The following is a 55,616-nucleotide window of genomic DNA, read 5'->3' on the forward strand; positions in this document are numbered from 1 at the left end:
ATCACAGCACTGAACCGTTTAAGTGTCAACACGCTAGCTGTCTCACCGGATGGCAAGGCTTCATGGCTTAACCGGTTAGTTACCCGGGTCGGCGTCGATGTCGGACCACTGGGGTACCGTTCGCGACTGACGACAAGGGACGGTCCTGGGGAGAGAGCGGTCGTGGGCTGGGAGCCGGAGGAGGAGCAGCCACTGTGGAGGCTGGCTCCGATGCATCCGTCCTGGGTGCGCTGGCTGCCGTGTGCGGTCGCCAGCCTCCGGGTGGTGCCCGACGACGAGGACGCGCCACGGTTCCCCCGGTCCTGGTACGACCGTCCCGAGCTGGGCCTGCCCTGGGACGAGCCGGTGTGGTGCGATCCCGGTCCGGTCGAGGAGTGGTTCGAGCAGTCGCCCGGCCACTCCGAGGAGGAGGTCCGCTCGCACTACGACCAGGTCGTCGAGGCGCGTACGCGGCGGATCGAGACCTTCACCGAATGCTGCTCGCGAGCGGGCATCCCGGTGCCGTTGACGCTGCGCCACCTGGTGGACTGCCTCATCGCCCTCGGCGTACTCGACGAGGTGACCGGGCCGGACGGCGAGACCTGGGTGATCGCCCAGTTCGCGGCCAACCCCCTCGACATCCTGCCCCTCACGCCGACCGAGGCGGCCGAGGAAGCGGCGGCCCAGATGCTCGAACGCGGGGTGCTCGCCGGGATCGGGCTACGGCGGCTCGCGGAGGAGCAGGCGCCGGACGGCGGCGGCACGACCGTTCGCGTCACCTTGCGCCGGCTCGGCGACGAAATCGGCCTGACCCCGGCGGCCACCCGCCTCGCGCTCGACCTCATCGCCGCCGAGGAGTCGTGGATCTCCGTGGAGCCGGGCGTCAGCCTGCTGACCGTCGGCCCCGACGAGGTGTTCGTGATCCGGGCCGATCACTCGCTCCTCGCCCAGGTCTACGACATGGACGAGCTGATCGCCCCCGAGCACATGATCTAGCCCTGCCCGCCCTGCCCTTTCCGCGCGATCATGAACTTTCGGTCGTGATCGACCGGCGTGGCGTGTTCCCAGCGCCCTGATCGATCCCGTAAGTACATGATCGATCGGCTGTCCATGCTGGACCGGCACCGGTCGGTGAATTCATGGGTGTAACTCTTGTGATGGCGGCCACACCGACGTTACTGTCTGGTAACCCCCGTCCCGACAGGAAAGGCAGGCCCCCGATGCGCGTACCGCGCAAGTTCCTCGCCCTTTTCGCCGGCCTCATCGCGGCCGTCCTGCTCGCCTCGCCCGCCGCCGCCGACCCCGGCCCGCCGCCGAACTCGATGGCGAGCATGGGTGACTCCATCACCCGTGGGTTCAACGCCTGCGGCTGGTACGTCGACTGCCCGTCGCGGTCCTGGAGCACCGGCACCTACTCCTCGGTCAACAGCCACTACTCCCGCATCCTGGCCAAGAACTCCGCGATCTCCGGGAAGAACTACAACGACGCGAAGTCCGGCGCCAAGGTCGCCGACATGTACGGGCAGGCCGGCACCGCGGTCGGCCAGGGCGTCCAGTACGTGACGATCCTGATCGGCGCGAACGACGCCTGCACCGGCAGCGAGTCCTCGATGACCTCGGTGGCCGCGTTCCGTACGTCGATCGACTCGGCGCTCAACCGGATCAAGGCCGGGCTGCCCAGCGCCAAGGTCGCCGTCATCTCCATCCCGAACGTCTGGCAGCTCTGGAACGTCGGGCACGTCAGCAGCTCGGCGGTGAGCACCTGGAACCTGTTCGGCATCTGCCAGTCGCTGCTGGCCAACCCGACCTCGACCGCCCAGGCCGACGTCGACCGGCGCGCCCGCGTACGCCAGCGGGTCGTCGACTTCAACAGCCAGCTCGCCCAGGCCTGCGCGGCGTACGGGGCGAACTGCGACTTCGACGACAACGCGGTGTTCAACTACCCGTTCCAGCTGTCCCAGGTCTCCGGGTGGGACTACTTCCACCCGAACACCTCCGGGCAGGCCGTGTTGGCGAACGTCACCTACGCCGCCGGCTTCGGCTGGTGATCGTTCGGTGACCGCTTGGTGATCTTTCGGCGGCAGGCCGGGGTGTGGTCCCCGGCCTGCTTGCGGTAGGAATGATCCATGACGAACGTCGTGGACCTCTGCAGCAACTTGATCCGGATCGACTCGACCAACACCGGCGATCTCGACACGAGCGCCGGTGAGCGGAAGGCGGCGGAGTACGTCGCGACCGTGCTGAGCGAGGCCGGGATCGAGCCGGCGGTCCTGGAGTCGGCGCCGGGCCGGACCAACCTGGTCGCGCGCATTCCCGGCCGGGACTCCTCGCACGGTGCGCTGCTGGTCCACGGGCACCTCGACGTCGTCCCGGCCGACGCGAGCGAATGGTCGGTCCACCCGTTCAGCGGCGAGGTGAAGGACGGCTACGTCTGGGGCCGGGGCGCGGTCGACATGAAGGACTTCGACGCGATGGTCCTGGCGACGGTCACCGGCTGGCAGGCTGAGGGCTACGTGCCGCCGCGCGACATCGTCCTGGCGTTCACCGCCGACGAGGAGGCCGGCGGCGACTACGGCGCCCACTTCCTCGTCCAGCGGCACGCCGAGCTGTTCGAGGGCTGCACCGAGGCGATCGGCGAGGTCGGCGGTTTCTCCGTGACGGTCGCGCCGGACCTGCGGCTCTACCTGATCCAGACGGCCGAGAAGGGGATCGACTGGCTGCGGCTGCACGCGGCCGGCCGCCCGGGGCACGGGTCCTTCGTCAACGACGACAACGCGGTGACCGCTTTGTGCGAGGCGGTGGCCCGGCTCGGGCGTACGGAGTTCCCCGTGGTGGTGACCCCGACCGTGCAGGCGTTCCTCGAGCACGTCTCCGAGGTGCTGGGCGTCGAGCTGGACCCGGACCCGGAGAAGGCCATCGCCAAGCTCGGCCCCATCGCCCGGATCGTCGGCGCGACCATCCGCAACACCGCCAACCCGACCCGGCTGTCGGCCGGTTACAAGGACAACGTCATTCCGGGCAAGGCGACCGCGACGATCGACTGCCGTACGCTGCCCGGCTTCGCCGACCAGTTCCAGGAGCAGCTGCGCGCGGTCGTCGGCGACCAGATCGAGATCGAGACGGTGCACCACCAGGCGGCCCTGGAGACGACCTTCGACGGGCCGCTGGTCGACGCGATGGCGGCGGCGCTGCGGGCGGAGGACGCCGGGGCACGCCCGGTGCCGTACATGCTTTCGGGTGGGACCGACGCCAAGGCGTTCGCCACGCTCGGCATGCGCTGCTTCGGTTTCTCTCCGCTGCAGCTGCCGGCCGACCTGGACTTCGCCGCGCTGTTCCACGGCATTGACGAGCGCGTCCCGGCGGAGGGACTAGAGTTCGGCGTGAGAGTGCTGGACCGCCTGCTCCGCAGCAGCTGACCGCCGCCGAAAAACCGTTGAGAGTCCGAAGGGGACAAGCCCATGAGCTACACCGACGCCCAGGTCGACGCCGCCCTGGAGGCGGTCATCACCGCGGCGCGTGAACACCTCGCGGCGGTACGCGCCGCCGGTGGCAAGATCGACGACGACGAGGTCTGGCGCACCTACGTCGCCCTGAACAACGCCTCGGTGGCGTACGACGACGCTCTGCTGGACGTGTTCGGCGAGGTCACGCCGTGGAACGTCGACAGCATCGACGTGGACAAGGCGGATCAGTTCTTCGGCGAGGAGACCGCCCCCGGCGACGACCCGCATCCGCGGGTGATCTCGGTGCGGCAACGGCGTGATTACCGCGTACCAAGTGTGGCGGCCCTGCTCAGGGCGGGCCAGGAGGCGCGCGACACCGCGATGGGCGCCGACGCCGGTGCGGTCGAGTCGGTGAGCGAGGCGCTGGTCGAGCTGCTCCAGTCGGGTGACGGTTCGCTGTCCGCTCTGGACATCCCGGAGCTGGAGCCGCTGGACGGCCTGGTGGCGGTGGCCGAGGTGGATGAGCCGCTGGACCCGGAGACGTTCGAGGAGAGCGACGGCGCCGGCCCGTTCACGCTGTCGGGGTCCGACCGGCTCATCGGCCGGATGGACGAGCACCTGCACGCCGAGGACGACGATCACGACCACGATCACTGAGCCTGGGGTCACCCGCTGTCACTGCCGCCGGTAGAACACCACGGGCGGCAGTGACGCGACACGCCCGGAGCGAATATCGTTCACCTCATGCAGCAGCGTCCGCTCGGCCGCAGCGGGCTGTCGGTCTCCCGGCTGGCCCTCGGCACGATGACCTGGGGTCACGACACCGACCCCGATGACGCTGGCGCGCAGCTGAAGTCCTTTGTGGATGCCGGTGGGACGCTGGTCGACACGGCCGACGTCTACGCCGACGGCGAGGCCGAGGCGGTCCTCGGCACCCTCCTGGACGCGATGGTTCCCCGGGACGAGTTGCTCATCGTGGGCAAGGCGGGCGTGCGGTCGCACGGCGCCCGCCGCCGCGACAGCTCGCGCGGCCATCTCCTGCGCAGTCTGGACATCACACTTCGCCGCCTCGGCACCGACTACCTCGACATCTGGCAGGTGCACGGCTACGACCCGGCGACCCCGTTCGAGGAGACGATGGCCGCGGTCGATCACGCGGTGTCGACCGGCCGGGTCCGGTACGCAGGCGTGGCCAACTTCGCGGGCTGGCAGATCGCCCGCGCCGCGACGTGGCAGCAGGCCTGGCCGCAGCGTGCCCCGATCGTGGCGGCCGGATTCGAATACTCCCTGCTCGAACGCAGCGTCGAACGGGAGTCGCTGGCGGCCTGCGAGGCGCTCGGCGTCGGGGTGCTGCCCTGGTCGCCGCTCGGCCGGGGCGTCCTGACCGGCAAGTACCGCAATGGGCGTCCCGCCGACTCCCGGGCGGCTTCGGCCCAGTACGAGCAGTTCGTGCTCGCGTACCTGGATCCGCGGTGCTCGGCGATCGTCGAGGCGGTGCTCACGGCGGCCCAGGGCCTCGGGGTGTCACCCGCACAGGTGGCGCTGGCCTGGATCCGGGACCGGCCCGGCGTGACCGCGCCGGTCCTGGGCGCGCGTACGGCGGATCAGCTGAGCGAGGCGCTGCGCTGCGAGGAGGTCGAGCTGCCGCCACAGATCAGCCGGGCGCTCGACGACGTCTCCGCCATCGAACCGGCTTGAGGTACTTGTCGCTTTCGCCCATCAGGCGCAGGATCGGGCTATGGACTACGAATACGCACCGCTGCGGTTGCCACCGGATGTCGACAGGATGACCGCCGCGGTGCGGCTGACGTTGCAGGCCGAGTACAACGGCTGGGAGCTGGACCGGCTTCAGTTGCTCAAGGACGGAACCCGGCGGGTGATCCTCCGCCGGCCCAGCCTCGGCGGCCTGATGCCCGGCCTGTCCACCTAACTAGGGAGTCCCTCCGGCGAGCCGCCGGGAGTGCAGCAGCCGGGGAGCCTCTCGGGCGACCCGCCAGAAGTGCGTCAGCCGGATGGTTGCCAGCAGGCTACTCGCCAGTAGCATGTCGGCATGAAGCTTGGACTCAGCCTCGGCTATCAGACCGCGTGGTCCACCCCGGCGGATCATCTCGCCCTCGCCCAGGAGGCCGACCGGCTCGGCTACGCCGTCGTGTGGGCGGCGGAGGCGTACGGCTCGGACTCGCCCAGCATGCTGGCCTGGATCGCCGGGCAGACCGAGCGGATCGACGTCGGCACCGCCGTCATGCAGATCCCCGCCCGGACGCCCGCCGCGACCGCGATGACCGCCGCGACCATCGACGCGCTGAGCCGCGGCCGATTCCGGCTGGGTCTCGGCGTCTCCGGCCCGCAGGTCTCGGAGGGCTGGCACGGCGTCCGCTACGGCAAGCCCCTGGCGCGTACGCGGGAGTTCGTCGACATCGTGAAGCTGGCGCTCGGCCGGAAGACCGTCGAGTACCACGGCGAGCACTACGAACTGCCGTTGCCGGGTGGTCCGGGCAAGGCGCTGAAGCTGAGCTTCCATCCGCCGCGCGAGCACGTGCCGATCTATCTCGCCGCGATCGGGCCGAAGAACCTCGAGCTGGCGGGCGAGATCGCCGACGGCTGGCTGGCCATCTTCTACTCCCCGGAGTACGCCGAGGAACAGCTGGCCTCGATCGCCAAGGGCCGGGCGAAGGTCGGCAAGACGCTGGACGGCTTCGACGTCGTGCCCAGCGTCCCGGTCGTCGTCGGCGACGACGACTCACCCGAGGGCCTGGCCGCCTGCGCCGAGCTGATCCGGTGGTACGCCGCGCTCTACGTCGGCGGCATGGGCAGCCGGGAGCAGAACTTCTACAACCAACTCGCGACGCGGATGGGCTACGGCGACGCCGCGCGCGAGGTCCAGGATCTCTATCTGGCCAAGCGTCATCGCGATGCGGCGGCGGCGATTCCGTTCGAGTTCATCGACCGGACCAGTCTCATCGGTCCGAAGGAGAGGATCGCGGCCCGGCTGCGTGACTACGCCGCCGCGGGGGTGACTACGCTCTCGGTGTCGCTCTTCGCCGCGGACGCGGAATCCGGAATGGCGACACTGCGTACCCTCGCAGAGGCGTTGGAGCTTTCGGGAGTGGGAGAGTAGATGTCGGAGATCGAGGTCTGGCAGTCGGTGGTGCTCGGCGTCGTGGAGGGGATCACCGAATTCCTCCCCGTGTCGTCGACGGGGCACCTGACCATCACCGAGCAGCTGCTGGGGCTCGACATCAAGGACGAGGCGGTGACCGCGTACACGGCGGTCATCCAGATCGGCGCGATCTTCGCCGCCATCATCTACTTCTTCAAGGACATCGTCCGGGTCGTGAAGGCATGGGTCCGGGGGCTTTTCTCGGCCTCGGCGCGGCAGGAGCCCGATTGGCGGTTCGCCTGGTACGTCATCGTGGGGTCGATCCCCGTCGGCATCGTCGGCTTCCTCGCCCAGGATCTGATCAAGGGCGGTCTGCGCAGCCTCTGGGTCGTCGCGGCCGCCCTGATCCTGTGGAGCATCCCGATGGCCTTCGCCGAGCACGCGGCGACGCAGATCAAGGGCGAGCAGGGCCTGACGATGAAGGACTCGATCATCATCGGGTTCACCCAGTGCCTGTCGCTGATCCCAGGCGTCTCCCGGTCGGGTGCGACGATCACCGCCGGTCTGCTGCGCGACCTCGATCGGGTGACGGCCACCCGGCTGTCGTTCCTGCTCGGCATTCCGGCGCTGACCGCGGCTGGGCTGTATGAATTGAAGGACGCGATCTCCGGGCCGTCGGTGTCGACCGTCGCCCTGATCGTCGGCACCGTGGTGAGCTTCGTGGTGGCGTACGCGGCGATCGCGTGGCTGCTCAAGTACGTCGCCCACCACTCGATCATGGTGTTCGTCTGGTACCGCGTCGCCCTCGGGCTGGGCATCATCGCCCTGCTCGTCACTGGGGCGATCACGGCGTACTGAGAAAAACTAGACTTCTGCCGTGACCATCGTTCTGCTGCTCCGCCACGGGCGTACGACGGCGAACGCCGACGGCGTCCTCGCCGGCGACCTGCCCGTGGAGCTGGACGAGCGCGGCCGGCAGCAGGCGGAGGCGGTCGGGCAGCGGCTCGCGGGCCTGCCGCTGGCGGCCGTCGTGACCAGCCCGCTCAAGCGCTGCCGCCAGACGCTCGAACTCGCGCTGCCCGGCGTCGCCCCCGTCGTCGAGGCCGGGCTCACCGAGTGCGGCTACGGCGCCTGGGTCGGCCGCAAGCTGTCGGAGTTGGCCAAGGACCCGTTGTGGGCCACGGTTCAGCAGCATCCGGCGGCAGTGACCTTCCCCGGCGGCGAGTCCATGGCGGGGATGGCGACGCGCGCGGTGGCCGCTGTTCGCAGCTGGGACGCGCGGGTCGAAGCCGAACACGGCGCGGACGCGATCTGGGTCGCGTCCAGCCACGGCGACGTCATCAAGGCGATCGTGGCGGACGCGCTCGGCCTGCACCTCGATCTGTTCCAGCGGATCTCGGTCGATCCCGGGTCGATCACGGCGATCCGCTACACGCCGAGCCGGCCGTTCGTGCTGCGGCTGTCGGACACCGGCGGCGACCTCCAGAGTCTCGTCCCGCCGAAGCGTCCGGCCGCTGACGAGGTGCCAACCGGCGACGCGGCCGTCGGCGGCGGCACCGGCTGAGTCAATCCGTCTGCCGGAACGCTCGGCGCATGATCATCTTGTCGACCTCGTCGGCTCGCTCGAACAGCCGGCCCACCTCGGCCCGAGCCGTGGCGTCGCCGCTGCGATCGGCTACGAGCACGAGGTTGCGCAGCTCATCGATGCGCCGGCGAAGCGGCATCGGCTCGCCGGCGACGATGGCCTCGATCCGCCGGAGCACCTCTTCGCGGAGCTGCGCCCACGGCAAGTCCGCCGAGACCAATGCCGCCGCCAGATTCGGTGGCGCCCACCCCTCCCGCAACGCCTGGCCGGCGAACGGCTGCCAGCGGTCGTCACCGATGTCGATCAGCGCGTACATCGCTCCCGGGCGCGCACGATCGCCCCGGCTGAGGTCCGTGGCCAGCCGGTCGGCCGCTCGCCGGGACAGCGCCGCGTCGAAGACGACCACCTGGTACGCCCGGCGGCGAACCTCGACCGCGGAGTCGTCGAGCAGTGTCAGCAGCAGGTCGGTCAGCTCGGGCGAAAGCGGCTCCACCGCGTGCAGAGCGCCGAGCGCGGACGCGACGTCGGTTCGCGCGCGATCGTCGCCGACGCCTGCGATCGCCGGCAGCACGGAGTAGTCACCGACATAGCGGACGAGCTTGGTGAGCGAGTGGGGACTTGCCTGCTCCGAGTCGGCAGCCCAGGCCCGAGCAAGAGCTGCGGCGCTCGCCGGCGGCGGTGGTAGTCCAATGGTTCGCATCGCGTCCAGCGCCGCCACTGCCCGCCGGCTGTCGAGCTGGGCGGGTAACCAGCGGGCGGCCGCCGCCGGATCCAGGCGAGCCGCCGACACCATGGCGGTCGATCGTAGCCACGCGTCGGTCCCCGGCGCGTCGGCGATCACACGCAGCCGCGCGGCCAGCGCAGGATCGACACCGCATGACCCGAGCAGCCCGGCCGCCGTCTCCGTCGTCTCGGGATCGGGCCCGGCCAGCAGACCGAGCACCTTCTCGCGGTGGGGTCGCAGAACCGCGGCGGCCGTCGGCTCGGGCAGCATGTCGACGACTTGAGCCGCCGTGAGCAGAAGGCTCTCGGCATCGTCGGCCTCACCCGCGGCGGCGTACTCGATCAACGCTCCGACGACCACCGGAGCGTCGGGGTGCAGTCCGCCGGCGAACAACGCGGACTCCAAAGCGCTGACGCGGTCGGCATCGAGGGACGCGTCCCGAACGAGTCGCAGGAGCTCCGCCTTGTCGGGCATGCCCGTACCTCCCCGTCCGTGGTTGAGCGCGCAGCTTAGCGGCCGATTCGATCCGCGTACGAGCGAAATTCCGCCCAGGGCGGACGGGCGGATGGTTCGGATCGCCGACGACGTTCGCCCATACATGGATGCTGACAAGCTCGAGTCCGACGCTCTGGACGCGTACTCCCGGGTCGTGACCTCGGTGGCGGCGACGGTCCTGCCCAGCGTCGCCAGCCTCAGTGTGCGTACTCCCCGAGGGGCGGGCGCCGGGTCGGCGGTGCTGTTCACCACCGACGGCTTCCTCCTGACCAGTGCCCACGTCGTCGCCGGTGCGCAGACCGGAACCGCCGAGTTCGGCGACGGCGAGGAGACCCGGTTCGACGTGGTCGGCGCGGACCCGCTCGCCGACCTGGCGGTGGTCCGGGTCGCCGCGGCCGGCTCGCCGCCGGCCACCCTCGGCGATGCGAACGAGCTGCGCGTCGGCCAGCTCGTGGTCGCCGTAGGCAATCCGCTCGGCCTCGCCGGTTCGGTCACGGCCGGGGTGGTCAGCGCGCTCGGCCGGTCGCTGCCCGTCTACGACGGCCGCCGCAACCGGCTCATCGACGACGTCATCCAGACCGACGCGGCGCTCAACCCCGGCAACTCCGGTGGCGCGCTCGCCGACGCGCGGGGCCGGGTCGTGGGCGTCAACACGGCGGTCGCGGGCATCGGCGTCGGCCTGGCCGTGCCGATCAACGCCAACACCCGCCAGATCATCGCCGATCTCGTCAGCCAAGGCAGGGTACGCCGAGCGTGGCTGGGCGTCGCCGGTGTGCCGGTGCCGCTGCCCCCGCCGATCGCCGAGCGCCTGGGGCAGCGCCGGGGACTACGCGTCGTCGAGGTCGTGCCGGGCAGCCCGGCCGGGGTCGCCGGGATCTACCTCGGCGACATCCTCGTCACCGCGGGCGGCCGGCCGGTGCAGGGCGTCCAGGACGTGCAGCGGCTGATGCTCGGTCCGGCCATCGGCCAGCGGCTGTCGTTGACGGTGCTGCGCCGGGGCGCCTTCGTCGACGTCGTGGCGGTGCCGACCGAACTCAGCTGACCGTCACCTCGTCGCCGACCCGGAGCTGTCCCTCCGCGAGCGGGACGAGGCGTACGCCGAACCAGGTCTTGCCGTCCCATTTGCGGAACCGGGCCAGGGTGCGGATCGGTTCCTTACCGGTCCGGAAGGTGGCCGCGTCGATCGTCGTGAGCACACAGCGGTCGCAGACCTCGGCGAAGCGGAAGTCGACCGTCCCGACGCGTACGCGCTGCCAGCCGTCCTCGGCGAACGGTTCGGCCGACTCGCCGGGGGAGCCGTCGAACACGAGGTTCGGCCGGAACCGGCTGATCGGCAACGGCTCTGGCACCTCCTCACCGCGTTCGGCCGCGCCTTCGGCGATCCAGTCGTTGAGCTGCCGCATCGAGGCCGTGGTGGCGGCCAGCAGCGGACCGGCGTCGGAGAGGTTGAGCGGGTCGCCGGGCAGCCCGCCGTGGTCTTCGGCGATCGGGCGGCGGCGCGGGTCGTCCAGCCAGGCGAGCCGCAGCGAGCGTCCGAACTGGACGGACAACCACTCGTGCGCCTCCGCCGGCGCGAGGCGGATCTGCTCCAGCCGCGACACCCTGGTCGGCACGAGGTCGCCGTCGACCGGTTCGGCGACGGTGAGCCGGCTGCCGTCCAATCCGGTCAGCGTCACCGATCCGGTCGCGGGATCTGCCGTGACGCCGAGCATCCGGTGCTCGTCACGGGCGGTGAGGTAGCCGCCGTCGGGGTGGAGCACCAGCCAGCGGCGGTCGTGCTGGAGTCCCCAGGGCTCGACCGCCGCTGCTTCGACGGCCACGCCGCCGAGGGACTTCACCGGGTAGAGGTGGATGCTCGCCAGCCGCATGATCACGAGGATAGGGCGTCGAACAGCTGCGTGAACACCAGCAGTTCGACCGGTTCGGCGCCGTCCGGGCGCTCGTCGGGATCCTGGGCGCGCTCGTTGTACCGGCTCAGGACGGCTCGCACGTCGTCCACCAGCTGCCGGGTCTCGTCCGGTGTCGCGTACACGATGGTCTGGGAACCGCCGAGGACCTCCTGCCACCGCGCGGGCAACGAGTGGCGGCGGCCTTGGACCGTGCGGATACGGGTGAGCCAGTGGTCGAGCATGACGTCGGCGAGCGCGGTGGCAGCCTCCCCGTCGGTGTCGGAGAACCGGATGTCGGCCTGCTTGACCCGCCACGGGCGGCGGCGGCCGGGGCCGGTCTCGATCTCCTCGACGAACCCGTAGCGGCCGAGAGTCCGCAGGTGGAAGGCGCAGTTGGTGGGGGAGACGCCGATCAGCTCGCTCGCCTCGGTCGCGGTGAGGCTGGGGTGCAGGTTGAGCACCTCCAACAGGGCCAGGCGGGTCGGGTGGGCGAGTGCGCGCATTGTCCGGGCGTCCATGCCGGAAAGTCTACTCTTTCGGAAGAACTGTTTCGAGCGTAGTGTTTCGAGTATGACGATCGATGTTGTCCTTCGTGAGCCGACCCCCGCCGACGCCGAGCAGTTCCACGCCTTCGCGGCCCATCCGCTTGTCCTGCCGACGGTCGACGCCACCCAGGTGCCGTCGGTGGAGGACGTTCGAACCTTCCTGACCGAGCTGGCCGGCCAGCCCGACGCACCCCGTCGCGAGCGTGTGATCGTCGTCCACGACAGGGTGGTCGGCTCCATCGGCCTCACACTCGAAGGTTCGTCGGCCGAGATCGGCTACGTGATCCATCCGGACTACTGGGGCCGGGGAGTGGCGACGCGGGCGGCGATCGAGATGGTCCGCCTCGGCTTCGACGAGCTGGGCCTGACCCGGATCTACGCCCAGTTCTCCCGGGAGAATCCGGCGTCGGTGCGCGTCGTGGAGAAAGTGGGACTGCACCAGGTCGACGACAAGACCTGGGAGATCACGGCCGACGAGTGGGCGGCGGCGGCTGCTTGATCAGCGCCGGCCGGAGCTCCGACAGCGCCGGCGAGCGCGAGCGATGGCGAGGTCGTCAGATCGGCGGCCAGGGGAGGACGCGGCGATCCGGGTCGGGCTGTGGGAAGACGCCCAGCGTCGTGAGCATCCCGATCCGGTCGGCCAGCGCGGAGATCTCCGTGACGGTCAGGTGATCGTCGAGCAGCCCGTCGAGGCTCAGACCCAACAGATCGGCCCGGAGGTCGTCGGGGATCTCGCGACCGGCGAAGCCCCACAAGACGGTGCGCAGCTTGGATTCGCTGTGGAAGCAGATCCCGTGGTCGACGCCGTACAACCGGTCGCCCGCGGCGAGCACGTGCCCGCCCTTGCGATCGGCGTTGTTGACGACCGCGTCGAACAACGCCATCCGCGCCAGGGCCGGCAGATCCGCGTGCGCGAGCACGAACGCGTCGCCCTCCTCGTCGCGGGCGCTCGCGATCGGGAACCAGCCCTCGGGCACGGCGTACGCGGGGATGAAGCCGACCGGAGGCTCGTCCAGCTCGTCGATCCACAACTGGCACATGCCGGGTCCCAGTGGTCCGTCGCGCAGCACCGTCGGCGGCACGACGTTCCAGCCGAGCGCCTCGCTCACCAGGTACGCGGCCACTTCGCGACCGGCGAGCGTACCGTCCGGGAAGTCCCACAGCGGGGCCTCTCCGCGTACCGGCTTGTAAACCGCGCGGGCCTCGGCGCCCTCATGGGTGAGGATCACGCGGAGCGTGGTGTTGGACGCGTCGACCAGGCGGCCCTCGATCTCCATCTCACCGTGGACGAGAAGGGCCAGCGCCGGCTTATCGGCGGTGGTAGCCATTGTTCCGCGGGCAGAGGTGACCGGCGGGGTCGAGCGGCTGACCGCACAACGGGCACGGCGGGCGGCCGGCGGCGAGCACCCGCTTGGCGCGGTCGACGAAGTCCCGTACGCCTTGCGGCGTCAGGCGAACCCGCAGCCGATCGAGATGGTCGGGGATCTCGCCGGCCTCGTCCTCGGGGGCGTCGGTCTCGGCGTCGGCGTCGAACTCGGCTTCCTCGACGGCGATCGCCTCGATGATGACCGAGGTCTCCTCGACGTCGTAGGCCAGCCCGAGCGTGCCGACCCGGAACTCCTCCTCGACGGGGGAGTCGAGCGGCTCGTTGTCGACGATCGCCGACGACTCCGGCAGTTTGAGCCCGAACCGGCTGTGCGCCTCGGCGAGCAGCTCCTCGAGCTTCTCGGCGAGCAACGACACCTGCACCTTTTCCAGCGCGACACTGACCACCCGGCCCCCGCCGCGCGCCTGCAGGTAGAAAGTCCGCTCCCCGGGCGGACCCACGGTGCCGGCCACGAACCGCTCGGGCGGGTCGAACGCGAACACCTGATGAGTCATGCTCCGACCTTAGCCTCCCGCATTCCCAACCGTGCACCCGGCGCGCTTGTTCCCGCCGCACCCAGGTGGGGCGTCGCCGGGGGCCGGATAGGCTGGCGGAATGGAATCATGGTCCGCTCCCGAGGTGCCCCGCCTGCCCGGCGCGGGCCAGCCGCTGTACCTGTTCGATTCGGCCCGCCGAGACAAGTTCCCGAGCCGGCCGGACGGCCGCGCCGGGCTCTACGTCTGCGGCATCACACCGTATGACGCGACCCACCTCGGGCATGCCGCCACGATGATCACCTTCGACCTGGTGAACCGCCTCTGGCGCGACGCCGGGCATGAGGTCGTCTACGTCCAGAACGTCACCGACATCGACGATCCGCTGCTGGAGCGGGCCGCCCGCGACCACGAGGACTGGGTCGTCCTGGCGATGCGGGAGACGGCGCTGTTCCGCGAGGACATGGAGGCGCTGCGGATCATCCCGCCGGAGCACTACGTCGGCGCGGTCGAGTCCATCCCGGTCATCGCGGAGAAGGTGCAGGAACTGCTCGAGCGGGGAGTGGCGTACCGGCTCGACGACGGGACCGGCGACGTCTACTTCGACATCAGCGCCGCGCCCCGATTCGGTTACGAGTCCAACTTGTCGCGCGAGCAGATGCTGGCCTTCTTCGCCGAGCGCGGCGGCGACCCCGAGCGCGCCGGCAAGCGTGACGCCCTCGACCCGTTGCTGTGGCGCGGCGTACGCCCCGACGAGCCGTCGTGGCCGGGTGGTTCGCTCGGCCCGGGCCGCCCCGGCTGGCACATCGAGTGCGCCGTCATCGCGATGACGCTGATCGGCGACACCGTGGAGGTTCAGGGTGGCGGCAACGATCTGCTGTTCCCGCACCACGAATGTTCGGCCGCGCACGCCGAGGTGCTCTCCGGCGTCGAGCCGTTCGCCCAGCACTACGTGCACGCCGGGATGATCGGGCTGCACGGCGAGAAGATGAGCAAGTCCCGGGGGAATCTGGTCTTCGTCTCGCGTCTGCGGGCCGACCACGTCGACCCGAACGCGTTGCGGCTCGCCCTCGTCGCCGACCACTACCGCGCCGACCGTCAGTGGACCGACGACCTGCTCAAGGCGGCCGAACAACGGCTGGCCCGCTGGCGAGCGGCCGCGTCGGCGCCCGCCGGCCCGTCCGGCGCCGCTCTCCTGGCCGGAGTACGCACGGCGCTCACCGACGACCTGGACACCCCGAAGGCGCTGGCGCTCGTCGACGAATGGGTCGACGGGGCACTGAGCGGCGAAGGCGACGACGCGGACGCCCCCGACCTGATGTCGTCGACCGTCGACGCCCTCCTCGGCGTCTACCTGTAGCCCTCCACCCTCCGCCCGCCCCGCCCGCCTGGACTTACGGCCATGATCAACTTGCCGGTCGTCCCGTGAGCTGAGCCACAGGCGTCCCATATGTCGGGATGCTTGTCTTGACTTATGAGACGACAGGCATAGCGTCGGGATCATGAGATCAGCCCCCCGCGCTGACCGCACTCCTGGCGGCTCACGCAAGCGTTCCCCGGCTTGGTCCATGCTGGCCCTCGGAATGGCGGCGCAAGGCGCCAGCTGCGTCTTCATGTACGGCCTGCCGGTGCTCGTGCCGGTGCTCCGTGGGCACGGGCTCAGTCTCGGCCAGGCCGGTCTGATCGTGGGGGCACCCAGCGCCGGCATGCTGTTCACGCTGGTGGCCTGGGGCTGGGTCGCCGACCGGTTCGGCGAGCGGGTGACGATGTCGCTGGGGCAGGGGCTGGCAGGCGTCGTCCTGGCGATCGCCGCGGTGACCCATCCGTCGATTCCTGTCACCGGGCTGCTGTTGGGCCTGGCCGGAGCGTTGGGCTCGTCGGCGAACTCGGCCAGCGGCAAAGTGGTGCTCGGCTGGTTCCCGCCCGAGCGGCGCGGCGTCGCGATGGCGTTCCGGCAGGCCGCGCAGCCGCTCGGCATCGCGGTCGCGGCGCTGGCGCTGCCGCCGGTGGCCGCCGCGCACGGCCTGCCGGGGGCGTTGGGCGTACTGGCGGCGGTGTGCCTGGTGACGTCGGTGGTCGTGGCGATCTTCGTGGTCGACCCGCCCCGGGGAGCGGCGGCCGGACCGGCGAACGGGCGCAACCCGTACCGGCTGCCGGATCTGTGGCGCATCCACGGCGCCGCCATGCTGCTCGTCGTGCCGCAGTTCACGACCGCGGCGTTCACCTACGACTACCTCGTCGCCGAGCGCGGCTGGGACGCCGCACTCGCCGGGCAGCTGCTGGCGGGCGTACAGATCTTCGGGGCGCTGTGCCGAGTCGCGTGTGGACGATGGTCCGACGCGGTCGGCAGCCGGCTGCGCCCCATGCGCCAGCTCGCCGTGGTCAACGGCCTGGTCGGCCTGCTGGCGGCGGCCGCCATCGAACTCGACCTCGGGCTCAGTCCAGCCCTGCTGATCGGCGCGCTCGTCGTCGCCATGGCGGGCAACGGCTTCGCGTTCACCGCCGTGGCCGAACTGGCCGGGTCGGCGTGGGCCGGGCGGGCGCTCGGCGTACACAACATGGTGCAGAACATCGTCGGTGCGCTCACGCCCGGCCTGATCGGCGCGCTGATCGCGGGCAACGGCTATGCCGTGGGCATCGGGCTCGCCGCGCTGTTCGCGCTGGTGTCCGTGCCGATAACCCCCGCCGACCGCCGGCCCGTCGCCGAGCCCGCGGCCGCCTGATTCACCTCAGGGGTACGCCCGCGGCCACGTTCTTGCCGGTGGCGTCCTCGCCGGTGGGGTAGCCGCCGGCCGGTTCGCGCCCCTGGTCGAGCTGCTCACCGGCGGTCGCGATCTGGCCCGGGATCGGCTCCGGGAGTGCCTCCGTCCGGGGCAGCCGCACGGTGAGCAGCCCGTGATCCATCGTCGCGTCCACGTTGTCGGGGTCCACGTCGCCCGGCAGCTTCACCCGGCGGTCCAGCGCGGCCGGCGTGGCGTCGTCCTCGGACGCCACGACGATGCGCAGTTCCCGGTCGGCCACCTCGACGGCGACCTCTTCCGGTGCGACGCCGGGCAGGGCGGCCACCACCTCCCAGCCGCGCTCGGTCGGGCGTACCTCCACGGTCTCGTTCGTCATCGTTCCCACCTCCGGGCGACCCTGTACCCGGCGGGTGCGAACACGTAACTCGACCTGGTCAGCCCAGGACCAGTCCCGGGTCGTCGTCGACGGAGTCGGGCCGCGGCGCCGGGATCTGGTAGTCCTCGGTCAGCGTCGTCATCGGGCCGGGCCAGGTCGACTGGGCGACCTCGATCGGGCGGTGCCGGTCGTCGTACGCGATGTGCAGCAGGTGCAGCACGGGCGTGTCGGGCCGCATCGCCAGCAGTTCGGACTCGTCCCGGGTGGGCAGCCGCGCGCTGAGGACGTCGGTGGCGGTGACGTAACGCCGCCCGGTGACCTCCTCGACCTCCTGGTAGAGCGGACGCCCGAACGCCTCCGCGCGTTCGATCCCGGAACCGTCGACATCGGACGGCAGGAACCAGGACGCGCCCACCTCGACGGTCACCTGCGACACCGTGGTGTCCAGCGTCCGGACGAGATATCGGCGTACCACCAGGATTGTACCGTCGGGCACCCCGAACGCGTCGGTGACCTCGGCCGGCGCGGCCTCGCGACCGACGGACACGAGCTGCTGGCGGTAGCGCGCGGCCAGATCGGCGTGGTACCCGCGGTGCGCGCCGTAGCGGCCGCGCGCCAGCCGGTTGAGCCGGCGCCGGGTGCCTCGGACGTATGTGCCGGAGCCCGGCTTGGTGATCAGCAGCCCCTCGACCCGCAGCTGGTCGACGGTGCGCTGGATGGTCTGCTTCGCGACGCCGAACATCGTCGCCATGGCGGGGATGCTGGGCAGCCGTTCCCCGGCGGCCCAGTCGCCGCGTCGGATGCGGGCGCGCAGCGCGTCGGCGATCTGCCGGTGCGGGTACTCGGCGACGCCCGGATTGATCCCGGAAGTGCTCACCTCTGTCACAACCGGATTGTGCCGCACGAATGTCCGAATACCTAGATTCCTAGGATTCTTTAGGCGTGGTGTTCTAAAGCGCGCAATTCGCCCAGAGGCCAGGTACGCGCTTTAGAACGGGTGTCTCAGAAGAGTCCGGCGGTAGGACCGGCCGGTCCGGAGTTGCCGCCGCCGCGGCGGCGCAGGTACTTCTCGAACTCGCTGGCGATCTCGTCGCCCGACAGCGGCTGCAGGCCGGCGTCGCCCGCGCGTTCCTCCAGCTCCCGCAGGTACTCACCCAGCTCGGCGTCCTGCTCGCCGGCGGCGCGGACCTTGTCCTCCCACTCGGCCGCCTCCTCGGCCAGGTCGCCGACGGGCACGGGGAGGTCGAGCACCTCCTCGATGCGGTGCAGCAGGGCGAGGGTCGCCTTCGGGCAGGGCGGGTTGTTCGCGTAGTGGGGAACGTGCACCCAGAACGACAACGACTCCAGCTCGGCCGTCTGCGCGGCGTCGTGCATCACCCCCACGATGCCGGTCGGGCCCTCGTAACGGGTCGGCAGCAGGTTGTAGCGCTGCATGGCCTCGGCGTTGGGGGAGCTGCCGCTGATCGGCAGCGGACGGCTGTAGGGCACGTCGGCCAGTAGCGCCCCGAGCAGCACGATCCGGCTGACCTCCAGGCTGTGGCACAGCTCCAGCACGTCGGCGCAGAAGCCGCGCCAGCGCATGTTGGGCTCGATCCCGCGGATCAGCACGACGTCGCGGTCGGCCCCGGGTGGGCTGGCCACGAGGAACCGGGTCGTCGGCCACTCGATGCGCCGGGTGTCGCCGTCGACCAGGCTGATGTGCGGCCGGGTGACCTGGAAGTCGTAGTAATCCTCGGGGTCGACCGCCGCGACCTCTTTGGCGTCCCAGACCTGCTCCAGGTGGTCGAGGGCGCCGCTGGCCGCGTCGGCCGCGTCGTTCCAGCCCTCGAAGGCGGCCAGCGCCACCGGGTTGCGCAGGGTCGGCAGTCCGTCGAACTCGCTCACCCCTACACCCTAGTCCGCGGGACCGACGCGGCACCGTTCTCACAACCCGGGAGCCGGGCCGTGTCCGAAGGGTCGTCTGCCCGATTGGCTAGGCTTGCCGGGTGACCAACGCCTTCCTCGCTGCTCTTCGTGATCGGATTCTCATCGCCGACGGTGCGATGGGGACCATGCTGCAGGCGGCCAATCCGACCATGGACGACTTCTCCGGGTTCGAGGGCTGTAACGAGGTCCTCAACGTGACCCGGCCCGACATCGTCCGGTCGGTGCACGAGGCGTACTTCGCGGCGGGCTCGGACTGCGTCGAGACGAACACCTTCGGCGCCAACTTCGCGGCGTTGGGCGAGTACGGGATCAGCGAGCGGATCTACGAGTACTCGCTGACCGGGGCCCAGATCGCGAAGGAGGTGGCGCACGGGTTCAGCACCCCTGACCGCCCCCGTTTCGTCATCGGCTCCGTCGGACCGGGCACGAAGCTGCCCACCCTCGGCCACGTGCCCTACGCGACACTGCGGGACGCGTACCAGGAGAATGTGCGCGGCCTGGTGGACGGCGGAGCGGACGCGATCCTTGTGGAGACGTGCCAGGACCTGCTGCAGACGAAGGCCGCGGTGATCGGCGCGAAGCGTGCGATCGCGGCGAGCGGGCGTGCGATCGCGCTGGTCTGCCAGGTGACCGTCGAGACCACCGGGACCATGCTCCTGGGCAGTGAGATCGGCGCGGCCCTGACCGCGCTGGAGCCGCTGGGCATCGACTTGATCGGCCTCAACTGCGCGACCGGCCCGGCCGAGATGACCGAGCACCTGCGCTATCTCGCGCAGCACTCGCGGGTGCCGCTGTCGGTGATGCCGAACGCGGGCCTGCCCGAGCTGACGGCCGACGGCGCGCGCTATCCGCTGACCCCGGCGGAGTTGACCGAGGCGCTGGGCCGGTTCGTCAACGACTACGGCGCGCGGCTGATCGGCGGCTGCTGCGGCACGACCCCGGCGCACCTGGCCGCGGTCGTCGACGAGCTGCACGGCACGGCGCCGGCCGAGCGCGGCCCCCAGCCGGAGGCCGGCCTGGCCAGCCTCTACCACCACGTGCCGTTCCAGCAGGACGCGAGCGTGCTGATGGTGGGGGAGCGGACTAACGCGAACGGCTCGAAGGCGTTCCGGGAGGCGATGCTCGCCGCCGACTACAACGCGTGCATCGAGATCGCGCGGCAGCAGGCGCGCGACGGTTCCCACCTGCTCGACCTGTGCGTCGACTACGTCGGCCGGGACGGTGCGGTGGACATGCGTGAGCTGGCGGGCCGGTTCGCCACCGCGTCGACGCTGCCGATCATGCTCGACTCGACCGAGCCGGCCGTGCTCGAAGCGGGTCTGGAGATGCTCGGCGGCCGGTCGATCATCAACTCGGTGAACTTCGAGGACGGCGACGGGCCTACCTCGCGTTACGCGCGGGTCATGCCGGTCGTCCAGGAGCACGGCGCGGCGGTCGTCGCGCTGACCATCGACGAGGAGGGCCAGGCGCGTACGCGCGACTGGAAGGTCCGCATCGCGTCGCGCCTGATCGACGACCTGACCGGCCGCTGGGGACTGCGGCGCGAGGACATCTTCATCGACGCGCTCACCTTCCCGATCGCGACCGGGCAGGAGGAGACCCGCCGCGACGGCATCGAGACGATCGACGCCATCAAGGAGATCGCCTCGTTGTATCCGGGCGTCAACTTCACGCTGGGCATCTCGAACGTGTCGTTCGGCCTCAACCCGGCCGCGCGGCAGGTGCTGAACTCGGTGTTCCTGCACGAGTGCCAGCAGGCCGGGCTGACCAGCGCGATCGTGCACGCCTCGAAGATCCTGCCGATCGCCCGCATCCCGGAGGAGCAGCTCCAGGTCGCGCTGGACCTCGTCTACGACCGCCGCCGCTTCGCCGCCGACGGTTCGGTGGAGTACGACCCGCTCCAGCGCTACATCGAGCTGTTCGAGGGAGTGGACGCCGCTTCGGCCCGCGCTACCCGCGCTGAGGAGCTGGCGGCGCTGCCGCTGGAGGAGCGCCTGCAGCGGCGGATCGTCGACGGCGAGCGCAACGGTCTGGAGGCCGACCTCGACGCCGCGCTGGCGAACAAGTCCGCATTGGACATCGTCAACGAGATCCTGCTCGAAGGCATGAAGACCGTCGGCGACCTGTTCGGCTCCGGCCAGATGCAGCTGCCGTTCGTGTTGCAGTCCGCCGAGGTCATGAAGAACGCGGTGGCGTACCTGGAACCGCACATGGAGAAGTCGGACTCGTCCGGCAAGGGCACCATCGTGCTCGCGACCGTGCGCGGCGACGTCCACGACATCGGCAAGAACCTGGTCGACATCATCCTGTCCAACAACGGGTACACGGTGGTCAACCTCGGCATCAAGCAGCCGATCAACGCCATCCTCGACGCCGCCGAACAGCACGACGCCGACGTCATCGGCATGTCGGGCCTGCTGGTCAAGAGCACGGTCATCATGAAGGAGAACCTCGCCGAGATGCTCGCCCGCGGCCTGCACAGCCGCTGGCCCGTCATGCTCGGCGGGGCCGCGCTGACCCGCTCCTACGTCGAGGACGACCTGCGCGACCTGTTCGACGGCGGCGAAGTCCACTACGCCCGGGACGCCTTCGAAGGGCTCGCCCTCATGGACCGGGTGATGACCGCCAAGCGTACGGGGACGACCATCGTGGACCCGGCCCGCGAAGCCGCGCTGGCGGCCCGCCGGGAACGCCGGGCCAAGCACCGCGCGGTCGTCACGGCCGACCTGCCCGCCCTCGACGACGACACGGTACGCAGTGACGTCGCGACCGACGTGGACGTCCCGAAGCCGCCGTTCTTCGGCACCCGGGTCGTCAAAGGCATCCCGGTCGCCGACTACGCGTCCATGCTGGACGAACGAGCACTGTTCCTCGGCCAGTGGGGCCTGCGGGGCGCCCGCGCCGGCCAAGGACCCTCCTACGAGGAACTCGTCGAGACCGAAGGCCGGCCCCGGCTGCGCTACTGGCTCGAACGCTTCGCCACCGAGCAGGTCCTGGAATCCGCCGTCGTGTACGGCTACTTCCCGGCGTACTCGGAGGGCAACGACCTGATCGTGCTGGACGAGAACGGGCACAGCGAACGCGCCCGCTTCACGTTCCCGCGCCAACGCCAAGAACGCCGCCTGTGCCTGGCCGACTTCTTCCGCCCGCGCGACCTGGGCCTCGACGTCCTGGCCCTGCAACTCGTGACGGTCGGCCACACCATCAGCGAGTACGCGAACAAGCTGTTCGCCGGCAACCAGTACCGTGACTACCTCGAAGTCCACGGCCTGTCCGTGCAGCTGACCGAAGCGCTCGCCGAATACTGGCACTCGCGGGTGCGCTCCGAACTCGTGCTGCCCTCCGGCGACACGGTCGGCACGTCCGACCCGGCCGACCTCGCGGGCATCCTGCGCAACGACTACCGCGGCTGCCGGTACGCCTTCGGCTACCCCGCCTGCCCCGACCTCGAAGACCGCGCCAAGATCGTGTCGCTTCTGGACGCGGGGCGGATCGGGGTCGAGCTCTCCGAAGAGTTCCAGCTGCACCCGGAGCAGGCGACGGACGCGATCATCGTGCACCACCCGGAGGCGAACTACTACAACGCCAAATGACGGTCGTGTGGATGATCAAGGTATGGAGCCGTTCGCAGTTCGCGCCTTGGTCCGGCGCCTCATTGAGGACCAGACGTTTGAGGGGCGCGAGGAGTTGCTCGCACAGGTTCCCTTCCTGCGGGTGGTAGGTGGACCGGTCACGCTTCTGGAGCTGGAAGTGGATGCGGCGGCGGTGCGCCCGTCGGCGTTCTTGGGCGGCCCGGCTCCGGGCTGTGCCTGGGTGCGTAGTGCCGACGGGGAGACGATTGGCACGATGATCGTGTGGATTGAACGCGGCTACCTCTCGGCCTTGGAGTACGGCTGGATGACCGATGAACCACCGACCGAACTGCCGGCAGTGGAGCAAATCTTCTCTTGAGACGCCACCTTCCTCCGCAAGGTGCGCATCATCGGAGGTCGTCGAGTGCGGCCAGGCCGCGGTTGGTCAGATCCTCGACCAGTCGGTGAGCCAGGGCGTCGGCAGCGCTTCGGTTAGGACAACGGATTTTGACCGGATCTCGGTCAGGTGCCTCGACGTGCACCGTCCAGCCGCCTCGGAAGAACAACCGATGCGCCAGCCATCGCCCGAGGACGCTCGCCACGGCTCGGCCGGTGAAGCTGTAGTTGATCGGCGGCTCATCCTCGACGAGGACGACGCCGGACAGTTCTTGTTGCGTACCGGTAGGAGCTGTTGCGGCCGGTAGCGCGACGAGCCGGTCGACGCCCGGCGTCCCGCCGGATCGCTCGATGCGAACGAACGTGCGGCGATCGACGGATCTACGAACTCCATGACTTGCCATGGTAGGGATGAGAGTCACGCCCTGGTCTGGTTGTCGTCGGCCCTTGGGCCGTACAAGCGAACCTGACCTCGGTCGCCCCGAGTGAATAAGGTTGAGCGCTGGATCGGTGGCAGAGTCAGGACGATTGCGACGCCGCCTTGCCGGGCAGCCTGCGTACAGGTGGCAGGAGGCGTGTGGGGCTTCTGGCGTACGCGCCTGCCCTACCGGGGGTTCGAATCCCCTCCGATCCGCGGCTAACGATGGCTTGCGGCGTACTCGGTGAAAATGCCGTCGAGGATGCGGCGCGCGGACACGGCGTCGTCATCGTCGGGTTCGTCGAAACACCAGGAGTAGGTGGCGAGCGTCTTCCAGAGCGCCCAGCCGCGCCCACGCGCCCACGTCGCGTCGTCGACTGCGAGGCGTTCCCGGTACGCCTGGCTGCCTTCCGCGGTCAGCAGGGTCCAGGCGATCGCGAGGTCGCAGGCGGGATCGCCGACACCGCACGTGCCGAAGTCGATGACAGCGGTCAGCTTCCCGTTGTCGAGCAGGAGGTTTCCCTGGGCGATGTCGCCGTGGAACCAGGTCGGCTTGCCGTCCCAAGGCGCGTCGAGCGAATGCTTCCAGATCTCGTGGGCCAGCGCGACGTCGAGGTGACCGTCGAGCGCAGTGAGTGCACGGTCGACGGCCGGTCGGTAGGTTCGCAGCGTTCCGCCCCGGTACCAGTTGTGCAGTCCCGGACCGGGACCGTCCGTCGGATCGACGCTTTGCAGCGCGGCCACGAACTCGGCGAGGTCGAGGGCGAATCGGATCGGGTCGGCGATGTCCCGTTCGGTCGCCTGCGCGCCCTCGATCCACGGGTAGACCGACCACGAATAGGGATAGCCGGCGTCGGGTGCGCCTTTCGCCAACGGGACCGGGATAGGCAAAGGGAGTTGCGGGGCGAGTCGTGGGAGCCAGCGGTGCTCCTTGTCGACTGCGAGGGCGTACTCGTCCGCGCTGGGCATCCGCACCGACATCCCCGAGCCGAGGTGGAAGGTCCAGTTGTCCCAGCCGCCGTTGGCTACCGGCCGGATCGGTAGGCCCGCCCACTGCGGGAACTGGTCCGCCACGAGTCGGCGTACCAGTTCCGGCTCCACGGTGAGGCGTCGCGGCGGGGGACCGAGATGTGGAGTTCTGCTCACGCGGCAATGCCTACCGGGGTTGCTTGCGGATCGGCAAGGCGATTTCGCCCCGAGCCGAGTCTCCAGATCGCCCCGGATCGACAGCTCTGAGCAAGCCTCGCGCGAACAACCGGTGGCGCGAGCACCGGTGGAACGTCATGCACCCAACCGCCGACCGGTGAGGTATAAGGCGTTCCACCGACGGACCAATCAGCCGGAAACCGGCCCGCAAAGGGGGTCGACACCCGCGAAGTCACCTGCCGCACCGCCGCGGCCCGATCGCTCGCCAGGCGGCGATGGCAGGATCGGGGCGTACGCGGGGGTCTGCGATGCTGGGCGGCATGGCGATCTACAAGCTGCTACGGCCGGCCGAGTGGGCCGAGTTCTCCGCGTCCGGGCGGTTCGACGGCACACCGTTCGACCACGAGAGCGGTTTCATCCACTGCGCGTCCCGTGCGCAGGCGCAGACGACGGCGTTGCGTGTCTTCGGCCCCGGCACACCGTTGGTCGTCCTCGCCATCGACGAAGCGGGCCTGGGTGACCTGGTGAAGTGGGAGCCGGCGCCCAGCCGGGGTGAGGCGTTTCCGCACATCTACGGGAGTTTGCCGCTGAGCGCGGTGTCTGGCGTCTACGCAGTGGACGACGCGGGCGTCCTGGACGAGGTGCTGCCGGGCTAGTCCTTCTCACACGCGATGCCGTCGTTGTCGCGGTCGAGGTCGTAGATGTCCGAGCCGACGACTCGGGCCGTTCCGGAGAAGTACGCGGGACCGTTGCCGCTGCCACCGGCGCAGTCCACATCAGACGCCACGGGTACGCAGCCGTCCGCGTAGTTGGGATCGCAGACGGGCTTGGGCTTGCTCGTGGTCTTGGACGGTTTCGGCGAGGGTTTGGGCGACGGCGGCTTCGTGGTCGTGACCCGCGGAGAAGGCGGCTGGGCGGCCGACGGAGAGACGAGGATCGCGGTCTGGACCGGAGCCGGGCTCTGTGTCTCCGCCGGTTCGAGGTAAGCCGGCGGTGCAGGCGAGGTGGCGGCGGCGGATGGGGAAGAGCGGTCGGCGGTCAACGCCGAGACGATGAGGCTGATGCCGCAGAGGCCGCCGAACACCGCGGCGACCACGCCGATGATCAGGCCCGGGGCGCTGCTGCTCTTCCGGGGAGACGGGCGCAGCGGCTGGGTGGAAGGCTCAGAACCGTGCGAATTCCACGGATCGCCCGGAGGCGGATAAGTCATGGTGGAACTCTGCGCTCGGCGGCAGAACCCAAGAAAGCGGGAGTTCGGTCAGTCAGCCCGATGAGATCGGCCCCGGCCGCCCACTGAAACAGCCGATCGAATCGGCCGAAGATGCGTACGCGCAGGAGTGAGGAAGTCGGATGGACGTCAGCGGAGGATCTCCTGGACCCGCGCGGTGGCCTTGGACAGTTCCTGGCTGCCCTGCGTCATCTCGTCGTTCGACTTGAGCAGCAACTGGGCGTCGGCCTGGTCGGCTCCGGCGACGCAGTCGAGAGCGGCCTTCTCGTAGAGGTCCAGCGAGGCGGCCCACGCCTTCTGCGCCCGCGCGTCGGGCAGCGGGGCGTACGCCTGCGCGGCGTCCACATCGGTCTTCAGCGTGGTGCAGCTGGCCTCCACTGCTGGGAGATCCGTCGCGGTCGCGGCTTTCGCGATGGCCTCGAAGTCGTTCTGCAACGCGGTGAGGCGCTTGTCGCCGCCCTTGGTGAACCAGTCGGAGATGGCCTGTTGCATCTGCCCGTCTCCCGAAGGGTCGGCGGAGGGCGCGGCGACTGGGCCGGCCAGCAGGGAAGCGCTGGCGACCAGTGTGGCGAGAAGACTCATCGGGCACCCCCAAAAACCGAAGAATCCCCAGAATACGCCTATTTAGGAGAGCCGAGGCGAGCCGCGGAAAGCGCTGACGTGAGCGCCGACGAGTCGAAGGGAACGCCTTGGAGGTCTCCGAGCGCCTGTTCGACGAGGGCGTACAGGGCACCCGGGGCGGCGGACAGCGCGTGTTCGAGCGTGGCTACCGCGAGCCGGGCGCGCGGATGGTCCGGCGGCGAGGCGATCAACGTGGTGTGTGCCCGGAGTGCGGAGGCCCGCAGCGTCGCAATGGCAACTGTGTCAACGCTCTGTTGACGGTCGAGGGAGCCACAGAGCCGGAGGTACCGCTGTTCGGCCGCCTGCCGGGAGCCGACGCCGATGGTGGCGGCGATCCGGGTCCAGGAGACGCCGTTCGCCCGGAGGTCCGCGATCAGCCCGCGTTCCAAGGAGTCGAGGTCCTTGCGGGCCGACGCGATCCGCGCCAGGGCGGCCAGGCGGTCGGCATCGGACGCGTCGCCCTGGGCGACGACCGCGATCACGGCGTCGTACGCGCGAGTCATAGCGGCAGCGTACCGCAGTCAACGGAAAGTTGACCTTGGCTGCCAGGACATCTCCCGCTGGCTTGAGCGCATGCAACTCAAGAATGGACGCAGGAACCGGAACGTGCCTTTGTTCCTGGGCGTCTCGATCGCCTCCGGCTTCGGCGGCTCGGCGATGTCGTTGACGGCCACCGTGTGGGTCCTCGCGTTGAGCGGGTCGAGCGAGCTGGCCGCGCTCGCCGGGCTCTGCGTCTACCTGCCGACGCTGTTCGGGCCGCTCCTGGGCTCGCTTGTGGACAAAGTGCCGCGGCGGCGGCTGCTCGTCGCCACCAGTCTGGTGCTCGCGGCCGGGCTGTTCAGTCTGCTGCTCGTCCAGGAGCGAGGCGATCTCTGGCTGCTCTACGCGGTGATGCTGGCGTACGGGGTGAACTACGTGCTCAACGACGCGGCCGAGTCGGCCCTGCTGCCCAGCGCCGTGCCGCCCGCCACGCTGGGCCGCTTGAACGGCTGGCGGATGAGCGCTCAAGAGAGCATGAAGATCATCGCGCCGCTGGCCGGGGCGGGCCTGTTCGCCTGGCAAGGTGGCGGCGCGGTCGCCGTGACCTGCGCGGCCACGCTGGTGCTCTCCGCCGTCCTCTATGCGCTGATCAAGGCAGATGAGCCGCCCCGGCGACCCAAGACGCGGGTTCGCCTGGCCCGACTGGCCGGTCCCGTCCGCCGAACCGTCGTCATCGCGGCGACCGCGGTGGCGATGTCCGGATTCGTGACCGCCGCCCAGCTGGAGGTGGTCACGGTCCAGCTGGGCCGGCCCGCGAGCTTCGTCGGCGTCCTGGCGTCGCTGCAGGGAGCGGGCGCCATCATCGGGGGACTGCTCGCGGGCCGCGCCCTGGACCGGCTGTCCGAGATCCGATTCGGCGTGCTCGGTGGTCTGCTGTTCGCCGTCGGGCTCGTGCTGCGCGGCCTGCCCTGGCTGCCCGGGGTGGTCGCGGGCGCGGTCATCGCCGGCGTCGGTCTGCCGTGGACAGTCGTCGCCGCGATGACCTCGGTTCAGCGAAACACCCCCAACGAGCTGCTCGGCCGCGTCTCGGCCACGGCCACGACGCTCACCTTCGCGCCGCTGGCCGTGGCCATCCCGGCCGGTTCGGGCCTGGTCGCCGTCGCCGGCGTCTGGCCCGCGCTGGTCATCGCCTCAGTTCTCCTCTTGTACGCCGTGAGCAGCGCTCGCCCATTCGTGGGCGGATCCGGCATGGAGCGCGGCGTAGACGCGGTCCCGCAGGACGTTCGCGTCGGCAGCGGTGAGGGTGCGGGACGGGTGCCGCAGGACCAGACGTAGCAAGACGTTCTTCTGCCCCGGTCGCAGACCCATTCGGTCCCGCGCCGAAACCGGCAGGTCGTCGTAGGGCGTCGAAGAGACGACGGAAACCTCCTCGACGGCGTCGGACGCCGGGCCCAGCGTTGTGCGTACCAGATCGCCCAAGAGTTCCGCGTCGAGATCGTCGCCGACGGCGAGCGACAAGTCGCGGCGCGTGGGCGGATGGTTCGAGACCGCCCGGTACGCGCGCAGGTCGAGCATCTGCCCGGCCACCCGCGGATCGGGATCGCGGAGCAGCCGGATGTCCGGTACGCCCTTGGCGAGCATGGTGAGCCGATCGAGGCCGAGCCCCATCGCGAGCCCCGACCCGCCCGGCAGCCCGGCGGCCGCGAGCACCTCGGGATGAGCGAGCCCGCACTCGCCGATCTCGACGTCGCCGACGTAGATCTCGCGGCCCTCCACCGTGTAGGGATGGACGCTCGGCGGCGTATGCCAAGCGCGCCCCGGCAGGATCGCCTCGACGACCGCGCGAACCATTTTCGTCAGATCGTCCGAGGTCAGCGGCGGTCCAGCCGGCCGGACGAGCCACAGATCGTGCTGGTGTGGCTGGCCGACGTGCTGCCGATCGATGACATCGCGGCGATAGCAGATCCCCGGCACGCTGAGCAGCACGTCGCCAGTGGTCTCCCGGAGCAGCGCCGGTATGCGCGCGGTGGTGTGGGAGCGGAGCATGCGGCCGTCGCCGAGGTAGTGGCTGTACCGGCGGTCGCGGGTCACGTCGTCGGGCCGGTAGCGCAACCGGTCGTAGTTGTCGGCGACGCTGACGATCCGGGGACCCGGGTCGCGGCGGATCGGGACGCACCAGATCGCCGCCACGGCTTGTTCGAGCCGCTCCGCGACGAGATGCACGGCGTGCGGCCCGGCGGCGGGATCGGTGAGGTCGCGAACGGCGAGCAGCCGTTCCAACGAGGTGGTCACGGTATTCCTCCATCGATGCGCGGACGTGCGCGCCATCGACAGGGAGGCTGTTACCGAACGCGGCGCGCGAACGTCGGCCCACCGGAGAACCGGGGGCACGTAAATCGCGGCGTGCTCGCACTCATGAATCCCATTCTGGGCGATCTTCCAGAAGATTCGCAACGGCGTTCCTTTGGCGCGACCGGCGAATCGGGCATACCGTCGAGTGGTGCGGGATCCGATCCACGACGATGCGATCCGCGAGGACCTGGACGAGCTGGGCCTGCGGCACTTCCTCGACGTCCGCGCGACGGTCCGGCCGATGCTGGCCAACCTCGCCGGGCGGCAGCGTACGGCGTTCGCCGCCGCCGTGGCCGACCGGCTGCAGCACGAGCACCACCAGCTCCCGGAACGGGAACGGGCGGCGATCGTCTGCCACTGGCGCCCGGTGCTCGAAGTCGTCTGGGACGGCCTGTGCGGCCGCCGCGACGGCAAGCAGTCCGTCGCCGAGGTGGCCGAGGCGGTCGGTGCGTTCTACCTGAGCCCGGCATACCAGAAACCGCACGACGACCCGGCCGACGCCGCCGACCACGCGGCGATGGCGGCCTTCTACGCCGCCGAGTGCTACCTGCACGGCTGTGCCGAGTTCGCGATGTGGTCCGGGTGGCGCGGCTTCGACTACGCCTCCGTGCTGGCCGGCGACGACCGGGACTGGCCGCACCGCAAACCGCCCCGCGTACGCCTGGAGAGCTGGGAACTGGCGCATCCGGCGATCCAAGCCGAACTCGACCGGCAGCTGGCCGACCTCGAACTGCTCGACGAGGAAGGCTGGACGCTCGACGAAACCGCCGACGGCTGCCGCGATTTGGTCGACAAACTTCGCGGAGGGGCATGAATCTCCGCGGCGCTCTTGCGTACGCCCCCCGGACTTGGTCTCATCGATATCAGAGGATGTCGAAGGTGACGGAGCCATGACCGAGCGGCTGAGGGTGATCCTGGGAGTGCACGACTCCCTGTCGGGGTTGCGAGCGCTGCGCCGGGCGGTCAGCGAAGCGCGTACGCGCGCCGCCGAACTGCACGCCGTGCGCGCGTGGATGCCGACTGCGGGCGGTTATTACGCCCCCACGGTACGGATCTGGGAATCCGAACTGGACGCGGCCGCCAAGGCGGAGATCCGGCACGCGTTCGACACGGCGATGGGCGGGCTGCCCCGTGACGTCGACCTGCGCCTGGTGACCGTCCAAGCGCTGCCCGGCCCCGCACTCGTCGAGTACGCGTACCGCGACGACGACCTGCTGGTGGTGGGCGTCGGGCGGCCCGGACGACTCGCCCGGCTGGCCGGTCGCGGCGGCACCTCGAAATACTGCCTGAACCGGGCACAGTGCCCGGTGCTGATGGTTCCGCCGGACCGGTTCGCGACCGAGTGCACTCGGTTGAGTGCGCGTGACCTCACTCGATCACTGGGCGCGGCCTGACTTTTCGGGGCCTGGCTTCGGGCCTCGCGCGGCCCTCGCGCCGCCATCGCTTCGCGACTACCGGAACGTCACGTACCTATCCCGGGCTGGGTTAGGTACGTGACGTTCCAGTAGTCGCGCCGGGTCGCCGGATCGGCGGGGTTGCGTCGCCGGGTCCCGCCGCGCCGGGCCGCGAGGTTGCGCCGCCACTGGCGGGCTCAGCTCTCGAGCCACGCCTGGAAGGCGTCGAAGTTGTAGTCGCGCCCGAGGAAGTCCCGGATCAGCTCGGCCGCCGGGGCCGAACCGCCGCGTCCGATCACGGTACGCCGGTAGCGGCCCGCCGGGCCGGTCGCGAGCAGGTCGTCGGGGTTGAAGGCGGTGAATAGGTCCTTCGCGATGACCAGTGACCACATGTAGGTGTAGTACATCGCGGAGTATCCGTTGAGGTGGCCGAACGACAGGTGGAGTTTCGTGCCCTCCGGGTGCCGGAACGGGGTGTGGAACTCCATCGTCTCCTTCTCCACCGCATCGATGTCCAGTGTGGACGGCTCGCGGCGGTGGAGTTCCAGGCTGAGCGCGGCGTAGTACATCTGCTGACGGACCAGCATGCCCTTGCCGAACTCCTCGGCGGCCCGCATCGCCGCCACCGTCTCGGCGGGGATCGCCTCGCCGGTGTCCACGTGCCGGGCGAAGCGCGCCAGCACGCCGTGGTTGCGTACCCACTCTTCGAGCAGCTGCGACGGCGCTTCGACGAAGTCCCACTCGACGCTGACCCCGCCGACGCCGCTCCACCGGCCGGCGCTGGCGAAGATCTGGTGCAGCAGGTGGCCGAACTCGTGGAAGAAGGTCCGCACATCGGTCGGCTGGAGCAGGGCGCGCCCGGTGGCGGGGTTGGGCAGATTGCACAGCAGTGCGCACTCGGGCGTACGCCCCTGCTTCCCGACGACCATCGTGAACATGGCGGCGTGGTTGAATTTGTCGGCGCGCGGGTGCATGTCGAGGTAGATCCGGCCGAGCACGGCGCCGTTCTCCACGACGTCGTAGGCCTCGACCTCGGGATGCCACACGGGCTGCTCGGACGGCCGGAACTCGACGCCGAACATCTCGGCCGCGACGGCCATCAACCCGTCCTTGACGGCGTGGTACTCCAGGTACGGCCGGACCGCCTGCGAGTCGAAGGCGAACTGCTCCGCCCGTACGCGGTCGGTCAGGTACATGTTGTCCCACGGTTCGACGGCCTCGGCGGTGGGGTCGTCGACGCGTTTGCGGTCCAGCAGGACCGCGTAGTCGCGGTCGCCGCGGTCGCGGGCGGCCGTCGAGATGCGGGCGATGAAGTCGGCGATCGCCTGCTCCGAGCCGATCATCTTGTTGGCCGTGACGAAGTCGGCCCAGGTCGCGAAGCCGAGGAGGGTCGCCAGTTCCCGGCGCAGCTCCAGCAGGCGGCGCAGGTTCGGCTCGTTGTCCGGGTACGCCCGCAGGTTGTTGAGCCGCCACAGCTGCTCGCGCGCGGCGGCGTCCCGGGAGTAGGTGAGGAACGGGACGAGATCCGGATAGTCCGTCGTGATCCGGACCAGCCCGTCGTCGCCGGCGGGGTGCGCGGCCACGTAGTCCTCGGGCAGCCCGTCGAGGGCGCTCGGCGGCAGTTCCGCCGTCCGGGTGCTCGACGCGATCGCCCGTTCGAACGCCTGGCCGGTCGCGGTCAGCTCGTCCTGCAGGGCGCGTACGCGGGCGCGCGTCTCGTCGTCTCGGTCGACGCCGGCCAGCCGCATGTCGCGGAGCACCCGGCCGACCCAGTGGCGGGTGGCCGCGTCCTCGCCGCTCAGGTCCAGCCCGGCCAGCGCCTGGTAGACCGCCGGGTCGAGGGAGATCTCGGTGAGCCGCTTGTCGATGTCCTGCTGCACGGTGGCGGCGGTCGCGCGGACTTCCGCGTCCGGATGTGCCATCTGGGTCAGCTTGGCCAGGTTGCGTACCCGGCTCAGGGACGACACGGCCTCGTCGTACGCGGTCAGCGTACCGGTGGCGAGGAAATCGCCGAGCAGGCCGGCGGCGGTGGCCGCGGTCTCGTCAGCGGCGGTGGTGAGCGCGTCGGAACCGCCTGCCACGAGGGCGGCGGCGGCGGAGGTGTCCTGCATGTCCGCAACCGTAGCGTTCCGGCAGACCGCGCCGCCGCCCCGTCTCCCGGTGGTAGAACTACGGGGTGGGCATCGTGTCGCCGGGTTTCTCCGGCCGCCGCCAGACGTCCGGGCCGAAGCTGCCGCCGGGCCAGTACCTCACGCAGGACTTTCCGGTGCTGTCGGCGGGGCCGACGCCCCGGGTGCCGCTGGACGCGTGGGAGTTCGCGGTGATCACCGAGACGGGCGCCCGGCACACCTGGTCGTGGGCCGAGCTGCAGCAGCTTCCCGCCGAGGACGTCACGGTCGACATCCACTGCGTTACGAAATGGTCGAAGCTGACGACGCACTGGCGCGGCGTCGCCATCGCGACGCTGCTGGAAGACGTCGAGACGGCGGCTGACTTCACGCTCGCGCACTCCTACGGCGGCTACACGACGAACGTGCCGCTCGACGACCTGCTCGACGGGCAGGCGTGGATCGCCTACGAGTTCGAGGGCGAGCCGTTGGCGCCCGAGCACGGCGGGCCGGCCCGGCTGCTGGTGCCGCACCTCTACTTCTGGAAGTCGGCCAAGTGGGTGCGCGGCCTGCAACTGCTGCTCGAGGACGAACCGGGCTTCTGGGAGACGGCGGGCTACCACGACTACGGAGACCCATGGCGCGAGCAGCGGTATCAAGGCGACTGACCTGGCGCGCGGCCCGGCTGCGGGAGGTGCGCGCCGAGACCGGCAGCGCGCACACCCTGGTCTTCGAGGTGCCCGGGTGGCCCGGTCACCTCGCCGGGCAGCACGTCGACGTGCGGCTGACCGCCGAGGACGGCTATTCGACCGAGCGCAGCTACTCGATCGCCTCGGCCTTCACCGACAGCGACGACCTCGTCGAGCTGACCGTGCAGCGGATTCCGGACGGCGAGGTCTCGCCGTATCTGGTCGACGTCCTGCAGCCGGGGATGCAGGTCGAGCTGCGCGGCCCGGTCGGCGGCTGGTTCGTGTGGCGCGCCGCCGAGACCGCGCCGGTGCTGCTCGTCGCCGGCGGTTCCGGAGTGGTCCCGCTCATGGCCATGATCCGGGCCCGCGCGAAAGCCTCGGTCCGCGTCCCGTTCCGGCTCGTCTACTCCACGCGTACGCCGGAAGACGTGCTCTATGCCGAGGAGCTGCGCCGGCGTGCCCTGGAAGATCGGGGGCTCGACGTGACGGTGGTCTACACGCGCCGCGCACCGGACGGGCACGGCCGCCCGCCGGGCCGGTTGACCGCCGCCGATCTCGCCGAATGGGGCTGGCCGCCCGACTTCGAGCCGGCCGTCTTCGTCTGCGGCCCGACCGGGTTCGTCGAGGCCGCCGCCGACCTGCTGATCGACGCCGGGCACGAACCCCAGCGGATCAAGACCGAGCGCTTCGGAGGAACCGATGCTTGACTACGTTGACGGCAGTTCGCTGGCCGGGCCGATGCGAGAGCTGTTCGCGGTCGACGTCACCACCGTCGACGGCCGCTGCGCCGCCTGTGGGCTGACCGGGCCGATCGCCGCGTTGCGGGTGTATGGCCACGATCACGGTCCCGGCCTGGTCGGCCGCTGCCCAGGCTGCGACGAGATCGTCCTGCGCCTCGTGCGTACGCCGACGGAGGCCTGGCTGGATCTGCGAGGGGCGGTCAGTCTGCGGTTTTCGCTGTGATCGCCAGAGGAACCCCGAAAGGCGGCTTTGAGTCGGCTTCGAGGTTTGAGTAGGTTACTGGTACGGGTAGACCGGAAATAAGACGGAGGGTCTACGCGGATCAGCAAAGCGAGGCAACACACTGTGAATCGCAGCGGTGACGAGCAGGCCCTGGACCCCAAGACCAAGCCCACCCGCCCCCGCAGCCGATATGTGGACACGCTGCGTGCAGTCGCCATCACTCGGGTGTTCCTCCACCACACGTTGTGGATCAGTTGGCTGGCGGTCCTGTTCCCCTCGATGTTCGTGATGTTCGGGCTCGCCGGGGCGATGACGGCGGCCTCGCTCGAACGCAAGGGACCGGCCCCGACCGTACGCTCCCGGCTGCGCCGAACCCTGCCACCGCTGTGGGCGCTCGCGGCGGTCGCGATCCCGCTCATGTTGATCAACGGGTGGCAGCATGATCCGACCAATCCGCTGCGCTGGCAGGACCTGCTGTACTGGGTGCTGCCGCTGGCCAACCCGCCCGCGAGCTCCTGGGGCGGGGCGTTCACGCTCGCGTTGTGGTATATCCGGGCGTACATCTGGTTCGTCCTGCTGTCGCCGATCTTCTGGTGGTTCTTTCAGCGCTGGCCGGTCAAGACGCTGATCGCCCCGCTGACCGGGGCGGTCCTGCTGTACTCGCCGCTGGTCCCGCTGCCGGTCAACCGCGTCGGCGACGTCATGTGGTCGACCGCGTCCTACGGCACCGCCTGGATGCTCGGCTTCGCCCGGCATACCCGGCTGCTCGACCGTGTCCCGATCTGGGTGTGCGCGGCGTCCGCCGCCGTGCTCGGCGTCGTCGGCTACGTGTGGGGCGCCGGGCAGGGCGGCTTCCCGTTCGCCGACCCGATCGCCGAGACGCTGTGGGGCACCGGATTCGTGCTGCTGGCCCTGCGGGCCCGGCCGACCCTGGCCTGGCTGGACCGGTTCCCGAGACTCGCTCGCCTGGTGAGCGCGTTCAACGCGCGCGCGATCACGATCTACGTGTGGCAGTTGCCGGTGCTGTTCCTGACCGGCGCCCTGCTCCAGTACGCCGGGGTCACCCCGTTGACGACCGAGATGAAAATCGCGTCGCTGCTGGTCGGGGCGCCACTGACGGCGTTGGCCGTGCTCGCGGTCGGCTGGATCGAGGACATCGCGGCCCGGCGGCGCCCGGCGTTGGTGCCCGCCGTTCCCGCGCCTCGTGCCGCGCCCACGGCGCAACCGGTTGCCGCCTCCGCCTGACGCCTCGCATCACCCCGTCACCTGCAGATCACGGTTGCGCATGCTTCCGCCGATCGGGGATGCATGCGCAACCGTGATCTGCATCAGTCCGGCGGGCGTCGGGAAGGCGACTGACCGCCGGCGCCGCATGGCTGAGCATGATCGGCATGCGACGCATCCTCGCTTCCGCGCTCGCCGTCTGCTCGGCGGCGGCCGTCCTGCTCCACGGTCCGACCGCGCAGGCGGCCGCCCAGGTCGACGGGTACGTGTGGGCGTACCAGCCGTCCGTGGCGAGCTACACCGCGGCCAGCGGGTACGAACGCAACTCCACCGGCGGCGCGGTCGTGATCACGCGTAGCTCCACCGGGGTCTACTCGGTCCGGTTCGCCGGCATGGCGGTGAGCGGGGGAGTGGCGCACGTCCGCCCGTACGGCTCGGGCAACACGGCAATCTGCACGATCGCGAGCTGGCTGCCGGTCGGGGTGGACGAGGTGGTCAGCGTTCGGTGCTTCAGCGCGGCGGGGGTCGCGGCGGACTCCTACTTCGTCGCGCACTTCACCAACCGCACCGCGGCCTACGGGACCTTCTCGTACCTGTGGGCGCACGACCCGTACTCCGCGACGCCGTACACGCCGAGCACCGCGTACTCCTACGACTCCACCGGCGGATCGCCGCTGGCGTGGCGGCAGTCGCAAGGCGTGTACATGGTGCAGATGCCGACCGTCGACGCGCACTATCCGGTCGACAACAACGACGGGCACTACCAGATCACCGCGTACGGGACGACCGCGGTCCGCTGCGAGGTCCACGGGGAGAACGACGAGACGCCGACGCCGATCGGGATCTTCTGCGTCGACGCCTTCGGCAACCCGGCCGACACCCGCTTCTCCCTGAGCTACTCGCGCGGCGTCAACGTGCTCGGCACCACGACCGCGCGCGGAAACGCGTACTTCCGGCATTCGTGGGGCGACCCGGCCTCCTACTGGGCCGAGGGCTTCTGGAACACCGGCGGCACGCCCACGATCGCCTACCTCGGCGTCGGCCGCTACCGGGTCACGTTCCCCGGCCTTTCCATCCCCTACGGGTACGCCCAGAGCGGCTCGCGGGGTGACCCGTCGACGTACTGCGCGACCGCGTACTGGGGATCCAACGCCGTGACCGTCAACTGCTACAACAACGTGACCGACGCTTACGCCGACAGCGATTTCACCGTGACTATCACTAGTTGATCGCGCTAGCGTCGGTTGGGTGACGAACACACCGGAAGGCCTTCCGCGGACGCTGGGGGAGCTGCGTGCCGCCGGCTACACCTACCGCACCGTCAAGGCGGAGCTCCGGGAGAACCTGCTGGCCCGGATGCGGTCGGGCGAACAGCGGTTCCCCGGGATCGTCGGCTACGACGACACCGTGCTGCCCGAGGTCGAGCGCGCGCTGCTGGCCGGGCACGACATGGTGCTGCTGGGCGAGCGCGGCCAGGGCAAGACCCGGCTCATCCGTACGCTGATCGAGCTGCTCGACGAGTGGACGCCGGTGATCGCCGGGTCGGAGCTGAACGAGCACCCGATGCACCCGATCAGTCCCGGGTCGATACGCCTGGCCGAGGAGTTCGGCGACGCACTGCGCGTGACCTGGCTGCACCGCTCAGAGCGGTACGGCGAGAAGCTGGCCACCCCGGACACGAGCGTCGGCGACCTGATCGGCGACGTCGACCCGATCCGGATCGCCCAGGGGCGTACGCTTGGCGACCCCGAGACCATCCACTTCGGACTCGTTCCGCGTACCAATCGGGGCGTCTTCGCGGTGAACGAGCTGCCGGACCTGGCCGAGCGGATCCAGGTCTCGCTGCTCAACGTGCTGGAGGAGCGGGACGTGCAGATCCGCGGCTACCAGCTGCGGCTGCCGCTGGACCTGTTCCTGGTGGCCAGCGCGAACCCGGAGGACTATACGAACCGTGGCCGGATCATCACCCCGCTGAAGGACCGGTTCGGCGCCGAGATCCGGACGCACTACCCGATCGATCTGGACCTGGAGCTGGACCTGATCCGCCAGGAGGCGGCGCTGGTCGCCCCGGTGCCCGAGCACGTGCTGGAGGTGCTGGCGCGGTTCGCCCGGAACGTCCGCGAGTCGCCGTCGGTCGATCAGCGCTCGGGCGTCTCCGCGCGGTTCGCCATCGCGGCGGCCGAGACGGTCGCCGCGTCGGCGCTGCGCCGGGCCGGGCTGCTGGGCGAGGCGGAACCCGTCGCGCGGATCGGCGACACCGTGTCGGTGACGAGCACGCTGCGGGGCAAGGTCGAGTTCGAGAGCGGCGAGGAGGGCCGCGAGGCCGAGATCCTCGCCCACCTGCTGCGAGCCGCGACCGCCGAGACGTTCCGGGCCCACCTGGCCGGGCTGGACCTGTCCGGGTTCACCGCGCTGGTCGCCGAGGGCGGCGTCGTCGAGACCGGCGACCTCGTCCCCGCCGACGAGCTGCTGCGGCAGGTCGGCACGGTGCCGGGGCTGGCCAAGGCACTGGAGCGGCTGGGGCTGGGCGACGGCCCGTCCCGGGGCGAGGCGGCCGCCGGAGTCGAGTTCGTCCTCGAAGGCCTGCACCTGACCCGGCGGCTGGCCAAGGACCTCACCGACGACGGGCGCGCCCGCTATCGGGGCGCCGCCGACCGGGGTGGGCGAGGCTGAGATGGCTGGCGGGAACCGGTTCCGCTACGGCTTGTGGCGGGGCGGCCCCGATCCGCTGGCTCCGCCGTACGACGTGCGGGCGGCGGTCGACGAGGTCGGCGCCGATGTCCTGGCCGGGGGCAGCCTCCGGGAGGCGTTGCGGGACCTGCTCCGGCGCGGTCCCTCCGGCCAGGGCGGGCTCGACGACTTGTCGGCCCGCGCCCGGCGGATGCGGCTGGAGGCCATGCGGCGCGGCTCACTCGACGGCGCGGTGACCCGGGCGCAGGCGCTGCTGGATCAGGCGCTCGCGGCCGAACGGGACGAGCTGGCCGGGCGCGACGACGACGCGGCTCGGTTTGCTGAGGCTACTTTGGACAGTCTGCCTCGTTCGACCGCGCGGGCGGTGGACGAGTTGTCCAGCTATGACTGGGCCAGTGACGAGGCTCGGCAGACGTATCAGCAGATCCTCGACGGTCTTCGCCGGGAGGTGCTCGAGCAGCGCTTCAGCGGTCTGCGGGACGCGCTCGGCGCGACCGCGAACGATCCGGCGGCGCAGCAGCGGCTGGCCCGGATGATGCGCGACCTCAACGACCTGCTCGGGCGGCACGCCCGGGGAGAGGACACCCAGGACGCGTTCACCGCGTTCATGCGCGAGCACGGCGAGTTCTTCCCGGAGCAACCCGGCTCGGTCGAGGAGCTGATCGACGCGCTGGCCCGCCGGGCCGCCGCGGGCGAACAGCTGATGCGGTCGCTGTCGGCGAGCCAGCGGGCCGAGCTGGAAGGCCTGATGGACGCCGCACTCGCGGGCTCCGGACTGGGCGAGCAGATGGCGGCCCTGACGGCCAACCTGCGGGCGCTGCGGCCCAATCTGCCGTGGGACCGGCAGGCCCGCGTACGCGGAGAGGAGCCGCTCGGCTACGGCGAGGCGACCGGCGCCCTCGGCGAGATCGCCGACCTCGACGACCTCATCGAGCAGCTGGCGCAGGAGCATCCGGGCGCGACGCTGGACGACGTGGACGTCGACGCGGTCGAACGGAACCTGGGCCGCGCCGCGGCCGACGACGTACGCCGCCTGCGGGAGCTGGAGCGGGAACTGCGCCGGCAAGGCTGGGTGACCCGGTCGAGCGACGGGCTCACGTTGAGCCCCAAGGCTTTGCGGCGGCTCGGGGGCACCGCGTTGCGCCGCGTCTTCGCCGATCTGGCCGAAGGCCGGCGGGGTCAGCACGACTTGCGGGACGCGGGCGCCGCGGGCGAGGTGACCGGGGCGTCACGGCTCTGGGCGTACGGTGATGAACAGCCCTTGGACGTGGTGCGGACGGTGACCCGGGCGGTGACCCGCCGCGGCGCGGGCGTCCCGGTGACCCTGCAGGTCGACGACTTCGAGGTGGCCGAGACCGAGCGGCGCGCGTCGGCGGCGGTGGCACTGTGCGTCGACCTGTCGTTCTCGATGATGGCCGACGGCCGGTGGGGGCCGATGAAGCAGACCGCGCTGGCGCTGTCGCACCTGGTGGCGACGCGGTTCCCGCAGGACGCGCTGCAGATCGTCGGGTTCAGCCGGGAGGCCGGGGTGCTGTCGCAGCAGGAGCTGGCGGCGGTCGAGCCGGACTTCGTGCAGGGCACCAATCTGCAGCACGCGTTGCGGCTGGCCGCCCGGCATCTGCACCGGCATCCGGGGTTCGAGCCGGTCGTCCTCGTCATCACCGACGGCGAGCCGACGGCGCACATCGACGCCGACGGCGAGGCGGTGTTCTCCTGGCCGCCGTTGTCGGAGACGGTGCAGGCGACGGTGGCCGAAGTGGACGGTCTGACCCGCTCGGGGGCCACGCTGAACTTCTTCATGCTGGGTGAGGACCCGGGACTGCGGCGGTTCGTCGACGCGGTGGCGCGCCGCAACGGGGGCCGCGTGTTCACGCCGGAGGCGGAGGAGCTGGGCCGCTACGTGGTCTCGGACTACCTGCGGGCGCGGCGCGGCCGGCGGGCCTAGGTATACCTAGGCGGCGGCGGAGTGATCTAGGTAGGTCGGGGCGGCCAAGATACGTAACCGATCCTGATGGCTGCTACCCCTTACTCGGGCAACATATTCCTTGTCGAACGAAGAAGCAAGACCGAGCACCACGACAAGGAGTCCACAATGTTCACCTCACCGCAGACCGTCCTCGAACTCGCGAAGCTCCACCACCAGGAACTCGTGGCCGAGGCGCAGCGCAACCGCCTGTCCGCCCGCGTACGCAGAGCCGCTCGCCAGCGCTCCGCTCGCGCGCATAGTCAGACGGTCTGACCCTGCACAGCTGAGCGGGCCGCTCCGGATTCGTCCGGGGCGGCCCGCTTCTGGTAGAGCGACCACCACGCTTCGGCGGCCTCGGCGAGCGACGGCGCCGCCGCGGTGACCCGATCCTGGTCGAGCGACCCGAGCCAGCGGCCGAGCAGGTCGGCGATGGTGGCCCGGTCTTGTGCGGCCACCGCCGACCGCGTCGCGAAGTAGGCGATCAGTTCCGCGCCGTGCGGGTTGTCCGCGTCGCAGCGGGGGCAGAGGCCGACGCTGCGACCCGCCGACGTGATCCGCGCGGTGAGGCAGAGCCGCTCCCCGCAGAGGTCGCATCGCCCACCCGCTACGCTCACCTGCACCGAGGTCATCTCACTCCCGCCCGCGTCATCCCCAATTACTGCGGAATGACCTTATCGTTCGACGGGGCCAGGTCAGCTCAGGGTGTCGACCGACACCTGCCACAGTCGCTCGGCCGCGTCCGGGTCGAGGGCGTACGCGGCCACGCCGGCGCGGGTGCCGGGCTGGTTCGGCCCGGCCTCGGCGCAGTCCTCGAAGTAGCGCCCGCCGATCTTGTCGACCAGCGGCGACGTCGCGAGCAGCACAGACGTGGCCGCGCCCTGGTCGGTGGTCTTCCATGGCACGGCTCCGGTCCCGCCGGTGCGCGCCCGCATCGCCAGCAGGTCCTCCTCGGTGATGTGGCGCTGCAGGTTGGTCCGGATCGCCCCGGGCATCAGCGAGTTGGCGTACACGCCGTCGTCGGCCCAGCGGCGGGTCAGCTCCAGCGCGAACAGGATGTTGGCCGTCTTGGACTGCCCGTACGCCTGCCACGGCTCGTAGGGCCGGCGCTCGAAGTGGATGTCCTCGAAGACCACGGGCGAGTTGAGGTGACCGGCCGAGCTGACTGAGACGACCCGGGCGCCACCGGCCTCGGCGAGCGCTCGGTGCAGACCGGTGGTGAGCGCGAAGTGACCGAGGTGGTTCGTGGCGAACTGCAGCTCCCAGCCCTGCGGCGTACGCGTCAGCGGCGAGGCCATCACCCCGGCGTTGTTCACGAGGATGTGCAGCGGCCCCTCCCACGCGGCGGCGAACCCGGCGGCCGACGCGGGGTCGGCCAGGTCGAGGTGGACCACGTGGATCTGCTTGTTGCCGGTCGAGGCGACGATGTCGTCGGCCGTACGCCCTCCGGCGGCCAGGTCGCGGACGGCCAGGGTGACCTCCGCTCCCGCGCCGGCGAGAGCGCGCGCGGTCTCGACGCCGATGCCGGAGGCGCCACCGGTGACGATGGCGCGGCGGCCGGTCAGGTCGACGCCCGCGACGACCTCGGCGGCGGTCGACGTCGCGTCGAACGGTGTGGTGATCCGGGTGCTCATGCTGTGCTCCATCCCGCTACACTCGGTTAAAGCGGAGGTTCCTCCGTTACGTGGCCGACTCTAACCGGAGGATCCTCCGGTTTGCAAGGGGAGCACATGCGCGCAGACGCCCAGCGCAACCGCGACCGGCTGCTCACCGTGGCTGTCGAGGCGTTCACCGGGCCGGACGGCAACGATGTGACGCTCGACTCCATCGCCAAGCAGGCCGGGGTCGGCATCGGGACGCTGTACCGGCATTTCCCGACGCGCGAGGCGCTCGTCGAGGCGGCGTACCGCAACGAGGTGGACAAGCTCGGCGCGGCCGCGCTCGATCTCCTAGACACCCTGCCGCCGGCCGAGGCGCTTCGGGAGTGGATGAACCACTTCGTCGACTACATCGCCACCAAGCGCGGCATGGCCGACGCGCTCAAGATCGTCGTCGCATCCGGCGTCAACCCTTACGAGCACAGCCGGGCCAAGCTGCTCGCGGCGCTGTCCTCGCTGCTCGCGGCGGGTGCGGCGGAGGGCTCCCTCCGGGCGGACGTCGCCGCCGAGGACGTGCTCGCCGCCCTCCTCGGGGTCACCATGAGCGCCGGCGAACCGGCTCAGCGCGACCAGGCGGGCCGGCTGCTCGACCTGCTGTCGGACGGCCTGCGCGCCCGCTGACGCTCCAGCCTTCGCCGGGCGCGGCTTTCGCCGGGTGCCGTCGCAGGCGGCTTTCGCATGCGGCTTTCGCAGGATGCTTTCGCGGGATGCTTTCGCGGGATGCTTTCGCAGGATGCCGGGATATCGCGGTTATTCGCGCGCGGAAGACCGCGTTATCCCGGCATCCCGCGTGGTCGGGCGTCGTCGCCCGCGGCCAGCCAGGCGTCGACGCCGGCGAGCATCGAGGCGCGAAGCGCGGGCGGGGCGGCGGAGGCGTGGATCGACTGTCGCGCGAGCTCAGCGAGCGCGGCGTCGTCCAGGCCGAGCCGCCGGGCGATCGCGTACTGCGTGCTCAGGTCGGCTCCGAAGAGCAGCGGGTCGTCGGTGCCCAGCGCCACCGGGACACCCGCCTCGAGGAGCCGCACGAGCGGGAAAGACATGCCGAACGGCGGGTACGACGTCGGGCACACCTCCAGCGTCACACCCCGCTCGGCCAAGAACTCGAGCGTCACCGGGTCGGCGGCGGCGGTCAGTCCGTGGCCGATCCGCCGTGCGCCCAGCAGGTCCACGCACTCGCGTACATGCCAGGCCGCTTCGTAGAAGCCCGCGTGCGGCACGGACAGGAGTCCCGCGTCGGCCGCGATCCGGAACGCCTCGGCGAAGTCCGCGACCCGGCCTCGGCGTTCGTCATTGGACAGTCCGAATCCGAGGACACCGTGCGGTCGGTACAGCGCCGCCAGCCGGGCGATCCGGGCGGCGGTCTCCGGTGACCCGGCCCAGCTCGACGCCAGCACGATCCCGGCCCGCCCGGCCGCGGCGGCCAGTGCCGTCTCCACCACCGCCGCCTCGCCACCGAGGCGCTGCGCGTACGAGGTGGGGTCGATCTGGATCTCCACCCACGCGGCGCCGTCGTCCTCGCTGTCCGCGATCGTCTCGCGGATCACGCGCGTGACGTCTGCAGCGGTACGCACAGCGGAGCGGGCGATGTCGTAGCGCTCCTGGAAGGCCTCCCATCCGTGCGCCACGTCTCCCGGCAGCGGGGGCGGCAGCGGCAACCCGGCGCGCGTGGCCAGCTCGGCGAGGGTGGCCGGGCGCATGGCGCCGGTCAGGTGCAGGTGCAGGTTCGCCTTGGGGAGGCGGCGCAGGTCGCCCATGCCCGCAGATTAGACCAGCTGGTTTACCGGGACGTCCGCGCCGGAATATGGGATCTTCAAAGGTGCCGGTGAAGGGAGAGACGCGGTGCCGTTGTCGATCGCGGCCCTCAGCGCGGCCGTGGCCGCGCTCGTCGTCGTGGAGATCATTCATCGGGCGATCGTCCGCGCCGGACGCCGCTCGGTGATCATGGCAGAACTGGCCGACCACGCGCACCGGCCGTTCCAGGTCTTCGCGGTGATCTTCGCCGTCCGGGCCGTCGTCCTCGTCTCCCGCCAGAGTTTCGACCTCAAACACGGTGTCCTGCACACCATGGGCATCGGCCTGATCGTCTCCGGGGCCTGGCTGGTCGCGACGGTGCTGCTGGCGCTGGAGGACGTCGCGGAGGCGCGGTTCCGCATCGACGTGCCGGACAACCGGTCGGCCCGCCGCATCCGTACGCAGATCGTGGTGGTCCGCCGCGTCACCATCGCCGCCATCGTGCTGCTCACCGTCGGCGTGGTGCTGATGACCTTCCCCGAGGTACGCACCATCGGGGCCAGCCTGCTCGCCTCGGCCGGCATCATCGGCGTCATCGCGGCGCTGGCGGCGCAGAGCGTACTGGGGAATGTGATCGCCGGGCTGCAACTGGCCTTCAGCGAGGCCATCCGGATCGACGACGTGATCGTGGTCGAGAACGAGTGGGCGCGCGTCGAGGAGATCACGCTGAGCCACGTCGTCCTGCAGATCTGGGACGACCGCCGGCTCGTGATGCCCACGTCGTACTTCACCACCAAGCCGTTCCAGAATTGGACGCGTACGCGGTCGGAGATCCTCGGCTCGGTCGAGTTCGACGTCGACTGGGCCGTGCACGTGCAGCCGATCCGGGACGAGTTGCGGCGGCTGCTCGAAACCAGCGACCTGTGGGACGGGCGGGTGTGCGTACTGCAGGTCACCGACGCGATCGAGGGCCGGGTGCGGCTGCGGGCACTGTGCAGCGCCCGCGACGCGCCGTCGTTGTGGGACCTGCGCTGTCTCGTCCGCGAGCACCTGGTCGCCTGGGTACGCGACCACCAGCCGTCGGCCTTCGCGCGTACCAGGACGGAGGCGGCCTGGATCGACGCGCGGCGGGAGTGGGCCTGGGTGGCCGCCACGCCCGCGATCGTGCCGGCCGCGCCCCCGGAGCCCGCGCCGGAGGAGGACGCGCGGGTCTTCAGCGGCAGCCCGGACGGCGAGGCGCGCGGACAGGCCTTCGGCGGGCCGGAGGCGCCGCTGCACGACATCGTGCTGCATGAGCAGGCCGCGCTGGACGAGGTGGAGGATCCGCCGGAGAGTCGATGAGCCCGGGGGCGGGATTGTCGGTGGCGTGATGTAGAACTGTCGCGTTCACGGATCATCCGTTCCCGCGAGCGTCCACAGTGGCGCGCGCGTTTCGCCTGGGGAGGTCGATGGCGTGCCGCCAGATGTGTCGCCGACTGTGCTAACGGAACCGGACTGGGAAGCCCGCAGCACCGCCGTGGTGGTGCCGCCGGCCCGGCCACGGAAACTCGCGAAGGTGCCCTTCGTGGAGCTGGCCGAGGGTCGATTGCAAGGCGTCGTCTCGTCGGGGTCGGACATCGAGCGGGTCTACGTCTCGCAGTTCACTGCGGGCGACCACACCTTCAGCTGCTCGACCAACAACAACCGGCCGTGCGGCGGCCTCTATGGCGACGACTACACGTGCAAGCACCTGGATCTGCTGATGGACGAGGCCGTCGTGCAGTTCGGGGGCGAGCGGATCGCCCGCTACCTGCGCATCGACGCCGAGGGCGAGATCCAGCACGGCGGCGACCTGATCCGGAGGACCACCTGGAAGCTGGAGCGCTCCTCGGCGGCCGGAGTGTTCGCCCGATTCCTGCGCCATCTGTCCTATTTGGAACTGCCGGGCACGGCTGAGCCGCTTCCCGAGCTGCAGTGGTTCCCGGCGACCCAGTTGCCGTCGGCGAAGGCGGTGCGCTGATGCTGGTGGAGTACTTGGCCCAGACGCCGGCGGGCGCCCCGGAGGCACTGGAGACGGTGGCCGCCTTCGACGAGGCGCTGACGCACGGGTTCGGCCGGCTGTCCGAGCCGCGGCAGGCCGCGCTCACCGGGCTGGCCGGGGCGTTCGGCGCGACCCCGCTCGGTGAGCGGCTGGCCGAGGCGGCGGCGAAGGTCCTGGCCGGTTCGCCCGGCGACGAGTATGTCGCCGCGTTGGCCGGGGGCCGGTCGGCCGCGCTCGGCGCGGTGCACGACGCGTTGCTCGGCGGCCTCGACGACGCCCTCGGGCGGCAGCGCGAGCCGTGGCAGGCGCCGTCCGCGTCCGACTCGGCTCCGGAGAACCTGCTCAACGGCGTACGCACCTGGCTGGTCGAGCTGGCCGTGGCGGGGTGGCGCGGCGTCACCGAAGACCTCGTCGGCGCGGCCGACCCGATGATCGAAGGACTGCTCGCCGAGCCGCGGCTACGCCGCCTCGCCGTGCTGCTCGACGGGTTCGCCGCGGAGTTGCGCGCGTCCAGTCCGATTCTGACGTTGCCGCAGCTGCCGGTTCGGCGCTGGGCCGACCTGTGGTCGCGGGCGATGCTGCTGGCTCAGCCCGGATTCCCGGCCTCGGCCGGCGGACAGCCGGTCACGGGGCGGTTCCTGCCGTTGGGCGTCGACCTGCACGAGCACGCCACCGCCCTGCAGGCGCAGGTGCACGGCCTCCTCGAAGCGGGCGGGCCGCCGAAGCTGGCCCGGATCTCGGTCAGCGCCCCCAAGGTCGACACGATCACCGGAGCGGCCGTCTGGCGGCTGCTGCGCGGCTATCCGCAGTTGCTGGCGGCGCTCGCCGAACGCCGCAGCCTGGACCTGACCGGCATGACCCTGCTCGGCTCGGGGGACCTGCTCTGGGACGAGGCTTGTGCGGCCGCCGGCGAGCCGGCCGATCCGTTCGCGACCGCCCGGGTGCAGCTCGCCCAGGCGGTGGCGCCCGCGGTTCCGCCGCTGGACCGCCATCCGGTGCGCCTGGCCGAACCGGTGTTCCTGGAGGCGCACCAGTTCGCGGCGGGCGGTCCGCTGACCGTCGACGCCGACCGGATCAGCGCGGCCGGTCCGCTCACCGCCGATCTGGCCGCCGGTGCGTCGGCGATGATCGGCCTGCTGCGCTGGGACGCCGGGCGGTGGCTGGTGCAGCCGCTGGCGGTGGAGTCGACGGTGAAGAAGAAGCCGGTCGCGGCGCACAGCGGCGACTGGGCGATGGGGCCGTCCGACCCGAAGGCCGCCAAGGCGGAGGCCGCCGCCGGAGACGCCGTGGGCGTCCTGCGCGAGCGCGCGGGAAGGCTGTTGCGCAAATGACCGACGGTGGACGGACGGACATGGACGCTCGTCGCCAGGTGCTCTATTGGCGGCTGCTGGCCCGCATCTTCGACGGCGGCGAGGAGCAGCCCGCGCTGGAGTCGGCGAGCATGGCGACGGTGCAGGCGGCGGGGTTGCCCGCGGCCCTGCTCGACCCGTCGGTCGCGGTGGACACCGTGGTGCAGCGGTTTCCCGAGCTGGCCGCCGAGTTCGAGGGCCTCATGGTGCCGCCCGAGGACGAGGCGCCCACCGGGGAGACCCAGGTACGCCGCGCCGCCTTGGTGTCGAAGGTGCTGCTCAACGTCTTCGCCACCGGATCGGGCAACGTCACCGCCACGCAGTTGGCCCAGTGGCAGTCCGACGCGGGCTGGTTCTCCAAGGCCATGGGCTGCGAGCCGGGGCAGTTGCGAGCCCGGCCGGGCACGGCCGGCGAGCTGGGCGGCGTACTGGCCGGACTCGAAGGCGACCTCGTCAAGCGGATGCAGCTGCGTGAGGTGCTGGCCGATCCGAAACTGGCCAAGCAGCTCACCCCGAGCATGTCGCTGATCGAGCAGTTGCTGCGGGACAAGGACAACCTGTCCGGGGTGGCGCTGGCCAACGCAAAGGCGCTCATCCGGCGCTTCGTGGACGAGGTCGCCGAGGTTCTGCGTACGCAGGTGCAGCAGACCAGCACCGGGACGCTGGACCGCTCGGTGCCGCCGAAGCGGGTGTACCGCAACCTCGACCTCGAACGCACCATCTGGAAGAACCTGACCAACTGGAACCCGGAGGACGAGCGGCTCTACGTCGACAAGCTCTTCTACCGGCACACCGCCAAGCGGACCACCCCGGCGCGGCTGATCGTCGTCGTCGACCAGTCCGGGTCCATGGTGGACGCCATGGTCAACTGCACCATCCTGGCCTCGATCTTCGCCGGGCTGCCCAAGGTCGACGTGCACCTGATCGCGTACGACACGCGGGCGCTCGACCTGACTCCGTGGGTGCACGATCCGTTCGAGGTGCTGCTGCGGACCAATCTCGGCGGCGGCACCGACGGCACGGTCGCCCTCGACCTGGCCCGGCCGAAGGTCGCCGATCCCCGTAACACCGTGCTCGTCTGGATCTCCGACTTCTACGAGTCGCGCGACCAGGCGGTCTTCGACGGTCTGCAGGCCGTGCACCGCTCCGGCGCCAAGCTGATCCCGGTCGGCTCGGTCAACAGCGGCGGGCAGACGAGCGTCAACCCCTGGTTCCGGCAGAAGCTCAAGGATCAGGGCACCCCGGTGATCTCCGGGCACATCCGCAAACTCGTGACCGAGCTCAAGAACTTCCTCGCTTAGGAGAAAACGCTGATGACCGACAACCTGCTGCGCGCTCCCGCCGAGGTGAAGTACGCCGAGGAGCTGGACTACCTGGAGTCGATCGACACCGGGGCCAAGCCCTTCACCTGGCGGCTGAGCCCGCGCATGGTCCGGATGTTCGTGCTCGGCTCGGAACGGGCCGACGGCATCGACCGGGAGATCCCGCAGAAGTGGTTCGGCGACCGCAGTTTCGTCGAGCGTGCGATCGTGACGCTGGCGTCGGACCGGGGTCTGCTGCTGATCGGCGACCCGGGCACCGGCAAGAGCTGGCTGGCCGAGTTGCTGGCGGCGGCGATCTGCCGCAACTCGACCCTCGTCGTGCAGGGCACCGCGGGCACCACCGAGGACCACATCAAGTACTCGTGGAACGTCGCGATGGTGATCGCCCGGGGCCAGTCGCGGGAGTCGCTGATCCCGTCGCCGATCATGACGGCGATGGAACAGGGCGTGGTCGGCCGGTTCGAGGAGCTGACCCGGTCGACCAGCGACGTCCAGGACGCGCTGATCTCGATCCTCTCGGAGAAGTACGTCTCGATCCCAGAGCTGGACGACGACAACATCGTCTTCGCCAAGCCCGGCTTCTCGATCATCGCCACCGCCAACAGCCGCGACCGCGGCGTCAACGATCTGTCGTCGGCGCTCAAGCGGCGGTTCAACTTCGTCCGCATCCCGGTCGTGACGAACAAGAAGAGCGAGGCCGAGATCGTCCGCTTCCGCACGGTCGAGCTGCTCAAGCGGCACCAGATCGAGCTGGACGTGCCGCCGACGCTGCTCGACATCCTGCTGCAGAGCTTCGCCGATCTGCGTACCGCCGCGGCCTCGGCGACCAGCGACGACGAGAAGCTCGAGTCGGCGTTGTCGACGGCCGAGCAGATCGGCGTCCTGGAGGACGCCATCCTGCACAGCCAGTTCTTCGGCGACGCCCAGCTGCGGGCGCACACCCTGGCCGGGTCGCTCGTCGGGTCGCTGGCCCGGCGTAGCCCGGAGGATCTGGCCATCCTCAACAAGTACTGGCACGGCGTCGTCGAGCCGCGCAGCAAGGCCGACGGTGGCGAGTGGCCGGAGTTCCTCGCGGGCGGCCGTGAGGCGATCGCCACCCTGTCATGACCGCCTTCGATCCCCTGAGGGACCAGCTGCTGGAGGCGGCGGCCGAGTTCGCGGGCGGCCCCGGCGACCTCGACGGCATCCTCGCCGGCATGGTCACCGACGTCGACCGGGCGCTGCGCGAGCCGCTGGAGATCTTCCCGGTCTGCCACCACTCGCCGGCCTCCGCGCTCGCGATGGCTCGCCGCCTCCGGGAGAAGCGGCCGCAGGTCATCTACGTCGAACTGTGCGAGGATCTGCGGCCGCTGCTGGACGAGCTGCGCAACTGCAAGCTGCCGGTCGCGGTACAGGCGTTCGCCTCCGAGGTGGACGGCTTCCCGCCGGACTGGTCGCCGCTGAGCGTCGTCGCGCCCATCACCGAGGCCTCGGCCGAATACCAGGCGATCGCGTACGCCCTGGACACGCCCGGGGTCGAGCTGGTCTGCGTGGACCGGTCGACCGACCACGTCTTCCAGTGGTCGCCCCGCTCGGAGGACGCTCCGGCGCCGGGTGAGGACGCCGACGCCGACTCCGAGGACGACGCCGAAGGTAAGGATCTGCACGGCGACGCGGTCGGTGTGGAGATCGGTGACCTGCGGCCGCGGTTCGGGCAGCTGGAGGCGTACCTGCTGCACCACGGCAAGGTGCGGCACTGGTCGGAGTGGTGGGACCAGTATGTCGAGCAGCCACTCGGCTCGTCCGGCGCGGACTATGAGACCTACCGCCAGGTCATGGTCCTCATCGGCAGCCTGTTCCGGCGGCTCGCCCCCGGCGATCCGCGCCGGGTCACCGTCGACGAGGACCGCGAGCGCTACATGTGGACGCGGATGCGCCAGCACCTCGCCTCGTCCGGTGTGGACCCGTCGCAGGCGCTCTACGTGTGCGGCGCGTTCCACGCGGCGAGCCACGTGCCGGAGTTCGGGCTGACCGGCCCGGACTGGGAGATCAGTCCGCGTACGGCCACGAAATGGCTCTACGGGCTCATCCCGTCCAGCCACTCGGCGATCGAGGCCCAGTTCGGGCTGGCCTCGGGTTCGGTCTCGATCGCGGCCGCCACCTGGGCCAAGGCCGTGACGCGGACCGGCGTCAAGCCGTTCCAGCTCCAAGGCCAGGCGGGTACGCGGAAACGCGCGGCCGTCAAGGCGACGGTGGCGCCGCCGGCGGCCGTCGCCGAGCCCGTGACCGACAAGCTCACGAAGTTCCTGGCCAGCCCGCCGCGGCTGGACGGCCTCGATGAGGCCGAGCTGCTGGGCTGGTCGGTGGAGATCGTTCGGCTGGCCCGGCGGCACGGCTACCTGTCGAGCACGGCCGACGCGATCGCGGTGTTCGAGACGTCGATCCTGCTGGCCGGGATGCGTAATCGGGCCCGGCCGACGCCGTACGACTTCGCCGACGCCGCGGTGACCTGCATCGAGAAGGACGCCGTCCCGGGCCGCCGGGACGTGCGGCGGCTGTGCGAGATCATGCTCGGCGGCGACCGGATCGGGCAGGTGGGCTACGACGCGTTGCCCCCGCTGGCCCGCGACGTCTACGACCGGCTGCAACCGCTCGGCGTGAACGTCGAGGCGCGGACGATCCAGCGCGCGCTGCTGGACCTCAAGGCTCAGCCGGAGCTGGTGCCATGCTCCGACCTGCTGTGGGTGCTGCGGCGGCTGATGCCGCCCGACGTCGTACGCCCGATCATGGGCGAGCGCACGCTGGGCCGGAAGTCCATTCAGGAGAGCTGGGACCTCGCGATCGGGCGCAGCCAGCGGTACCTCATCGAGCTGGGCTACGAGGGGATCACCGTCGAGCAGGTGCTCGAGCAGCGGCTGCGGCGGGAGGTGTGGGCGCCGTCGGCGACGGCGGCGGGCGCTTTGGCGGCGGTCGAGGATTCGCTGCTCTACCTGCGGAGTCGCCGGTTCACCGACGAACTCGGCGCGCGGGCGGTCGAGCTGCTGGCCGCCGAGCGTACCGTCGACGAGGCTCCCGAGGTGCTGCAGCGCGTCCGCCGGCTGCTGGCCTACTACCGGTCGGGGGAGCGCGGCGGGTTGCCGGCCTGGTGCGAGGACTTCGTCAAGACCGGCTACGCCCACTACTGCACGCTGTTGCCGACGGCGTTCGTGGAGGACGAGACCGGCGTACGCCAGGTCGCGGCGATGCTCGGCTTCCTGTTCGGGATGGAGAACCTGGCCCTGTCGCTGGGGTGTGACCGGGCGCAGCTGGAGATCGCGGTCCAGCAGTCGCATCCGGAGGCCCCGGCGAAGGTCGCGCTCCTCTGGGCGGCCCACCACCAGTTGGGCCTGCTTCCGTTGGCGCGACTGCGGGAGCGGGTCGACGAGTTGCTCGCCAACCCGATGGTGCTGCCCGCCATGCCCAAGTACGTCAGCGGGTTCCTCCAGGCGTTGGTGCCGGTGCCGGGGCTGACCTCGTTCGTCGTCGAGATCCTGTCGAAGGCCTTCGCACAACTGCCCGACCCGGTGCTGCTGCCCTGGCTGCCGCAGTTGATCACGACGCTGAAGGAGCAGGCCCCGGAGCTGGTTCCCGTCCTCGTTCGCGAGGCCGGCCGGACCTTCCCCGGCAGCCTGCCCGCGCTGGACAGCTGGACGCCGCCGTGGTCGCCCGACGCGGTCGCCCCGGCGACCTCGGCCGGTACGCCGGTGACCGCCGGGCCGGTCGCACGACTGCTGTCCGAGCGGCCGGAGCCGACGGACGCGGTCGCCGCCCTGCTGGGCGTCACCGGTTCGTGGGGCACGCTGGACACCGACGGCACCGGATCACTGGTCGCGGAGCTTATCGGCGCGCATCCCGAGACGGCGGAGGCGGTCGCGGAACTGCTCGCCGTTTGAGCGACGGCCGCCCGTCCAGGTCCTGCCTAGTCGGCGAGATCTGGGCGGGCGGTCGGCTCGGTCGTTCGGCACGGCGGTCTTACGGCACGGCGGTTCTCACGGCACGGCGGTCTTACGGCACGGCGGTCTCACGGCACGGCGGTCTCACGGCACGGCGGTCTCACGGCACGGCGGTCTCACGGCACGGCGGTTCTTACGGCACGGCACGGCGGTTCTTACGGCACGACGGTCACCGGCCAGCGCCCGGCGCGGACGAGCCGGGCGGCGACCGAGCCGATGAACCGGTGCCCGGCCTGCTCGGACGCGCCGACGACCACCATGTCGGCGCGTAGCTCGACGGCTGCGTCGCGCAACTCGGCGAAGGCGTCGCCCCGGCGAACCATGAACGTGGTGGAGATGCCGAACTCGGCGGCCCGGTCCCGGATCTGCGTCCGCAGTTCCTGGATCTGGTCGTCGAACAACTGCTCCTGCGCGGCGGCCGCGCTGGCCGCCATCGCCGTCCAGACCGACGGGGTCGCGACGTAGACGACGACCAGGCGGGATCGCTGACGGCGGGCCAGCCCTCCGGCGTACGCCCCGGCACGCATGCCGGTCGGCGAGCCGTCGACCCCGGCGACGATGACGCGTGGGCCGTCGGTGCCCCGTTCGAAGGGGCCTGGATGCCACGTCGGCCCGTACTCCTCGATCAGCCGCTCCGGCCACCCGTCGCTCACGCCCTCATTATCGCCATCGGCGTAAGAAATGGCGGCCCACGCACATGTCCCGATGACCGACCGACCTGAAACGGAGTCATCATGAGACGAGTGCTGAGCGTTCTCGGCACCATCGCGTTGCTGATCACGGGGCCGCTGCCGGCTCGGGCCGCCACCGAGCAGGGGAGCGGCACAGTCCTGGCGACCGGGGACCGCGTCACCATGGTCGACGGCGTACCCGTCGTGCAGCCGGGTCCCGGCCGCGACAAGGTGCCGTTCGTGACCCGCGTCGCGGGCGGACGCGTACGCGTGGCGGCGGCCGACGCCTTGGCTTCCCCGGCGACCTTCACCTTGCCCGCTGCGAAGACCCCCGCTGCGAAGACCCTCGCTGCGAAGACCCCCGCTGCGAAGACCGTTGCGCCCGAGCCGGCGGTCACCACGACTTACCAGGTCACATTCGTCCACATCGGATTCGATGGATTGGCCGCGACCGACTATCAGACCTCGTTGCTGTCGGAGGACTTCGCCACCTACTACGACGTCTTCCCGCGCGGGTCGGCGACGATCGAGGTACCGGCCGGGGTCTACCTGCTCGACGGCTTCATCGTCGGCGGCGACTCGACGGGCATGAAGGCAGCCGAGCTGGTCCAGCCACGGTTCACGGTCGCTGGGGACACCACGGTGGTGCTCGACGCGCGTAGCGCCAAACCCAGTTCGCTGACCGTGCCGGACGCCACCGCCCAGGTGGCGATGGCGTCGGCGCACTACACGTACACGAACGCGGCCGGGCTTCAGACCGAGGGCGGGGTGTTCACGGGCGGCTGGAACTCGCTCTACACGGCGCACCTCGGCGCGGACGTGCCAGGCTTCGCCTCCTCGATCGCGGGCCAGTGGATCACCCCGTCCGGCGGCGAGGCGTACGCCGTGCGCTACAACCAGGACGGCCGCATGATCTCCGGTTACCACCGGGATACGCAGCCGGCTGAACTGGCGACGGTCACCACCACCTTTGCCGGCGGCAACGATCCGGGCCTGGCCGTCGACTGGTACGCCGTCAGCCGCCTGCCCGGCGAGGAGACGCACGCGGCGGCGGTCGCGTACGCGGCGCCGGTCCCGGGGACGATCGTGCGGCACTTCAACGGCGAGGGGCCGACGCAGTGGCGTACGCGGGTCTACGAGAGCTGGGGCGAGTGCTTCGGCTGCGCTGTCACGACCGGGGCGTGGACGGCGTACCGGGGCGGGGCGTCGGTCGCGGAGACGTTCAACGGTGCCGTCGTATCGCCGTCGCTGCCCGGTCCGGAGGTCACCTGGCACTCGGGCGTCCGTCGGACCGGCGACACGATCGCGGTCGACCTCCCCATGTACGCCGACGGCGCGGGCCACCCCGGCGACAGCGGGGACACGGGGTCCACAGTGCTCTATCGCGACGGCGTCGAGACCGGCCGGGAGGAGTGGGGCGGGGCGGGCGCGTTCGCCGTCCCGGCGGTCGACGCCCGCTATCGCCTGGTCGCGCAGAGCCACCGGGGCACCCCGTACGCCCTGTCCACCGACGTCACAGCGGCGTGGGAGTTCCGTTCGGCGTACGCCCCGAGCCGAGTCCTGCCGCTGTGGGAGATCCGGTTCGCGCCGCGGTTGGACGACCGGAACACCGCACTGAGCCGGGATCTGGTGATGCCGGTGCGACTCACGCCCGCACCGGGTGCCCGGGTCGGTGCGATTCGGGACGTGACGGTTGACGTCTCGGTCGACGACGGAGCCACCTGGACGTGTGCCCCGTACGCCGCGGGCCTCGCCCTCGTACGCCATCCGGCCGGGCACGGCTTCGTGTCCCTACGCGGCTCGGTACGCGACAGCGACGGCAACAGCGCCACTCTGACAGTGATCCGGGCCTACCGGTACTGAGTGTCGGCGGGCGGGAGCAGAATGGGGCGGTGAGTCTCCGTGATCTTCCGCCCGCCGCCCGGTCGATGGCGGCCGCGGCGAGCGCCGCGGTCGCGGCAGCGCGGGCCGCCGACGCCGACGAACTGCGAACCGCGGCCGCCGACCTGGCCGCGTTCGACCCCTCGGCCGTCGGGCCGCTGCTCGGCGACGTGCTACGGATGCTGCTGGAGGAGACCCACCCCGACGGGCTGGACGCCGACGATCTCCGGGCGGTGCTCGAGACGACCACCAAGGCCGCGCTCGCCTGGCTGCCCGAGGCCGACCCCGAAGTGCTTCTCGTGATCCTGGCCGGTGCGCTGGGCGTACATCCGGAGGAAGCGGATGGGATCGCGCGGCCGGGAGCGCGCGCCGTGGCCCTGCACGCCCCGGTGATGATCGCCGATCTGCTGGCCGGCACCCGCCGCGGCCTGGACTTCTACCTGGTAGCCGCGTTCCGCGAGATGGCCCGGTCGCAGACGATGGAGGCCCCGTAGCTTGACCGGATCGGTCCGGTGCGCGGCATGATGGTGCCTGACGCCGTCCGGCGTCCGCGGGCAGGATCAGGGGCATGAAGAAGCGAGCACTCATCGTCATCGACGTTCAGGAGTCGTTCCGGCAGCGGCCGATCTGGGCCGCCAGCTCGAATCCGGAGATCGCCAAGCAGGTCTCCCGGTTGGCCGAAACGTTCCGGGCGAACGGCGAGCAGATCGTCTGGGTCCTCCACGAGGAGCCGGGCTCCGGCACGGTCTTCGATCCGGCCCTCGGATTCGTGCGGCTGTTCGAGGGACTCGTCCCCGCCGACGGCGAGCCGATCCTGCGGAAGACCTCGCACAACGCGTTCACCACGACGAACCTTCAGCAGCGTCTGGTCGAGGCCGGGATCGGCGAGGTCGTGGTCTGCGGGATCCGCACCGAACAGTGCGTCGAGACGACCGCCCGGGTCGCCTCCGACCTCGGGTACGCCGTGACCTTCGTGATCGACGCGACCGCCACCAACCCGATCGAGCACCGCGACGCCCCGGCAGGCCGGTCGGTCGAGGAGATCTCGGCCGACCCACGCACGCTGGGCGTCGACGAGATCCTGGCCCGCACCGAATACGCGCTG

Annotated in this window: 55 protein-coding genes, 1 tRNA gene and 1 pseudogene (1 of these 57 only partly in view); 38 read left to right on the top strand and 19 right to left on the bottom strand. The window is 70.7% G+C overall.

What is annotated here, in order from left to right:
• Positions 1–162 precede the first annotated feature (162 nt).
• The 9 genes from AB0H43_RS19915 to AB0H43_RS19955 all read left to right on the top strand — a co-directional run bounded on the left by AB0H43_RS19915 (position 163) and on the right by AB0H43_RS19955 (position 8,086).
• Positions 163–975, top strand: a complete 813-nt coding sequence (locus AB0H43_RS19915) for a DUF6042 family protein (RefSeq protein WP_360001001.1) — start codon at positions 163–165, stop codon at positions 973–975.
• A 224-nt stretch (positions 976–1,199) separates the two neighbouring features.
• Entirely contained in the window at positions 1,200–2,027 is an 828-nt protein-coding gene (locus AB0H43_RS19920; protein ID WP_360001003.1) for an SGNH/GDSL hydrolase family protein, read from the top strand.
• Between the two features lie 78 nt (positions 2,028–2,105).
• Entirely contained in the window at positions 2,106–3,395 is a 1,290-nt protein-coding gene (locus tag AB0H43_RS19925) for a M20/M25/M40 family metallo-hydrolase (protein WP_360001004.1), read from the top strand.
• A 42-nt stretch (positions 3,396–3,437) separates the two neighbouring features.
• Positions 3,438–4,079, top strand: coding sequence for a hypothetical protein (locus AB0H43_RS19930; RefSeq protein WP_360001006.1), 642 nt, complete (start codon positions 3,438–3,440; stop codon positions 4,077–4,079).
• Positions 4,080–4,166: 87 nt separating this feature from the next.
• Complete coding sequence (locus AB0H43_RS19935) at positions 4,167–5,120, top strand: aldo/keto reductase (RefSeq protein ID WP_360001007.1); 954 nt, start codon at positions 4,167–4,169, stop codon at positions 5,118–5,120.
• A 40-nt stretch (positions 5,121–5,160) separates the two neighbouring features.
• The gene (locus AB0H43_RS19940) at positions 5,161–5,352 is read left to right on the top strand and encodes a DUF5703 family protein (protein ID WP_360001009.1); all 192 of its coding nucleotides are present in this window, start codon (positions 5,161–5,163) and stop codon (positions 5,350–5,352) included.
• A gap of 120 nt (positions 5,353–5,472) precedes the next feature.
• Complete coding sequence (locus AB0H43_RS19945) at positions 5,473–6,540, top strand: LLM class F420-dependent oxidoreductase (protein ID WP_360001011.1); 1,068 nt, start codon at positions 5,473–5,475, stop codon at positions 6,538–6,540.
• Positions 6,541–7,380, top strand: coding sequence for an undecaprenyl-diphosphate phosphatase (locus AB0H43_RS19950; protein ID WP_360001013.1), 840 nt, complete (start codon positions 6,541–6,543; stop codon positions 7,378–7,380).
• A gap of 19 nt (positions 7,381–7,399) precedes the next feature.
• Entirely contained in the window at positions 7,400–8,086 is a 687-nt protein-coding gene (locus tag AB0H43_RS19955; RefSeq protein ID WP_360001015.1) for a histidine phosphatase family protein, read from the top strand.
• A gap of 1 nt (position 8,087) precedes the next feature.
• Here AB0H43_RS19955 and AB0H43_RS19960 read toward each other — a convergent pair whose 3' ends face one another.
• Positions 8,088–9,305: a hypothetical protein gene (locus tag AB0H43_RS19960; protein ID WP_360001017.1), complete on the bottom strand. Its 1,218-nt coding sequence runs from the start codon at positions 9,303–9,305 to the stop codon at positions 8,088–8,090.
• 124 nt (positions 9,306–9,429) lie between these two features.
• Here AB0H43_RS19960 and AB0H43_RS19965 point away from each other — a divergent pair, with 124 nt between their 5' ends.
• Entirely contained in the window at positions 9,430–10,368 is a 939-nt protein-coding gene (locus AB0H43_RS19965; protein WP_360001019.1) for a trypsin-like peptidase domain-containing protein, read from the top strand.
• On the opposite strand, the gene AB0H43_RS19970 is transcribed toward AB0H43_RS19965, so the two are convergent.
• Positions 10,361–11,194, bottom strand: a complete 834-nt coding sequence (locus AB0H43_RS19970; RefSeq protein ID WP_360001021.1) for an MOSC N-terminal beta barrel domain-containing protein — start codon at positions 11,192–11,194, stop codon at positions 10,361–10,363. The genes AB0H43_RS19965 and AB0H43_RS19970 overlap by 8 nt on opposite strands.
• Before the next feature lie 2 nt (positions 11,195–11,196).
• The gene (locus tag AB0H43_RS19975) at positions 11,197–11,733 is read right to left on the bottom strand and encodes a helix-turn-helix domain-containing protein (RefSeq protein WP_360001023.1); all 537 of its coding nucleotides are present in this window, start codon (positions 11,731–11,733) and stop codon (positions 11,197–11,199) included.
• Between the two features lie 52 nt (positions 11,734–11,785).
• On the opposite strand from AB0H43_RS19975, the gene AB0H43_RS19980 reads away from it, so the two are divergent.
• Positions 11,786–12,259: a GNAT family N-acetyltransferase gene (locus tag AB0H43_RS19980; RefSeq protein WP_360001025.1), complete on the top strand. Its 474-nt coding sequence runs from the start codon at positions 11,786–11,788 to the stop codon at positions 12,257–12,259.
• 55 nt (positions 12,260–12,314) lie between these two features.
• On the opposite strand, the gene AB0H43_RS19985 is transcribed toward AB0H43_RS19980, so the two are convergent.
• Positions 12,315–13,088 carry an SCO1664 family protein gene (locus AB0H43_RS19985; protein WP_360001027.1) on the bottom strand — a complete coding sequence of 258 codons (774 nt, stop codon included), beginning with the start codon at positions 13,086–13,088 and terminating at the stop codon, positions 12,315–12,317.
• Positions 13,069–13,641: a DUF3090 domain-containing protein gene (locus AB0H43_RS19990; protein WP_360001029.1), complete on the bottom strand. Its 573-nt coding sequence runs from the start codon at positions 13,639–13,641 to the stop codon at positions 13,069–13,071. Before AB0H43_RS19990 ends, AB0H43_RS19985 begins: the two co-directional genes overlap by 20 nt.
• 100 nt (positions 13,642–13,741) lie before the next feature.
• Here AB0H43_RS19990 and mshC point away from each other — a divergent pair, with 100 nt between their 5' ends.
• Entirely contained in the window at positions 13,742–14,980 is a 1,239-nt protein-coding gene (gene mshC / locus AB0H43_RS19995; RefSeq protein ID WP_360001030.1) for a cysteine--1-D-myo-inosityl 2-amino-2-deoxy-alpha-D-glucopyranoside ligase, read from the top strand.
• Positions 14,981–15,188: 208 nt separating this feature from the next.
• A complete protein-coding gene (locus AB0H43_RS20000; protein WP_360001032.1) occupies positions 15,189–16,343 on the top strand; it encodes an MFS transporter in 1,155 nt (384 codons plus the stop codon).
• 1 nt (position 16,344) lies between these two features.
• On the opposite strand, the gene AB0H43_RS20005 is transcribed toward AB0H43_RS20000, so the two are convergent.
• The 3 genes from AB0H43_RS20005 to AB0H43_RS20015 form a co-directional block, all read right to left on the bottom strand.
• On the bottom strand, positions 16,345–16,737 hold the full coding sequence (locus tag AB0H43_RS20005) for an Hsp20/alpha crystallin family protein (RefSeq protein WP_360001034.1): 393 nt from the start codon (positions 16,735–16,737) through the stop codon (positions 16,345–16,347).
• A gap of 58 nt (positions 16,738–16,795) precedes the next feature.
• Positions 16,796–17,623, bottom strand: coding sequence for a GntR family transcriptional regulator (locus AB0H43_RS20010; RefSeq protein WP_360001036.1), 828 nt, complete (start codon positions 17,621–17,623; stop codon positions 16,796–16,798).
• A 116-nt stretch (positions 17,624–17,739) separates the two neighbouring features.
• Positions 17,740–18,621 carry a PAC2 family protein gene (locus tag AB0H43_RS20015; RefSeq protein WP_360001038.1) on the bottom strand — a complete coding sequence of 294 codons (882 nt, stop codon included), beginning with the start codon at positions 18,619–18,621 and terminating at the stop codon, positions 17,740–17,742.
• A 101-nt stretch (positions 18,622–18,722) separates the two neighbouring features.
• Between AB0H43_RS20015 and metH the strand changes: the two genes are divergently transcribed.
• Together metH and AB0H43_RS20025 are read left to right on the top strand one after the other, a co-directional pair.
• Positions 18,723–22,256, top strand: coding sequence for a methionine synthase (gene metH, locus AB0H43_RS20020; RefSeq protein ID WP_360001040.1), 3,534 nt, complete (start codon positions 18,723–18,725; stop codon positions 22,254–22,256).
• A 22-nt stretch (positions 22,257–22,278) separates the two neighbouring features.
• Positions 22,279–22,614, top strand: coding sequence for a hypothetical protein (locus AB0H43_RS20025; RefSeq protein ID WP_360001041.1), 336 nt, complete (start codon positions 22,279–22,281; stop codon positions 22,612–22,614).
• Positions 22,615–22,642: 28 nt separating this feature from the next.
• On the opposite strand, the gene AB0H43_RS20030 is transcribed toward AB0H43_RS20025, so the two are convergent.
• Entirely contained in the window at positions 22,643–23,035 is a 393-nt protein-coding gene (locus AB0H43_RS20030) for a hypothetical protein (RefSeq protein WP_360001043.1), read from the bottom strand.
• 100 nt (positions 23,036–23,135) lie between these two features.
• Here AB0H43_RS20030 and AB0H43_RS20035 point away from each other — a divergent pair.
• Positions 23,136–23,265: transfer RNA gene (locus tag AB0H43_RS20035), tRNA-OTHER, on the top strand.
• Between the two features lie 3 nt (positions 23,266–23,268).
• Here AB0H43_RS20035 and AB0H43_RS20040 read toward each other — a convergent pair.
• A complete protein-coding gene (locus AB0H43_RS20040) occupies positions 23,269–24,195 on the bottom strand; it encodes an aminoglycoside phosphotransferase family protein (RefSeq protein ID WP_360001045.1) in 927 nt (308 codons plus the stop codon).
• Positions 24,196–24,515: 320 nt separating this feature from the next.
• Here AB0H43_RS20040 and AB0H43_RS20045 point away from each other — a divergent pair, with 320 nt between their 5' ends.
• A complete protein-coding gene (locus AB0H43_RS20045; RefSeq protein WP_360001047.1) occupies positions 24,516–24,851 on the top strand; it encodes a DUF952 domain-containing protein in 336 nt (111 codons plus the stop codon).
• Here AB0H43_RS20045 and AB0H43_RS20050 read toward each other — a convergent pair.
• The 3 genes from AB0H43_RS20050 to AB0H43_RS20060 all read right to left on the bottom strand — a co-directional run bounded on the left by AB0H43_RS20050 (position 24,848) and on the right by AB0H43_RS20060 (position 26,547).
• Complete coding sequence (locus tag AB0H43_RS20050; RefSeq protein ID WP_360001049.1) at positions 24,848–25,405, bottom strand: hypothetical protein; 558 nt, start codon at positions 25,403–25,405, stop codon at positions 24,848–24,850. The two genes, AB0H43_RS20045 and AB0H43_RS20050, sit on opposite strands and share 4 nt — an antisense overlap.
• Positions 25,406–25,552: 147 nt before the next feature.
• The gene (locus AB0H43_RS20055; protein WP_360001051.1) at positions 25,553–26,005 is read right to left on the bottom strand and encodes a hypothetical protein; all 453 of its coding nucleotides are present in this window, start codon (positions 26,003–26,005) and stop codon (positions 25,553–25,555) included.
• 38 nt (positions 26,006–26,043) lie between these two features.
• Positions 26,044–26,547, bottom strand: coding sequence for a hypothetical protein (locus AB0H43_RS20060; RefSeq protein ID WP_360001053.1), 504 nt, complete (start codon positions 26,545–26,547; stop codon positions 26,044–26,046).
• A 70-nt stretch (positions 26,548–26,617) separates the two neighbouring features.
• Between AB0H43_RS20060 and AB0H43_RS20065 the strand changes: the two are divergent.
• Positions 26,618–27,679, top strand: a pseudogene (locus AB0H43_RS20065) (MFS transporter); the annotation flags it as partial.
• Positions 27,680–27,715: 36 nt separating this feature from the next.
• On the opposite strand, the gene AB0H43_RS20070 reads toward AB0H43_RS20065, so the two are convergent.
• The gene (locus AB0H43_RS20070) at positions 27,716–28,816 is read right to left on the bottom strand and encodes a hypothetical protein (RefSeq protein WP_360001055.1); all 1,101 of its coding nucleotides are present in this window, start codon (positions 28,814–28,816) and stop codon (positions 27,716–27,718) included.
• A 208-nt stretch (positions 28,817–29,024) separates the two neighbouring features.
• On the opposite strand from AB0H43_RS20070, the gene AB0H43_RS20075 reads away from it, so the two are divergent.
• Both AB0H43_RS20075 and AB0H43_RS20080 read left to right on the top strand, forming a co-directional pair.
• On the top strand, positions 29,025–29,690 hold the full coding sequence (locus tag AB0H43_RS20075; protein ID WP_360001057.1) for a hypothetical protein: 666 nt from the start codon (positions 29,025–29,027) through the stop codon (positions 29,688–29,690).
• A gap of 76 nt (positions 29,691–29,766) precedes the next feature.
• On the top strand, positions 29,767–30,270 hold the full coding sequence (locus AB0H43_RS20080) for a universal stress protein (protein WP_360001058.1): 504 nt from the start codon (positions 29,767–29,769) through the stop codon (positions 30,268–30,270).
• A 197-nt stretch (positions 30,271–30,467) separates the two neighbouring features.
• On the opposite strand, the gene AB0H43_RS20085 is transcribed toward AB0H43_RS20080, so the two are convergent.
• Positions 30,468–32,381: a M3 family metallopeptidase gene (locus tag AB0H43_RS20085; protein WP_360001060.1), complete on the bottom strand. Its 1,914-nt coding sequence runs from the start codon at positions 32,379–32,381 to the stop codon at positions 30,468–30,470.
• A gap of 65 nt (positions 32,382–32,446) precedes the next feature.
• On the opposite strand from AB0H43_RS20085, the gene AB0H43_RS20090 reads away from it, so the two are divergent.
• The 8 genes from AB0H43_RS20090 to AB0H43_RS20125 all read left to right on the top strand — a co-directional run bounded on the left by AB0H43_RS20090 (position 32,447) and on the right by AB0H43_RS20125 (position 40,184).
• Complete coding sequence (locus tag AB0H43_RS20090; protein ID WP_360001062.1) at positions 32,447–33,046, top strand: molybdopterin-dependent oxidoreductase; 600 nt, start codon at positions 32,447–32,449, stop codon at positions 33,044–33,046.
• A complete protein-coding gene (locus AB0H43_RS20095) occupies positions 33,016–33,774 on the top strand; it encodes a ferredoxin reductase (RefSeq protein WP_360001064.1) in 759 nt (252 codons plus the stop codon). The genes AB0H43_RS20090 and AB0H43_RS20095 overlap by 31 nt, the downstream gene beginning before the upstream one ends.
• Positions 33,767–34,030, top strand: a complete 264-nt coding sequence (locus tag AB0H43_RS20100; protein WP_360001066.1) for a DUF6510 family protein — start codon at positions 33,767–33,769, stop codon at positions 34,028–34,030. Before AB0H43_RS20095 ends, AB0H43_RS20100 begins: the two co-directional genes overlap by 8 nt.
• A 123-nt stretch (positions 34,031–34,153) precedes the next feature.
• On the top strand, positions 34,154–35,275 hold the full coding sequence (locus tag AB0H43_RS20105; RefSeq protein WP_360001068.1) for an acyltransferase: 1,122 nt from the start codon (positions 34,154–34,156) through the stop codon (positions 35,273–35,275).
• Positions 35,276–35,421: 146 nt separating this feature from the next.
• Positions 35,422–36,483: a hypothetical protein gene (locus tag AB0H43_RS20110; RefSeq protein ID WP_360001069.1), complete on the top strand. Its 1,062-nt coding sequence runs from the start codon at positions 35,422–35,424 to the stop codon at positions 36,481–36,483.
• 19 nt (positions 36,484–36,502) lie between these two features.
• Positions 36,503–37,927: a magnesium chelatase gene (locus AB0H43_RS20115; protein WP_360001071.1), complete on the top strand. Its 1,425-nt coding sequence runs from the start codon at positions 36,503–36,505 to the stop codon at positions 37,925–37,927.
• Position 37,928: 1 nt separating this feature from the next.
• The gene (locus AB0H43_RS20120) at positions 37,929–39,890 is read left to right on the top strand and encodes a VWA domain-containing protein (protein WP_360001073.1); all 1,962 of its coding nucleotides are present in this window, start codon (positions 37,929–37,931) and stop codon (positions 39,888–39,890) included.
• Positions 39,891–39,956: 66 nt separating this feature from the next.
• A complete protein-coding gene (locus tag AB0H43_RS20125; RefSeq protein WP_360001075.1) occupies positions 39,957–40,184 on the top strand; it encodes a hypothetical protein in 228 nt (75 codons plus the stop codon).
• Here the strand turns inward: AB0H43_RS20125 and AB0H43_RS20130 are convergent.
• Both AB0H43_RS20130 and AB0H43_RS20135 read right to left on the bottom strand, forming a co-directional pair.
• Entirely contained in the window at positions 40,172–40,531 is a 360-nt protein-coding gene (locus AB0H43_RS20130) for a DUF6300 family protein (RefSeq protein WP_360001077.1), read from the bottom strand. The genes AB0H43_RS20125 and AB0H43_RS20130 overlap by 13 nt on opposite strands.
• A 72-nt stretch (positions 40,532–40,603) precedes the next feature.
• Complete coding sequence (locus tag AB0H43_RS20135) at positions 40,604–41,542, bottom strand: SDR family NAD(P)-dependent oxidoreductase (RefSeq protein WP_360001079.1); 939 nt, start codon at positions 41,540–41,542, stop codon at positions 40,604–40,606.
• Between the two features lie 96 nt (positions 41,543–41,638).
• On the opposite strand from AB0H43_RS20135, the gene AB0H43_RS20140 reads away from it, so the two are divergent.
• A complete protein-coding gene (locus AB0H43_RS20140) occupies positions 41,639–42,187 on the top strand; it encodes a TetR/AcrR family transcriptional regulator (protein WP_360001081.1) in 549 nt (182 codons plus the stop codon).
• A 152-nt stretch (positions 42,188–42,339) separates the two neighbouring features.
• Here AB0H43_RS20140 and add read toward each other — a convergent pair whose 3' ends face one another.
• Complete coding sequence (gene add, locus AB0H43_RS20145; RefSeq protein ID WP_360001082.1) at positions 42,340–43,320, bottom strand: adenosine deaminase; 981 nt, start codon at positions 43,318–43,320, stop codon at positions 42,340–42,342.
• Positions 43,321–43,405: 85 nt separating this feature from the next.
• On the opposite strand from add, the gene AB0H43_RS20150 reads away from it, so the two are divergent.
• The 6 genes from AB0H43_RS20150 to AB0H43_RS20175 all read left to right on the top strand — a co-directional run bounded on the left by AB0H43_RS20150 (position 43,406) and on the right by AB0H43_RS20175 (position 51,899).
• Complete coding sequence (locus AB0H43_RS20150) at positions 43,406–44,638, top strand: mechanosensitive ion channel domain-containing protein (protein ID WP_360001084.1); 1,233 nt, start codon at positions 43,406–43,408, stop codon at positions 44,636–44,638.
• 136 nt (positions 44,639–44,774) lie between these two features.
• Complete coding sequence (locus AB0H43_RS20155) at positions 44,775–45,296, top strand: hypothetical protein (protein WP_360001086.1); 522 nt, start codon at positions 44,775–44,777, stop codon at positions 45,294–45,296.
• Positions 45,296–46,648 carry a hypothetical protein gene (locus AB0H43_RS20160; protein ID WP_360001088.1) on the top strand — a complete coding sequence of 451 codons (1,353 nt, stop codon included), beginning with the start codon at positions 45,296–45,298 and terminating at the stop codon, positions 46,646–46,648. Before AB0H43_RS20155 ends, AB0H43_RS20160 begins: the two co-directional genes overlap by 1 nt.
• Positions 46,645–47,967, top strand: a complete 1,323-nt coding sequence (locus tag AB0H43_RS20165) for a VWA domain-containing protein (protein WP_360001090.1) — start codon at positions 46,645–46,647, stop codon at positions 47,965–47,967. The genes AB0H43_RS20160 and AB0H43_RS20165 overlap by 4 nt, the downstream gene beginning before the upstream one ends.
• Before the next feature lie 12 nt (positions 47,968–47,979).
• A complete protein-coding gene (locus AB0H43_RS20170) occupies positions 47,980–49,095 on the top strand; it encodes an AAA family ATPase (protein WP_360001092.1) in 1,116 nt (371 codons plus the stop codon).
• Positions 49,092–51,899, top strand: coding sequence for a DUF5682 family protein (locus AB0H43_RS20175; protein ID WP_360001094.1), 2,808 nt, complete (start codon positions 49,092–49,094; stop codon positions 51,897–51,899). The genes AB0H43_RS20170 and AB0H43_RS20175 overlap by 4 nt, the downstream gene beginning before the upstream one ends.
• Before the next feature lie 215 nt (positions 51,900–52,114).
• On the opposite strand, the gene AB0H43_RS20180 is transcribed toward AB0H43_RS20175, so the two are convergent.
• Entirely contained in the window at positions 52,115–52,612 is a 498-nt protein-coding gene (locus AB0H43_RS20180; RefSeq protein ID WP_360001096.1) for a universal stress protein, read from the bottom strand.
• Between the two features lie 81 nt (positions 52,613–52,693).
• On the opposite strand from AB0H43_RS20180, the gene AB0H43_RS20185 reads away from it, so the two are divergent.
• The 3 genes from AB0H43_RS20185 to AB0H43_RS20195 form a co-directional block, all read left to right on the top strand.
• Positions 52,694–54,493, top strand: coding sequence for a hypothetical protein (locus AB0H43_RS20185; RefSeq protein ID WP_360001097.1), 1,800 nt, complete (start codon positions 52,694–52,696; stop codon positions 54,491–54,493).
• A 29-nt stretch (positions 54,494–54,522) separates the two neighbouring features.
• Positions 54,523–55,005, top strand: coding sequence for a hypothetical protein (locus AB0H43_RS20190; protein ID WP_360001099.1), 483 nt, complete (start codon positions 54,523–54,525; stop codon positions 55,003–55,005).
• Positions 55,006–55,079: 74 nt separating this feature from the next.
• On the top strand, positions 55,080–55,616 hold the 5' portion of the coding sequence (locus tag AB0H43_RS20195; protein WP_360001101.1) for an isochorismatase family protein. 51 nt of this gene lie beyond the right edge of the window; 537 of the gene's 588 nt are visible here — the first part of the coding sequence; its start codon is at positions 55,080–55,082; the stop codon falls past the right edge of the window.

This window comes from Hamadaea sp. NPDC050747 (assembly GCF_040654195.1).
Lineage (GTDB): Bacteria > Actinomycetota > Actinomycetes > Mycobacteriales > Micromonosporaceae > Hamadaea.

What these genes read in the sequence shown, in the direction of transcription:
- AB0H43_RS20140 (WP_360001081.1), top strand. Translation starts at nt 41,639, where the DNA reads ATGCGCGCAGACGCCCAGCGCAACCGCGACCGGCTGCTCACCGTGGCT.
- AB0H43_RS20085 (WP_360001060.1), bottom strand. Translation starts at nt 32,381, where the DNA reads ATGCAGGACACCTCCGCCGCCGCCGCCCTCGTGGCAGGCGGTTCCGAC.
- AB0H43_RS19920 (WP_360001003.1), top strand. Translation starts at nt 1,200, where the DNA reads ATGCGCGTACCGCGCAAGTTCCTCGCCCTTTTCGCCGGCCTCATCGCG.
- AB0H43_RS20110 (WP_360001069.1), top strand. Translation starts at nt 35,422, where the DNA reads ATGCGACGCATCCTCGCTTCCGCGCTCGCCGTCTGCTCGGCGGCGGCC.
- AB0H43_RS19940 (WP_360001009.1), top strand. Translation starts at nt 5,161, where the DNA reads ATGGACTACGAATACGCACCGCTGCGGTTGCCACCGGATGTCGACAGG.
- AB0H43_RS19950 (WP_360001013.1), top strand. Translation starts at nt 6,541, where the DNA reads ATGTCGGAGATCGAGGTCTGGCAGTCGGTGGTGCTCGGCGTCGTGGAG.
- AB0H43_RS20185 (WP_360001097.1), top strand. Translation starts at nt 52,694, where the DNA reads ATGAGACGAGTGCTGAGCGTTCTCGGCACCATCGCGTTGCTGATCACG.
- AB0H43_RS19975 (WP_360001023.1), bottom strand. Translation starts at nt 11,733, where the DNA reads ATGGACGCCCGGACAATGCGCGCACTCGCCCACCCGACCCGCCTGGCC.
- AB0H43_RS20005 (WP_360001034.1), bottom strand. Translation starts at nt 16,737, where the DNA reads ATGACGAACGAGACCGTGGAGGTACGCCCGACCGAGCGCGGCTGGGAG.
- AB0H43_RS19985 (WP_360001027.1), bottom strand. Translation starts at nt 13,088, where the DNA reads ATGGCTACCACCGCCGATAAGCCGGCGCTGGCCCTTCTCGTCCACGGT.
- AB0H43_RS20165 (WP_360001090.1), top strand. Translation starts at nt 46,645, where the DNA reads ATGACCGACGGTGGACGGACGGACATGGACGCTCGTCGCCAGGTGCTC.
- AB0H43_RS19965 (WP_360001019.1), top strand. Translation starts at nt 9,430, where the DNA reads ATGGATGCTGACAAGCTCGAGTCCGACGCTCTGGACGCGTACTCCCGG.
- mshC (WP_360001030.1), top strand. Translation starts at nt 13,742, where the DNA reads ATGGAATCATGGTCCGCTCCCGAGGTGCCCCGCCTGCCCGGCGCGGGC.
- AB0H43_RS20160 (WP_360001088.1), top strand. Translation starts at nt 45,296, where the DNA reads ATGCTGGTGGAGTACTTGGCCCAGACGCCGGCGGGCGCCCCGGAGGCA.
- AB0H43_RS20175 (WP_360001094.1), top strand. Translation starts at nt 49,092, where the DNA reads ATGACCGCCTTCGATCCCCTGAGGGACCAGCTGCTGGAGGCGGCGGCC.
- AB0H43_RS19980 (WP_360001025.1), top strand. Translation starts at nt 11,786, where the DNA reads ATGACGATCGATGTTGTCCTTCGTGAGCCGACCCCCGCCGACGCCGAG.
- AB0H43_RS19970 (WP_360001021.1), bottom strand. Translation starts at nt 11,194, where the DNA reads ATGCGGCTGGCGAGCATCCACCTCTACCCGGTGAAGTCCCTCGGCGGC.
- AB0H43_RS20095 (WP_360001064.1), top strand. Translation starts at nt 33,016, where the DNA reads ATGGCGCGAGCAGCGGTATCAAGGCGACTGACCTGGCGCGCGGCCCGG.
- AB0H43_RS20100 (WP_360001066.1), top strand. Translation starts at nt 33,767, where the DNA reads ATGCTTGACTACGTTGACGGCAGTTCGCTGGCCGGGCCGATGCGAGAG.
- AB0H43_RS19990 (WP_360001029.1), bottom strand. Translation starts at nt 13,641, where the DNA reads ATGACTCATCAGGTGTTCGCGTTCGACCCGCCCGAGCGGTTCGTGGCC.
- AB0H43_RS20060 (WP_360001053.1), bottom strand. Translation starts at nt 26,547, where the DNA reads ATGACTCGCGCGTACGACGCCGTGATCGCGGTCGTCGCCCAGGGCGAC.
- AB0H43_RS20050 (WP_360001049.1), bottom strand. Translation starts at nt 25,405, where the DNA reads ATGACTTATCCGCCTCCGGGCGATCCGTGGAATTCGCACGGTTCTGAG.
- AB0H43_RS20125 (WP_360001075.1), top strand. Translation starts at nt 39,957, where the DNA reads ATGGCTGCTACCCCTTACTCGGGCAACATATTCCTTGTCGAACGAAGA.
- AB0H43_RS20135 (WP_360001079.1), bottom strand. Translation starts at nt 41,542, where the DNA reads ATGAGCACCCGGATCACCACACCGTTCGACGCGACGTCGACCGCCGCC.
- AB0H43_RS20025 (WP_360001041.1), top strand. Translation starts at nt 22,279, where the DNA reads ATGGAGCCGTTCGCAGTTCGCGCCTTGGTCCGGCGCCTCATTGAGGAC.
- AB0H43_RS20080 (WP_360001058.1), top strand. Translation starts at nt 29,767, where the DNA reads ATGACCGAGCGGCTGAGGGTGATCCTGGGAGTGCACGACTCCCTGTCG.
- AB0H43_RS20000 (WP_360001032.1), top strand. Translation starts at nt 15,189, where the DNA reads ATGCTGGCCCTCGGAATGGCGGCGCAAGGCGCCAGCTGCGTCTTCATG.
- AB0H43_RS19935 (WP_360001007.1), top strand. Translation starts at nt 4,167, where the DNA reads ATGCAGCAGCGTCCGCTCGGCCGCAGCGGGCTGTCGGTCTCCCGGCTG.
- AB0H43_RS19930 (WP_360001006.1), top strand. Translation starts at nt 3,438, where the DNA reads ATGAGCTACACCGACGCCCAGGTCGACGCCGCCCTGGAGGCGGTCATC.
- AB0H43_RS20030 (WP_360001043.1), bottom strand. Translation starts at nt 23,035, where the DNA reads ATGGCAAGTCATGGAGTTCGTAGATCCGTCGATCGCCGCACGTTCGTT.
- add (WP_360001082.1), bottom strand. Translation starts at nt 43,320, where the DNA reads ATGGGCGACCTGCGCCGCCTCCCCAAGGCGAACCTGCACCTGCACCTG.
- AB0H43_RS20170 (WP_360001092.1), top strand. Translation starts at nt 47,980, where the DNA reads ATGACCGACAACCTGCTGCGCGCTCCCGCCGAGGTGAAGTACGCCGAG.
- AB0H43_RS20055 (WP_360001051.1), bottom strand. Translation starts at nt 26,005, where the DNA reads ATGAGTCTTCTCGCCACACTGGTCGCCAGCGCTTCCCTGCTGGCCGGC.
- AB0H43_RS19960 (WP_360001017.1), bottom strand. Translation starts at nt 9,305, where the DNA reads ATGCCCGACAAGGCGGAGCTCCTGCGACTCGTTCGGGACGCGTCCCTC.
- AB0H43_RS19945 (WP_360001011.1), top strand. Translation starts at nt 5,473, where the DNA reads ATGAAGCTTGGACTCAGCCTCGGCTATCAGACCGCGTGGTCCACCCCG.
- AB0H43_RS20120 (WP_360001073.1), top strand. Translation starts at nt 37,929, where the DNA reads ATGGCTGGCGGGAACCGGTTCCGCTACGGCTTGTGGCGGGGCGGCCCC.
- AB0H43_RS20045 (WP_360001047.1), top strand. Translation starts at nt 24,516, where the DNA reads ATGGCGATCTACAAGCTGCTACGGCCGGCCGAGTGGGCCGAGTTCTCC.
- AB0H43_RS19925 (WP_360001004.1), top strand. Translation starts at nt 2,106, where the DNA reads ATGACGAACGTCGTGGACCTCTGCAGCAACTTGATCCGGATCGACTCG.